Below are 57,671 nucleotides of genomic sequence, written 5' to 3'. Positions count from 1 at the left end.
TATCACCAGAGGTAGGATTCCCTCGGTAAAGGATAATATCCTTTTTGGCTTATCACTTAAATACTTTGCAACAAATAAAATAGCACAGATTTTAGCAATTTCTCCTGGCATAATGGTTAAGCTGTCACTTCCTAATCTAATCCAGCGTGTTGCACCGTTTACATCTTTGCCCAACGGCGTAAACAGAAGCAATAATAATACAAAACTTATAATCATTAAAGGGAATGCCATTTTTTTATAATATTTATAAGGAAATAATCTACAAAAAACAAAAAGAATGGTCCCCAAAAATGCCCATATCGCATCACGAATAAGGTAATAGTAAGGATTACCATAATCACTGATAGCCACATAATAGCTGGCACTAAATACCATAATGATACCAAACAAAACGAGTCCCATCATAAGTATGGTTAATACAAAATCTCCGGTTTTCATTTTGATTTTCTCATTCTCTCTTTGTTTTTTTGCCATTTATCTCTCCAATTCTTGAACACAGCTTTTAAAGTGCCTTCCCCTTTGCTCATAGCTGCTATACATATCCCAGCTTGCACAGGCTGGAGAAAGCAACACCGTGTCGCCAGGCTCAGCCAAGGAAAAGCTTTTCTTTACACATTCACCCATATCTTTTTCATCAAAGATTGTTTGATATCCCAGACGTTCTGCGGTTTCTCTTATTTTAGGGGCAGTAGCACCTAATAAAACCAAAGCCTTTACTTTTCCATGAAAGGCACGTATAAATTCTTCATACTTTGAGTTTTTATCATAACCCCCTGCAATTAATATAATATTTCCCTTAATTGCTTCAATTGCCTTAATGGAAGCATCCGGATTTGTACCTTTCGAATCATTTACAAAACGGATTCCAGCAATTTCACTACAAAACTCTAATCGATGCTCCACTCCCTGGAATTCTCGCAATGTTTTTGCAATGATTTCCGAAGCAATACCGCAAAAATAGCTGATGCCGCTAGCGGCCAATGCATTTTCCAAATTATGCTCTCCAGGTATTATAAGCTCTTCAGTTCCACAAATATCAATTAGCTCATGATCCTGATCTTTAATTACAATCCTTCCGTCCTTCACAAAAACACCGAAATCCAAAGTGGATTTACGACTAAACGGCACTACCGTACTTTTGCAATCTTCTATTAGTTCATAAGATGCAGCATCATCGTAATTTACAACAAAAAAATCTTTTTCTGTTTGATTTCTAAAAATTTTTGCTTTCACTTTTGCATAATTTTCTAATGTTTTATGACGATCCAAATGATCTGGAGTAATGTTTAAAAGTGCACATACAACAGGATGAAATCTTTCTGTCGTTTCTAATTGAAAACTGCTGCACTCTGTAACCAACCAAGAATCTTCCTGTGCGGTAAGTGCAGTGGATGTGACAGCAATTCCAATGTTTCCAACCACTGCTGTCTTTCTCCTTGCATTCTTAAAGATTTCTCCAACCAACGTAGTCGTAGTTGTTTTACCATTGGTTCCTGTGATCGCAATATAATTTCCTTTTCCCAATCGATAAGCAAGTTCTAATTCGCCGATAATTTCAACACCAAGAGTCTTTGCTTTTTGAATAAAAGGCAGATCCAACGGTACCCCAGGGCTGACAACAATCGCATTAAAAGAGTCCAATTCCAAAGGATCGGTTCCTAAATAACACCTAACATTCTGTGTCTTTAAATAATTTACAAGCTGAACTTCCATTTCCTCTTGTGTTTTTTTATCATATACCGCCACCTCGGCGCCATAACGAAGTAAGGCTTCCGCTGCCGATACCCCAGATTTACCAAGACCGACTACTAAATATTTTTTTACTTGACTCATTCTTTTCCCCTTCTTCCTTCGTATCGAACAAACTCATTAAAATATTTTTTGATCAAAAACTTTTAAACTTAAGATACATAATAGTAAGGTAACCATCCAAAAGACAACAACAACCTTTGTCTCCTTCCAGCCACCAAGTTCAAAATGATGGTGCAATGGCGCCATACGAAACACTCGTTTTCCATTTCTTAGTTTATAGCTGGATACCTGTATAATGACCGATAATGCCTCTGCAACGTATACACCTCCTGCAATTGGCAAAATCAATTCAATATTCATTAAAATAGCTGCCGCTGCAAGACCACCGCCTAAAGCAAGCGAACCGGTGTCTCCCATGAAAAGTTTTGCAGGATATTTGTTATACATTAAAAATCCAAGACACCCACCAGCAAGTGCCGCACAAAAGACGGTAGCAGCACTCATACCAAAGAAATTCATTCCTACAAGAGCAAAAAATACTGCAACAATGCTAGTAACGCCGGAGGCCAATCCATCTAACCCATCTGTTAGATTAACACTGTTTACCATAGCCACAACGACAAATGCAATAAAAGGTATGTAGAAAATACCAAAATCCCAATATTCATTTATAAACGGAATAAATACAGTTGTTCCGTATATGGATACACTTGATTGATATGCGGCTAATCCAACCGCAATGGCCACTTGTAGTAATAGTTTTTGCAATGCCGTCAAACCCAAATTTCGTTTCAAAGCAACCTTAACAAAATCGTCAATAAAACCAATTAATCCAAAGGTAACAAAGGAACCCAATAAAATCCACATATCTGTGTTCAAAATGCCGGAACTGAGACAAGTAATCAATACCGAAAAAATGATAATAATTCCACCCATGGTCGGCGTTCCTGTTTTTACCATATGAGATTGCGGTCCTTCTTCTCGGATGCTCTGTCCTGCTTTGATTCTTTTTAAAATTGGGATAAATAACGGTGTACCAATAACAGCAATGAGAAAAGCAACCGCCAGTTTTATCCATATCTGTATATATTCCATTTATAAGCTCCTTACTTTTTTTACGATCTCCGTCATTCTCATGCCATTTGAGCCTTTTACTAAAACTACATCACCAGATTTTAAAAATTCTTCCAGCTTATTTATAAGTGTTTCTTTTTCTTCATGATAGATGACCGCTGTATTTTTTGAGGCTGCCTTTGCACCCTCCGCAATAAATTTTGCATTTTTCCCTACTGATATTACCACATCTACTTCTTTATGGGAAGCATATTCCCCAACCTGATAATGATATTCCTCTGCAACATCACCCATCTCTAAAATGTCGGCAAGAATCGCAATTTTTCGCGTTCCTGAAATGCTCATAAGTACGTCAATTGCAGCTTTCATAGAGTCAGGACTTGCATTATACGTATCGTCTATTAGCTTTATACCATTTCTTTCTTCTATGTTTAAACGACGATTTGTACTCTCAATATTTGCCAGACCTTCTGCTGCCTCTTTCAAAGAAATACCCAATGACATTCCAACAGCTACAGCTAGCATTGCATTCAAACCATTATGATTGCCAAGCAAAGGCAAGAAAAAATCTTCAGTCGTGTTTTCATTCGTAATAGTGAATTCAATTCCATTTTCACCCAAATCTTTGCGATTACTTAATTGAAAATCTGCCTCTTTGCTTTCGCCAGCTGTGATAATTTGAAAGCTTTCACAATATGAATCATCTTCCTTTTTCTTTTCTTGTATGCACTGTAAAAGGACTTCTTTCGAAAGCATATCATTGTCTTCATTTACAAAGAGTTGATCTTCTTTTTGAAAATAATCAGTTATTTCCATTTTTGCCTTTAAAATATTTTCTCTTGTTTTCAGATATTCAATATGAGAGGTTCCTACATTTGTAATTACCGCATAATTCGGTCTGACAATATCCGCAAGCCGATGAATCTCACCAAACTCGCTCATACCCATTTCAAAAATGCCCACCTCGATGTCATCATTCAGATGAAAAATAGTTAAAGGTAAGCCGATATGATTATTGAAATTTCCTAAATTACGAAGTGTCTTATATTTTTGTGAAATTACAGCATAAAGCATTTCCTTGGTCGTTGTCTTCCCAGTACTACCGGTAACTCCAATTTTTTTGATTGGGAACAAAGATAAATACCATTCTGCTAAATCCTGCAAAGCTCTTGTGGTATCCTGTACCAAAAGAATTGCAATATCTGACCGAATTTCTTTTATTTCATCTGCGATCTGCTTATTATGAACAACGATTGCACGGCATCCATTTTCCGCAGCTTTCTTCGCATAAATATGTCCATCCTGTTCTTCTCCCACAATAGCAAAGAAGGCATCCTGTGCAGCAACCTCTCTGGAATCAATTGCAATTCCTTCAATCATAGTATCCTGTTTGCCGCAAATCAATACACCCTTTGTTGCATTTTGCATCTCTAAAACAGTGATTTTTTTCATAAGGTACTTTAACCTTCCTTTCGTTTACTAAATAAATTCGTTTCTTTATCATCTTAATTTCAGTTTATAGTTCTTGTATAATACGTTGTGCTATTTCTTTATCATTAAAATAATTTTTTGCACTGCCAATAATTTGGTAACACTCATGTCCTTTTCCTGCTATTACAATAACGTCTCCAATTTCATAAATACTTACTGCCTTTTTTATTGCGTCCATTCGATTTTCTATAACTGTATAGCTACACCCGGTTTTCAAAAGACCTTTTTCAATCTCTTCTGAAATACATTTTTGATCTTCTGTCCGTGGATTATCACTGGTTATTACACAAAAATCACTAAAAATACCAGCAATTTCACCCATAATCGGACGTTTGCTTTTATCGCGGTCACCACCACAACCAAAAACGCAAATCAATCTGCCCGTAGTAAAATCTTTTGCAGTCTTTAATACCATACGAAGTGCTTCCGGTGTATGGGCATAATCCACAATGGCTACGATGCCTTTTTCATTTGGTACAAGCTCAAATCTTCCAGGTACTCCTTCAAGTTTAAGCAAAGCAGATTGTACAAAAGGAAAGGTTATTCCGCTAAGTATTGCCAAACTACTTGCACACAAAGTATTATATAAAGTAAATAATCCTGGTGTTTTTAAGGTTAGTTTTCCAAGGTTTTCTCCATGATGGAAAACATACTACACCATTCACATCATTTGATATCATTTCTCCATAAAAATCAGCATTTGAATTTTGCAAAGAATAACTATATACTTCTTTTCCCTCATCTTTTAACTCTTCATACAAACGATTTCCATACGCATCATCTATATTAACTGTACTTACACTGTTTCCTATATGAAATAATGTTTTTTTTGCCTGATAATAATCCTCTTCAGAACTATGAAAATCCATATGATCCTGGGTTAAGTTCGTAAATGCGGTATAAGAAAACCAAACATCGTCCACTCGATGCAGTGCCAATCCATGGGACGAAACTTCCATCGCACAATGTTTAATTCCTTCCTGCTGCATTTCACAGAACATTCGTTGCAGCTCGAAGGATTCTGGTGTTGTTCTTGATGATTCATATTCTTTATCCCCAAATCGATAACCAACGGTGCCAATCACTCCACAAAGATGATCTGTTTCTTCTAAAATTGCTTTGAGCATATAGGTTGTCGTTGTTTTTCCATTTGTCCCGGTAATTGCAAAAACAGTCATTTGTCTGGATGGATCTCCATAGAAATTTTTTGCAATTTGCGAAAGTGCTTTTCTGGTATCTGTCGTTTCTAATATTGGTATACTTTTTAACTCCACAATGAATTCATCTTGTGTTACAACAGCGGCTGCGCCATGAAATGCTGCTTCTATAGCATATATATGCCCATCTGTTTGGTAACCCTTCATGCAAACAAACAAGTTGCCTTTTTTCACTTTACGGGAATCAATAGCGATTCCTGTAATTTCTGTATCTTGCATATCCATTGGACACTTTATCCCCGTTTCGTATAACAGGTCTAAAAGTTTCATGCCATGCTCCTTACTTCACTTATTGGGAATATAAATATACATTTGTATTCAGCGGTACTTTTTCTCCCGCCTTTGGATATTGATCTACTACTGTAAAATTATCATTGGTAGCTCTTACTGGTGAAACAGTATACTGTAATGACTTTCCTCCAAGCACACCGATTGCTTCACTGAAATTTATTCCGGTAACATTTGGAACAACGGTCATTTGACTGTCAATTTCTTTCTGTTCTTCTTCACTGTACTGCGGCACAATATTCAGGTAACGAAGTGTCTCTTCTAAAATTGCCTTTACTCCAGGTGCGGCCGTCTGACTTCCGTAATGAACACCCTGCGGCTCATCTACAACAAGTAAAATAGCCAACTGAGGATCTTCCATTGGAGCCATACCTACAAACGATGCACAAACCAGATTATCACTGTACTTTCCATTAATAACCTTATTTGCTGTACCTGTCTTTCCGCCGATTCGATACCCTGAAATTTTTGCATTCCCGCCACCTCCAACGGCTACAACCGACTCCATAATGGTTCGCATTTCTTCTGCAGTCTGCTTAGAAATGACTTGTCGTACAACCTTTGGTTCTATTTTTTGTACAATATTTCCATCAGAATCCCGCATTTCCTTTACTAAATGAGGCTCCATTAGTTTTCCATCGTTTCCAATTGCAGAAATAGCCGTAATTAGACTGACTGGTGTAACTGCAATCCCCTGCCCATAAGACATGGTTGCTAGACCAACCGGACCGGCAGTTTCCTTCTTCTGTAGAATATTGTTGCCTTCACCGGGATAATCAATTCCTGTCTTTTCCGTAAGTCCAAACAAATCCAAGTATTCATAATATTTATCCAAACCGACTCTTTGAGCCAACTGAATAAAAACTGGATTGCAGGAATTTTGTACTGCCTCAGCTAAGGTTTCCTCTCCATGCGGCTGCCCTTTTCTCCAACAATGAAGCATAGTTCCGGCAACCTCATAATAATATTTGCAAACAAATTTATCTGTTGGAGAAGTGACTCTTTCCTCCAGTGCAATTGAAGTGGTAATCAGCTTAAAAGTAGAACCTGGATCATACGTATCACTAATCATTGGATTTCTCCACATTTGATTCCAGTATATCTGTTTTTCTGCATCCGAAAGGCTCTCGACATAAGCTGCTTGCTGAGGGTCGAGAGGTACTCTTGCATTATTTGGATCATAATCCGGAGACATTGCCATCGCTAATATTTCCCCGGTTTTTGGGTCCATTACAATGCACCATACTTGCGTTGCTTGTGTATCCGCTTGGACTTGATCCAATGCTTTTTCTACATAGTGCTGGATGACTTCATCAATGGTTAATACAACATTCAAGCCGTCTTCTGCCTGAAAATATTTTTCCATTCCATAGGACAATCCATCACCTTTTAAATCGGTATCTTTAATCCATCTTCCGGGAACACCGCTTAAATATTTATCATACTTCAACTCAACTCCCGAAAGTCCTCGATTATCATCCGTCGTACTTCCAAGAATATGAGAAGCAAAGGAGCCTAATGGATAGTACCGTTTTACGTCCTCTGCAATGGAAATTCCTGAAAGCTTTGCATTTCGTATTTGATCTGCTTTTTCTTTATCTACATATTTTGCAACTCGAACAAGTAATTTATCTTTTGTAATGGTTTTTCTCACAGAAGCTTCATCTAAACTTAAAATTTCTGATAAGGTTTTAGCTGTTTTGTCTATTTTTAATTCTTTTTCTTCCTTTGTTTTTGCTGATGCAGTGACATCCTTAGGTCGTACCCAGATGGTATTTGTCACAGCACTGATTGCCAATTCTTTCCCATATCGATCTAAAATTACACCTCGTTTTGCGGGAATTGGTACATCATTCGTCTGTTGTTCAACTGCCATTTTTGCATAACGTTCACTTGCCACCACTTGAATCCAACCAACTCGAAACATCAATAAAGTACAAAGAAAACAAGTGCACGTAAAAATGAAAATCAATCTCTTTCTATTTTTATTATTTGTCACAATCATTTTAGTCCTCCTACATAGAAAAGGTCGCTTCGCTCTATAATCGGTACCATGTCCCTATACGATAAAAAAACCGGATTTTTCTTGTAGTATGAAATTATCCGGTTTTGCATCCACTCTATGAAATTATTTTCATGGTCTCCTACCTAATTCTATTATACAAAACACCATTTAATTGTATGCCTCTTGCTTTAATGCCAAAGCAAAATCCTTTATCGGAATGTCCTCTTGGCTAATATAAACATACTGATCAACGGTAGGATAAACCATTCCTAATTGTGTTTTGGCCTTTTCCTCTATAATTTGAATATTTGATTGGCTTTTAATCTTTACATTTAAATTTTCTATTTCACCCTCAATTACTGCAGACTGCTTCACTAAATTATTAATGTTATATTTAATTTTAGCAGAGTAAGCCGTGCTGGCAATAAGACCTACAGATAATATGGAAACAATCACGGTCAATATCATAATTTGAGATTTTTCCCGTAACGTCATAGCCGATGCAGATTTTTTTTTGTTTTCATTTGAAGCTCTTTTTTTCTTGGGTTTCATATCTAAACCATATTTTTGATAGTCTTTTTGATATTCATACCATTTTTCTGCTGCTATCATCTTATCTCTCCCACTTTTCAATTACTCTTAGTTTTGCACTTCGAGCCCTAGGATTTAAAGTTAATTCCTGTTCTGACGGAATGATTGGTTTGCCACTTACCTTTTTCATATCCGTTTTTTTCCCGCATACACACATTGGGAACTCTTTTGGACAGGTGCAAGGATTCAATCTTTGATTAAATCGTTCTTTTACGATGCGATCTTCCAGTGAATGAAATGTAATAATACACAAACGTCCTCGATTTGCAAGCACATCTAAAAATGTATCTACTGCTTTTTCCAACTGACCAAGTTCATCATTTACTTCAATTCGAATTGCTTGAAAGGTTCTCTTTGCCGGATGGGGTCCATCCCTTCTCGCCGAAGCCGGAATGGCAGCTTTGATAATCGTAACAAGCTGTCCTGTTGTCGTAATTGGTGCTTGCTTTCTATTTTTTACTATAAATTGGCTAATACGTGAAGCCCATCGCTCCTCACCATATTGACGAATGATGTTTGCTAGTTCTTCCTCACTGTAAGTATTTACTACCGTTTCAGCTGTTAAAGAATCCTCTGCATTCATTCTCATATCAAGTGAGGCATCCTTCATATAGGAAAACCCTCTCTCTTCATTGTCCAATTGAAATGAAGAAACTCCTAAATCAAGAAGGGCACCATCAATGGAGGAAATATCATACTCCATTAATACATTTTTAATATTAGAGTAATTACTTTGAACAAATATTTTCTTGCAGTCATATCCCCTTAAATTTTCCTCAGCAGCACGCAAAGCATCCTTGTCACGATCAATACCAATTAAAATCCCTTTTGAATTTAATTTTTCACAAATCCCACTTGCATGTCCGCCACCGCCAAGAGTCCCATCTACATAAACACCATCCGGTTTTATGTTTAGATTCTTTATTGACTCAGAAAATAAAACCGATACATGTTTAAACTCCATCAATCCCTCCTATATCCCATAGATATCCATTTGTTCCGCAAATTCACTGGCTTCCAATTTTTCGCCATTCTCCGCATTTTCATAAGCTTGCTTGCTCCAAATTTCAATTTTATTCAATACACCAATGGTTACCAGTTCTTTTTCAATGTTTGCATAATTTCTTAAGCTTTGCGGAATTGTTAGTCTTCCCTGCTTGTCCATTTCGCCTTCTACCGCACTGGCGTAAAAATAACGGACAAATGCTCTGGCTTTTGGATCCGATATCGGAAGCTTATCCAATTTTTCGTGAAATTTTGCCCACTCACTCATTGGATAAATATAGAGGCAGTTGTCTAATCCTTTGGTCAAAACACACTTATATTCCAGCTGTTCGCGAAATTTCGCTGGCACAATAATTCTGCCTTTGCTGTCTATTGAGTTTTGATATTCTCCCATTAACATGAAACAATTACCCCACTATGCATTTTTTGATTACTTCCACTATACTCCACTTCACTCCACTTCGCAACCACACTAAATCAAAAAAACAAGGTAAAAAAATTAATTTTATTTATATTTTATTACATCTAAAAATATTAACAGTTTATTAACACAATATATTGTGTTTCAGACTGTAGACAAAATACCTTGCTAAATTTATATTCTTATAATTTCTGCAAGGTATTTTCTATTTTTTCTATAAAGCTTTTAAAAAAAGAAAAAATAAAAGGATATCTCTATGCCATTTGATTCCTTCTTTCAGATTTATGAATCCATGTTGCTAGTTTTTTTAGATTCATGGACGCAAAAAGAAGATTCAGTTCCATTTCTATCTTCTGAATCCCTCGATATTGTGTATAACGCATATTATGTTTTTCTTTTGCATCGGCAAAGACTCGCTCAATGGTTTGACTCCGTAGTTTGTAAAGATCTCGATACTTTGGAGTATGACGAATGTCCTCACATTGCTCTATGTAGTTTTCCCATATATGACGTGTGACTACTTTTACATGGTCTTTACTTGCTGTGCATTCTGATAAGGAAGGGCAACTCTTGCAAATTTCTCCTTTACTCTTATATTCCCGATACCCTTCTCTATTTGTTGTAGTATAGTTTAACACTTGGTTTTCTGGGCATACAAAGCAATCATAGTATTCATCATAAGCATATTCGTGTTTTTTAAAATAACCATTTTTTGTCATAGGTCGTTTGTATGGTAGGATAGGAATTCGTTTATCTTTGAGTATTTCTCTAGCAATTGCAGGTGTTTTATATCCGGAATCCATTACAATATTTTTTACACCTTTATATCTTTTTACTTTTTCATAAATCTTTGGGAATGCAACTGAGTCATGTACATTTCCTGGATTTGTATGAAAAGCAAGTATGTAATTGTTTCGATCGCAAGCTACATTTGCAGCATAAGCAAATACTACCTTATGCTTTCCTTTATGAAATACGCCGCAATCCGGATCTACGGTACTTTTCTTGATTACTTTTGTCTTTTCTTTGGCTTCCGTTTTTTTTTACAAGCTTGTTTTCCTCGTTCAATGCGATCTTCGTTAATTTCTTTCATTAGTTCTTTTTCATAGTATTTAACGGATTCCAAAACGGTTTCTTTTTCACTGTTATGGTTATTTGCACTTGCTTTAATATGTGTACCGTCAATGAAAATGCTTTCTGAATTAATGAATTCATATTCCATGATTTCAGCAATGACTCTTTGAAAGATTTGTTCGAATAAGTCAGTATTTTGAAACCGACGAGAGTAGTTTTTACCAAAGGTAGAAAAGTGAGGAATTTCTTCCTCTAAACTATAACCAAGATACCATCGATAAGCTACATTCGTTTGAATTTCTTTAATGGTCTGTCTCATGGATCGAATACCAAAGGTATATTGAATGAGGGTAATTTTAATTAAGACAACAGGATCGATGCTTTCTTTTCCCACATCAGAATACAAATCTTTTACAAGGTCATAAATGAAAGAGAGATTAATCGCAGTATCTATCTTACGAATAATATGATCTTGTGGAACAAGAGAATTCAAGGTTACCATTTGAAATTGATCACGACCTAATAAATCTTTCTTACCCATCATAAAGCAAATACCTCCATGTATTTATACATATATTTTACCATAAATACAATAAAATGTATTACATTATGTAAAAAAAACTGTAGGCAAAGATAGAGATATCCTTGTCTACAGTCTGTAACACAATATATTGTGTTTAATTTTATTAAAACTCCAAAATATCGTTTTAAAAAAGTGGAGAGTTTTTTCTCTATTGTTTACTTATTCATTATCAAATAAAACAACTTTATTTTTTATGATTTTCATAGGTGATACGGCAACACTGGTGTGACAAGATTTTTATTTTCCCATATACTATATCAACAGCAAAGGATTTATTGAGCCGAAGCCTTTTTTCTCTCTTTTTATACATATTGATAATCATATCCATTCAATATGTAATTTTCATTCCTATAAAAGAGAGGTTATAAATTATGCCAAGAAATAGAGGTAATTCTTGTCTTCCTCGTCACGGCCGCAACTGCTTAGGCAGTGTTTGTGGCACAAACATTGATACGGAAGGCATCGACTTTACAAATGAAAAATCTAATCTAGTATACATGGATAAAGTTTTTTGCTTTACGGATGACACTAGTTGTCCACTAATGTTTAATCTAAATACAGGTGGTCCAAATAGAAACCGCTTTGTTACAGAACTTACGTTAGAACCGCAAAATTGCTGTTGCTGTTGCACGCCATGTACTCTAGAAGAAAATGCTGTATTTAATATCGAAAAATCCTTTGTTGTCGTTGAATACTTCAATACAAGACCACCAGGCAATATTGCTGCAAATCAGGTTTCCATCGATGGTTATCCTGTAGACTCGGTAACCTATTCAAACGGACAATACCTTGCTAAAACTGCTAGCGTAATTTCAAAGATCCAAAAGGAGCGCTGCATGAATGCAGGTCTTCCTACAAAGGCCTTCTTCTTAATCACGAATGCAGGTCCTTGGGATATTCGAGCCAAGTATGTATTAGAAGGTACTGTAAACACTGGTGGAAGAACCTGTTGCTTCCGCTGTGAAATTTCAAATGCACCTAGTGCACAGAACACTGAACTTCCATCAAGTAGCAAATCGAACTTTGCAATTCCGGATCTCAGCTTGCCATGCAGTATTAATGGTATAGCTCCGGATATTCGATTCCAATTCAATGCAGGGGTGGAACTGATCAATCCAAGTTTGACACTAGGTCATCATCATCATCACGGCAGAGGTCCAAATCCATGCTCTGGATATGATGAATGCGAAATGGAATGTGACAATGTAGTGGATTCTTTAGGCCACCACCATCACAACAATGGTATGGCCTTAACTCTCACATCAAAAGTAGCAGTTGAGCCAATCGTGCATATCGAAGTTGTACGTCAAACCCTATTTTGCACCAATGCTTGTGAAGCTTTGATTCCTTGTGATGGTTCCGAACTTGCGGCAGAAGAGGAAGCTGCAGAAGAATGTGTAAATCCATTTTTACCTGACTGTTCCTGTGGCAATTCTTCGAACATCGAAAGCATCCAAAACTGCAATTGCAATTCAGAGGAAATAGCATCAGAATCGACTACATGCGGCAATGGCTGCGGCTGCGGCAACCAACGGAATAATCGCTGTGGTTGTGGCTGCGGTTGCGGATGTGGCAATGGAATTGGCTGCCAGCAACAAGTTACTGCTTGTATCAATCCAACAAATGTATGTGGTTTTCACGGTTACAATGGTTGCAGCTGGTAATTCTTTAGAAATCAAACCAGTTCAACCGAGAACAACTTCCTTACGTTTTTAATGTAAGGAAGTTGTTTTTTATCTAATTAATAATGATTTGATAATAATAACGTAAAATTTACTTTATTTTATAAAATTAATTACCTTTATTTTCCTACTTCTAAAAACTGATAATTTTCTTGTTTTTTCCTGTTTCTCATGGTAAATTTAAAAAAAATAAAAATGGAGGTGTCTTCAACATGAAATTCATGAAAAACTTAGACAGAAATAAACTTAGCACCAGAATTCCACTACAAATTTCAGCTACTATTTTCCTTGTGATGCTAATCATTTGTCTCATTCTTACATTCATGCTCAATCAAATCATCTCAAATCGCGTAAAAACAGAAATAACCTACATAGCCGATGCCAATGCAACTGTAACCAAACAATATTTTGACAATCTCCAGACCTTGTCGAAATCATTATCAAAGGAAGTCATGCGCTATAAAAGTTTAGATCCTGACACCTCAAAAAAATTATTGGTTCAATCTTTAAATGGCATTTTGGAAGATGAAAGAGTTTTTTCAGCCTATTATGCATTTGAACCAAATCAGTTCTTTGAAAACACTCCAAAAGGTATGTCTTATTATGCCTTCCGTGATGGTGCAAATGTCAAAGTAGATATCTTGCAAGACTATGACGTTTACTCAACGGGAGATTATTATGCAACGCCTAAAAAAATTATGTCAACACACATCACCGAACCTTATTCCTATACATTAACGACCGGAGAAACTGTTTGGCTTGTTACCTTAAGTAATCCGATTATTGATAAAAGCGGTCGCTTCCTGGGGATAGCAACTTGTGACATCCTGACCGATTCTTTGGATACGCTGTCATATAACTTAGGAGGATATGAAACCTCATATCACTATACTCTGACAAACCAAGGAACTTATGTTTCCCATTCCGCGGATAAAGGTTTGATTGGACAAACTCTAAGTGAAAAAACAGAAGAAGAAAGTACTCTACTAACGATTGCAAAAAACGGTGAGCAAACACTTACGGATACAGTCAATGCCATCTTTGGTGGCAATGCTTACTTGGTTTGTGTTCCGATTCAAACCGAAGGGGCTGACAACGTTTGGACAAGTGCCTTTGTAGTAAATAAAAGCGAAGCTTTGGTCGCAGTACGTAATCTTCTACTGTTAGTTGCTGCGATTGCAATTGTAGGTCTTATTGCATTAACACTGTTCAGTACAGCTACACTAAAAAAATCGTTATCTCCAATTGATAATTTGGTTGTATTAGCGAAAAAAATGGGTGAAGGAAAATTGAAATCCGAAGATACCATCCAAATTAAAACAAAAGATGAATTAGGAGTATTAGCTGAAATATTCACGAATACTTCTAAAACAATCAGCGACTATATCAATGAAATTTCCTATATTTTAAATGCAATTTCTATGGGAAACCTCAATGTTAATGTAGAAAGAGAGTATATCGGAGACTTCCAAGAAATTAAACAAAGCTTAAACCATATTCTGCAATCTTTAAACACTACATTTTCTAAAGTTCAACAAACAGCTGATATGGTTTCAAGCAGTTCCGAACATGTAGCGTCTGGTGCACAAGCGCTTTCACAAGGTACTACAGAGCAAGCCAGCTCTATGGAAGAACTGTCTGCAACAATCAGTGATATTTCTCATAAAGTAAAATCCACTGCAGAAAATGCTGCAACTGCAAACAGCGACGCAGAAAATATGTGCTCTGAAGTTGAAAAAAGTAATAAACAAATGGGCGATATGTTAGAAGCTATGAAAGAGATCAATGGCAAATCAAATGAAATCAGCAAAATAATAAAAACCATTGAAGATATTGCATTCCAAACAAATATTTTGGCACTCAATGCGGCTGTAGAAGCTGCAAGAGCAGGCAGTGCCGGAAAAGGGTTTGCTGTTGTTGCGGATGAAGTAAGAAACCTTGCAAGCAAAAGTGCAGAGGCTGCAAAAAATACAACGGCACTTATATCCGACACAATCAATTCTGTGGATGCCGGTACAAAAATTGCAGATGCAACCGCTGCTTCACTAGCAACAGTAGTCTCTAACATCAATAACATTGTAGGAATTATTGATGAAATATCTAAGGATTCTCAAGTACAAGCAAATGCAGTGGAGCAAATCACCATCGGAGCAGACCAAGTATCCGCTGTCATTCAAACCAATTCTGCGACGGCAGAGGAAAGTGCAGCTGCAAGTGAAGAATTATCCAGTCAAGCACAAACATTAAATGGATTGGTCAGCAAATTCAAATTGAAGAATACCTTCAACGATGCAACTAAACCGTTAGCGAATACTACATTTGATCAAAAATATAAGAATACGGAATATGAAAATTATGCAGCAGATAATTATTTCTTTGAACCAAATGAATTAAATGAAAATAATAATAAATATTAATTAAACTAAATTCTTTATTAAATTATAAAAGGACGGTCTCATAAAAAAGAGACCGTCCTTTGCTATGTACATAGAAATAAATTATATACAATTATGCTTTTAATGTTTTTGCAAACTCACCAATTTTTTTATCTTGCATTGAAATATGTTTTACCAACCAATCTAATATAAATTGATTTGAATTTATAATTGCACTAATCTTTGTATTAGATGACTCATATTCTTTTCTAAGTTCAGCCAACTTTGCAATAAATGCAGTATGTAATTGTTTTTGAACATTATACTCAGGATAATTAATACTTAACATATACTTTTCTTCATCACGAAAATGGGTTCTAGTATACTCATCTAAAAAATCAAACATTTTAACTATATATTCGTTTGTCTTTCCCTGTTTGCCTGCTTCAAATAATTGGTCAGCTTTTTCAAACCAAGTTTTATGTTGTTGATCGATTAGATCAACACCGACAGCTAAATTTTGTGTCCACGATAATGCCATTATACGAACCTCCCTATGTTTCTAAATTTATATTATATATGTTTGAGTATATTCTGAATTAGAAAATATTTCAAGCTACTTATAAACTTGAACTTTAAACGTTGGGACAGTCCATCCTTATCAATTGTTATCATTTTAAATTTATTATTTTACTTCGCTTTTTTCTTTCACATACACGAGCTTATTATTGGAACTTCCACTAGCAACTGCTCGAATTTCAAATAAATCTAATGACTTAATAAACGGTGTTAATTTATTAAATCCATAATTTCTGACATCAAAATCTGGATATCTCTTTGTCAAACGGTTCCCTATGTCACCAATGAATACCCATTCATCTTCGTCAGAATTTTCCTCAACTATGGTCGCAATCGCTTTTCTTATAGTATTTAAGCTCGTCATCTGCTCTTCAACTGCCTTTTCAGCTGCTATATCTTCTCTTTCTGTTAATTTCTCCGCTTCCTGACGTTCCTGTTTTGAATTTTTTAAACTTTTAGAGTTCTTTACTGACTTTTTCGCAGGATTTTTTCCATCATTATGATTCAGAGTAGCTTGTCCAGATAAAATATCCAAATACTTGAATTTATTACAAGCGGAAATAAATGCCTTTGGTGTTTTTTGTTCCCCCATTCCTACAACGTCCATTCCCGATTCTCTAAGTCGAGATGCTAATCTAGTAAAATCGCTGTCGCTAGACACTAAGCAAAAACCATCCACATTCCCTGAATACAAAATATCCATTGCATCAATAATCATCGCCGAATCAGTAGCGTTCTTTCCTATTGTATATCCATATTGCTGCATTGGAGTGATTGAATGTTCTAAAAGCACCTTTTTCCATTGGGCAAAAGCTGGTTTGGTCCAGTCTCCATATATTCTTTTGTAAGTTGCTGTACCATCATTGGAAACTTCGTCTAATATTACTTTAATATATTTATCTGAAATATTATCCGCATCAATGAGAACTGCAAATTTTTTATCATTAGGCATAACGCATCCTTTCTAACTATATTAATATACTCTGTTTGTTCATTCTACTATATTTTTTAAAGATTTTCAATGTTTTCTTTTGAATCTACTCCAAATTACTTTTTATTCTAAGACATATTTCTCATTCTCTCAATATTTTTATTACATCGGGTCAAACTATAACCATTCTTTTAAAAAATAAAATAAAAGAGGAGTGTCAAAATTGAAAAAAACATATCGTAAATGGTGGTTTCATATCATTTTTCTCATTATTTTTCTCATTTTACCTTGCGCCTTTATGCCACAAATTTTAAGTTATTTTGACCACCCAGGTAGTTGGCTTTCTGAAAGTTCATTTCATAAAGATGATTTGTTAAATTTTTATGCTGCTTTTTTTACCTTTTTGGGTACTGTAATTTTAGGTGTCGCTGCTATTTTTTTAAGTCAGCAGGCAAATGATATGAATAAACGTTTAATTAAAATTGAGGAAAACAATTATATCCCTACTATAGATATCAATTGTATGAGTCCTGATGAATTAAAAGATTTTGTTCTTAAAGATGTTTTTTGTATTAACCTTGATGATACATTTGTAAACATTTCTGAGGATATGGATATCTCAACAGAATCTTCCGGTATGGTTGTTCTTCTTACAATGACAAATGTAAGCCGTACCGATATTATTAATATTGAACTCTGCCAACTCACTATAAAAATAAAACGACAAGGTGAAAAGTCTATTGTTTTACCATATAAAACATTGACTATTTCACTCAACAATAAAGTACCGTATCAAAGTACCATTCCTTTTATCATTGGAGGAATCCCCCTAAAAAAAGCTTTGTTAAAAGCTTATGATACTGACAAAGAAATCGCAACAAAAAATTCCATCCTCTCATTAACTCTAGAATTTCATTGTACTAATTTTTTAGGAGAAATCTACGTGCAAAGAATTAAGGTTGACTTAGTCTCAGTTTGGGATCAGAAAATTAACTTCCCTGCGGTTGAAAACAAAAGGAATATTATGATCTATTCTTTATCGTAACACTGGCAATTATTACATTTTTGTAATAAATTTGCGCATCTATTGATTTTCCTGCAAATTCCAAATAAAATAGGTACGAGTCTGTGTATCAGGACAACAAAGGGGGAAAAATGCAAAGAAAATTTAAGATTCAATTTATGTGTTTTTTATTAGCAATTTCACTAGTAATACCAATTAGTCTTAGTGGATGTGGTAAGCCAATCGACCAGGATGCACCGGAAATTACAATTGATTACCTTTATAATGGATATGTAGATCAATTACTTTCTGATGGTGCAGAAAAAGTAATCGGCTCAATCGAACTATCAAAAGATGAAAACGAAGAAATTATTGTTACGGTACATCCAAAGGAACTTGTTGCGGATGAAAAAGAAGAAAGCGGATATCGAGTTGTAAGCTATGCGGCCAACCGAGTATTTATTTTACCCAGTCATTCATATTGCACGTTTATTTCAAATAGCGATGATAATACTCCAGAATTGCTTGCAACGGAAGATTTTTTTACTGCAGTAAATGAAAGTTACGAAAAAAATGGTGAATTTAAAGAATATGGGGACTTTATACTGTATGATATTTACGTTTTAGATGACCAAGTATTATTAATATTAGCACGTAATGCTTAAATGACACATATATAAAGAAAAAGGACGAGGAATAACTCGTCCTTTTTGGGGACAGTTTCAAGTTTTGTGTAAACTCAAAAATCTGATATAAGATATGTGAATAGTTACTTAAGGGCAGAGTCAATTTTGGGATTCTACCCTTGTTTGCATTATACAATGATTTTTTTGCATGTCAATAAAACTTGCCGAACAAGTTGTTTTTTAGAAGTTGAGATTTTTTAGTCTTTCCTCAAAATAAATCTCTAACTGGGAATATATCCGTCCCCAGTCCCTACGATATCCTGTCCACTTTTTTGTGATATCTATCGTTGCCAGATATAGCATTTTTAAAAGGCTATCGTCAGAAGGAAAAATTGTCTTGCTTTTTGTTACTTTACGAAGTTGACGATTAAATCCCTCAATGGCATTTGTGGTATAAATAAGCCGCCTAACAGCTTCAGGATATTTAAAATAGGTTGCTAAAGTTGACCAATTATCATGCCAAGATTTATAGATTTTCGGATATTTTACATCCCATTTTTCTTGAAACAACTCCAATTCATTTAGGGCTAATTCTTCTGTTGGGGCAGTATAGACTCGCTTCAAATCAGCCATCAGAGCTTTCAAATCTTTGTAGGATACAAATTTAGTGGAGTTACGGATTTGATGAATAATGCACTGCTGTATCTCTGTTTCAGGATAGACTGCTTCAATTGCTTGTGGAAATCCACTTAGTCCATCAATACATGTTATTAAGATATCTTTTACACCACGATTTTTTAGCCCATTCAGTATAGAAAGCCAGAATTTAGCATTTTCATTTTCACCAACATACATACCTAAAACGTCCTTTCTACCATTCATATCAATTCCCAAAGCAATATACACAGCCTTTTTTCGTATTCTTCCTTCACTACGAACGTGGAAATGAATTGCATCCATAAAAACAACCGCATATACTTCTTCCAAAGGACGTTCCTGCCATTCCTTTACAATCGGTATAATTTTATCAGTAACTCGGCTAATCGTACTGTCAGAAATATCAATGTCATATAACTCACGCATATGGGATTCAATATCATTTGTAGTCATACCTTTTGCATACATGGAAAGTATCCTTTCTTCCATATCTTGCGTAACGGTATTTTGATATTTCTTGATAAGCTGGGGTTCATATTCTCCATTACGGTCACGAGGAATAGCAACATTCATATCTCCATAGTTTGTATGCATGATTTTAGAAGAATATCCATTCCGACTATTGTCGGTTTCCTTATTCCGATAGTCATATTTTGAGTATCCCAGTTCGTCTTCTAATTCTCCTTCCAGAGAACCCTCCAGTAATACAGACATCATATCACGCATAACAGAATTGACATCTGTACCATTTTTGATAGGAATATCATTCTCTTTTAAGTATTCCTGCATCATTTTTCTGATTGCTTGTTTTTGGGGTGATTCTTTTCTTCTTTTGGGCATAAATAAAACCTCCAAACTGATATATTTATCTTACATCAGTTTAGAGGTTTACACAAACTTTAGGATACTCCCCTTTTTGCTATATAATTTTGATTTTTATTCTTTGTATCCTATCTTTTTTATTCATAACGTAAAGCTTCAATTGGATCAAGCTTTGCTGCACGTCTAGCAGGATAAATTCCAAAGAACATTCCAACTAAAGCAGCAAAACCAACTGCGATGAAAATAATGATTGGATTGATTGCAAAGGAAACATTGGCAACCTTCATACCAATAGCCGCAATTCCAATTCCCAGTAACGTACCAATCATACCTCCAATCGCGGAAATAATCATTGATTCAATCAGAAACTGAAGTAAAATATCCTTCGTCCTAGCTCCAAGAGATTTACGAATTCCAATTTCTCTCGTACGTTCCGTAACCGAAACAAGCATGATATTCATAATACCTATACCGCCTACTAGCAAGGAGATACCTGCAATGACTCCAATTGCCATAGAAACAATACCCAGCATATCATTCATTTTGTTTTGCTGTATTGCAGATGATTCAAAATTGTAATATCCATCAGGCATTCCTTTTGTTCGAGCTAAAAATGAAGTGACTCTCTCACCAAATTTTTCTTGATCAACACCATCAAATGAATATAAAAGAAAGCTATAAGAAGAATCAGCCTGCTGAGCCATCACCGTATACGGTACATAACCGCTAAAATTTCCACTTCGATTCATACCACTAAAAATAGACTCTGCTTCTTTATAAACACCAATAATTATAAAATCTTGACTATCTCCTTCTACTGTTAACGATAGTTCCTTTCCAACCGCATCTTCTACACCAAACAGTTTCTGTGCTGCACTGGACTCAAGAACCAAACGATTTTTTTTACCATCCAAGTCCGCTTGGTTAATCATTCTTCCATGAATAATATTTAAATTCATAATGCGATCCAATCCGGGTGCACATCCGGTTAAGTTAATCTTTCCTTCTACTTTTCCGACACGAACATCACTTGTCTCACTCGGTGATGGATCAATATAACGAATTTCCTTTGCGAACTTTTCTTTTGCCATATCCAATTCATCTATGCTAAAAAAAGCTTCGGATGGGATATAATCATCAACCATTTCCCAATTTGGATATACATACATTGCATTTTTCCCAAAGTTTTCAAATTCTTTATCGACAACACCTTGAATACTTGAACCGATGGCAGTAATGGCAATTACAGAGCTGATTCCAATAATAATGCCCAACATCGTTAAGAAAGAACGCATTTTATTGGTTCGAATTGCAGAAAGTGCCAGTCGGATGTTTTCTAAAATTAACACACCTCATCACTCCCTTCGTTTACATTTTCGACGGAAGTCTTTAATTTTTTATTTACATCCGAGATAATGCATCCATCCTTAAAGGTTATGACTCGATCAGTAAACTCTGCAATATCCGGTTCATGCGTAACAATAATAACTGTATTCCCCTCTTTGCGATTTAAATCCGTAAAAATATCCATAATTTCTACGGATGATTTACTGTCTAAATTTCCGGTTGGCTCATCCGCTAAAATGATTGGCGGACGATTCGCAAGCGCTCTTGCAATCGCAACTCTTTGTTTTTGTCCACCGGAAATTTCATTTGGCATATGATCTGCTCTCTGACCAATTCCAACTCGATCCAAGAGCTGCTGTGCTCTCTCTTCTCTTTCTTCCAATGGAACCTTTGCATAGACCATCGGTAACTCAACATTTTTTAATGCACTGGTACGTGGTATCAAGTTAAACGACTGAAACACAAAACCAATTTTCTGATTTCGAATAATCGATAACTCATTGTCGCTTTTTTCTGCTACATCCATATTGTCCAGAAAATAATGACCTGAAGTTGGTCGATCCAGACACCCTAAGATATTCATTAAAGTGGATTTTCCAGAACCGGATGCTCCCATTATTGCTATGTATTCTCCTTGGTTTACCGTAAGATTTAAAGATTTTAATGCTTCAACTTCAATGTCACCATTTTGGTAAACCTTTACTAAATTTTCTATTTTAATGATTTCACTCATCTTATTCCTCCCCTGCCATAGTATCTACTTCCATACCCTCGGCCAGGTCCATAGATGGGTTAAGAACAAGCTGATCTCCCTCTTTTAAGTCTCCGGAAACCAGTTCTACAAAGAAATCACTTTCTAAACCTTTTTCTATTATTACTTTCTTTAATTTTCCTTTTTCCAATGTAAAAACATATGATTCTTCTGTAACCTGATCATCAATGACAGCATCCAATGGCAATGCCAAAACTCCCTTAGCTTCTCCAACCTTAATGTTAGCCTTCGCAGAAACACCTGCAATTAAATGCGAATCTCGTTCTGTAATTGAAATGGTGACCGGAATGACCATCTCTTTATTTCCGGAATCTTTTACTTCACCAGTCGGCGCAATCTGTTTTACAACACCGCCCACAGTTTTTTCACCTAAAACTTCTGCCTTGATTTCAACCGACTGTCCTACTTCAATTTTTCCAATGTCATATTCGCTCACATTGACATCCATTTGTAATTGCTCTAAATTTTCAATGACAAACAATGCACTTTTATCTTGTGTCTCATTGGCTTGAAGACCTAATGTAGCATTTACACGAGTCACGGTACCATTGATAGGACTTACTATACGATTTTTTTCAGATAAATTCTTACTGTTTAAACTATCTAAAGTAGTTTTACTATTTTCATAAGCAGCCTCTGTTTTTAAAAATTCTTGCTTTGAAATACCACCTGATTCGAAAAGCTTTTTACTTGTGTCATAATCAAACTTAGCAAGCTCTAAATTTCGTACTGCTTCTTCTTTTTCATATGCCAACTGGGTTTCTGCATCCTCACCGGTGCTTTTAAGCGTAGCCAAAAGCTGACCCTTTGTAACAACGTCACCTTCTTTTACAAGAATGGAAACAACCTCTTTACTCTCAGAAGACGTTACATTCGCTGTTTCTGACCCCTGTACATTTCCCTTAATAGAAACAATTTGCTCTAAGTCCATACGTTCTAAGGAGTTTGTTGAAACAAACGGTTTCATATCATTTCCGCCGGACGAAACTTTAATTGCAACAACGGCAATAACCAATATCACAATGCCTAAAATGACAAATTTCTTTTTCCCCTTTTTTCCGTTTTTCTTTTTCTTTTTCTTATTTGCATCCATTGCATTTTCTGTCAGTGCTGCATTTTGTGAAGTTTCCGATATGGTTTCCCTTCCTGATGCATTGTTTGCTTCCACGTTTTCATCTACTTTTTCTTTGTTCTTCTTTCGAAACATTAACCTTTACCCCCTAATTAAAAATAAAACAAAATTCACCATTTTTAGCTATATGAAGTATAGCATAATTTTCCTGCAATTTCTTTACAATTTCCTTACAATTATCCTATTCCCCATTAAAACATAGTCTTTTTTCCCATTTCTTTCTTTTTATTAATTTTTTATTAACAAGAGCAATTCCTAAGTTCTCCTACCCATTTCATTGAAAATAGTGTATAATAGATGGGAACTTTGATAAAAATCAAAGAAATTCAAATGTCTGTAGGAGGTTATTATGCTACCCATTCCCAATCCAATTGCTTTTACAATTTTTGGAATTGATGTTATGTGGTATGGCGTTCTGATTGCAATCGGAATTTTACTTGCCATTCTAATTGTATATAAAAGAGCTCCGCGTCATGATATCGAACCAGAACGAATCTTTGATATTGCCATGATTTGCTTACCTCTTTCCATTGTGGGAGCAAGAGCCTATTATGTTCTTTTTAATTGGGAGTATTATGCAGGAGATTTTTATAAAATCATTAACATTCGAGCAGGTGGTCTTGCCATTCATGGCGGATTGATAGTGGGGTTTCTTATTGGAATTTTACTTTGCAAGATTTGGAGAATTCGCCCTTTAAACGCTTTAGATTTAGTTGCACCTGCAATTGCACTTGCACAATCAATCGGACGATGGGGAAACTATTTTAATCAAGAAGCACACGGCGTTCCAACTGACTTGCCTTGGGCGATAAAAGTTGGAAATGACATGGTACACCCTACTTTTCTATACGAGTCCATATGGTGCATTTTATTATTCTTAGTCCTTATTTTAATTGATAATAATCGTAAATTCGAAGGACAAATCTTTTTACTTTATGGAATATTATATTCGTTTGAACGGTTCTTTATCGAGCAGCTTCGAACAGACAGCCTAATGCTCGGACCATTTCGACAAGCACAAGTTTTCAGCGCAGCAATTTTTATTGTATTTCTTCTTGTTTATATTCCTCTTTCGAATAAAAACAGTAAGAAGGGGCGCATTTTTTACTAATCTATTAAATGACAAGGAGATATAAATAATGAAATTAGGTATAGTGGGTCTTCCCAACGTTGGCAAAAGCACTTTGTTCAATGCCATTACAAAAGCCGGCGCAGAAGCGGCAAATTACCCATTTTGTACAATAGAGCCAAATGTAGGTGTTGTAACAGTACCGGATGAACGTCTAAAAGTACTGCACGAAATGTACAACTCAAAAAAAACCGTTTATACTGCAATCGAATTTTATGACATAGCAGGTCTTGTAAAGGGCGCTTCAAAAGGAGAAGGCCTTGGAAACAAGTTCTTAGGACATATCCGTGAAGTAGCAGCGATTGTACATGTGGTACGCTGTTTTGAAGATCCAAACGTGGTTCATGTCGATGGCAAAATCAATCCACTTTCTGACATTGAAACCATCAATATGGAACTGATTTTATCCGATATGGAAGTTATCGACCGTCGAATCCAAAAAACACAGAAAAACTTGAAAGGCGATAAAAGCCTTCAAAAAGAACTTGATTTTTTAAAGAAAATTCAAGAGGTTTTGGAGCAAGGTCTTTCTGCTCGTACATTGGAATTAGACGATGATGAAAACGAGTTTGTAAAAAGTTTAGACTTGCTGTCCTTTAAACCGATTATTTACGCTGCAAATGTTTCTGAAGAAGAAATTGCAAGTGGCGAGGACAATGAATTTGTAAAGAAGGTTCGTGAATTTGCAGAAACAGAAGGCTCTGAAGTCGTTGTTGTATGCGCAAAGCTTGAAGCTGAAATTGCAGAATTGGATGAGGAAGAAAAGCTTGCTTTCTTTGAGGATTTAGGCATTACTGAATCCGGTTTGGACAAATTGGTAAAAGCATCTTATCATCTTCTCGATTTAATTTCCTTCTTAACAGCAGGCGAACCGGAAGTACGTGCATGGACGATTAAAAGAGGAAGTAAAGCACCACAGGCAGCCGGAAAAATTCACACAGATTTTGAAAAAGGATTTATCCGCGCAGAAACCATCGCTTACGATAAGTTGATAGAATGTGGCGGTAACCTTGCCACTGCAAAAGAAAAAGGATTGATTCGATCCGAAGGTAAGGAATACATTGTCAAAGACGGCGATGTCATGCATTTCTTATTTAATGTTTAAATAAATCAGATAAATAACCGACCGTTGAATTTTCAGGTATCATTGATTTTTCAACGGTTTTATTATTTTTTGTTTTTAATACTTTGTAATAATAAACACTTTAAATATTTTTTATTTCTATTCGTTATACACTTTTTACGTACAAAAATAACGGCAGCCATTAAGACTGCCGTCGAATTGAATTTCCAATCGTGTCTATATTATTTTATTTTTCTGAGTTAATGTTAATCAATCGTTGAAAGTCAGCTTGATGTAGCGGTGAAGCATGGAGGAAACCTCTGCACGAGTAGCATTTGATTTCGGGTTGAACTTGTTGCTTGTTCCGCCTGTCATGATACCTGCCTGCTGCATTGCTGTAACCGCAGTTTTATAGTTTTTTCCTATATCGGAATCATCTGCATAGGTAGTCGCCTCACGAGTTGCAGGCAAGGTATATTCCGTAGCCTTTGTAAAGTTTGTGACAATGACTGCAATTTCTTCACGAGTGATTGCCCTGTCAGGCGCAAATTGATGGTTAGCGATTCCCTGAATGATGCCTTTCTTATATGCCCATTCAATATATGGCTGGAACGCACTTCCTACCTTTACATCGTTGAAGCTGCTGATTGTATAACTGCTTACATCGACATTTTCCAGCCTACCAAGAGCTGTTACCAGCATTCCACGCGTCATTGCTGTATTAGGTGCAAAGGTAGTTTTCGATGTGCCGGACAAAAGTCCTTTGCCCACAATATACTCAATACTTTCCTTTGCCCAATGACTTTCGATGTCACTAAACTTTGTTGGTGCGGTATAGCCTACCCCGTACACAGAGAAATGAGTCGTGGTAAAGGTGATACAGCCATGACTTGCATCATAAGCCGATCCAGCCACACGGATTGCATTCCCCTTTTCATCTACATAAACGGCATACAGTCCGTCGATAGATTCATCCTCTGCCGGTGTGTAAGGGATGGATAAAGTAGCAACACCACCTCTAAAGTTAGACACTGTGCTGTTATGACCATAACCCACTGTGATGTTATATGCCGGTCTTGTTCCTATCATTGCTTTTGCCGTTTCGGAAAGATTCGATTGTGGAGCAATCGTAATGGTTACGTTACCACTACTCTGTTTTTGAATTTCTGTCAAAGCTTTTTCGTCAAAAATCATACTTACAGGGGCACCGTTGATAGCAAAGTGTGTTACGCCTGCGCTTACAAGACTGTTGAAGGAATCTTGATTCAGAGTAACTGTAAGCGTATTTGCTCCCTTTGGCATCGCAACATTTATCTCTACCGAGATACCATTTGCATTTTTACCCTGTTTCTTCAATTCAGTTTGTGCTTTAGAAATGGCATCCGTTACTGCTTTATCCGGGATAGATACGCTGGCTGTACCATTTGTTCCGGCTGTTGCAGTTACAAAAGTCGTTGCAGTAATCGGCAGGTTTGGCTGATTTTTCGTTGTAATCGTTACTTTTGTTGAAGTATCACCGCTGGAACTTCCACCGGAGGAAGAACCTCCACCAGAGGAGCCGCCGCCCTTATAACGCCAGGATGCCGTAACCGTCAAATTACCGGTCACATTAGCAATATCTTTGTCCCAGCCGGTAAAGGTATATCTGCTACGGGTAACAGTAGGAGCCGTTGCAGAACCGCCGCTTACGACAGTCTGTGTTAATTCACCGCCACCTGTACGGGTACCACCGTTTAAGTTGAAAGTTACGGTGTATTTGCCACCGTTCGTAAACAGCTTACCATTCCATACATATTCACCTGCTGACAACCCATCAGCCGACGGGTCAGCATCTTCTGCACTAACAGTTATAAAGGGTTCCGTCAAAACATTTCCCCTGTCGCTAAATTTTCCGGCTACCCCATCCAGCCTTGCACCTTCGCTCAGAACAACCTTACTGTTTGAATCGGATATGATTTTCACATCACCCAAAAAATTCAGCATGCCTATATTGGTAACGTTGATGACGGCATTTTTCATTGTTAGCTCCATACCGTCCATAAAGATAATTCCACTATCCCCTGTATTTTGCACATCCACCATACTGTTTTTAACCGTAAAATTGGTGCGGATTCCAGTTGAAGATGCCCCTCCCAGACCTGGTACATTCTTGACTGTTACCTGGCAATTTCCATCGACCGTTAATGTACCAGTACCTGAGATACCCTCCTCAAAAGAATTTACAATATCCAACTTTCCACCATTTATTAGTAGCTGTGCCTCCTTACTATCTAAAAATACACCAACATTTGGAAATGATGTAGAGGTAGAGTTTGCAACCATAATATTAGCGCCGTCGCTTTTCAGGATGCCTTTCACATTAACACCCTTTTCAGCAGCATCGTTGTTAACCTCTAGAATACCGGTTCCTGTCAGTGTCAGAGTTTTATTTGACGGGATAGTCAAGGTACTGTCCTCCCCTGTCGAAACAGTGCAACCATCGACGATGTTTAATATATGGTCCGCGCCAACATCAATGTTCGTCGTCATGTCAATGTCCGCCGTAACGTTGATGGTCTTGGCGGTAATCGCCTCAAGTGCGGTTTTCAATTCGTCAGCGGTAGAGACAGAAACACCTGGGGTAATATCCTCATAGATTGCCGTTACCTCTACTGCGTTTGCAGGCATTTTAAAGGTGGTGCTTAACGCCTGTGCATTTGCAAGAGTTACGCCACCGCTGACTACCTGCCATGCCTTGAACTGCTTGCCGTCCGGTGCAGTGCCTGCGGTTATGGTTACTATTACGCCCTGTGCTGCTGTGGATGGGTCTGCTGTACCACTATTAACCGTAATAGTATTCACAGTTGATGTAGGATACACCTGCACACCGTTTACATACACAGTACCGCCGCTCAGATTTTGGCTGCCACTGACATTGCCTGTTATTGTCACATCACCACCAGATACGGTTAAATCACCATTAATCTCTTTTGTACTTATAATAATACCATGAATAGCCCCATTTATCGTTACTGCTGGATTACCGCTTACCGTTAAATCAGCAGTAACATCTCCTGTAGAAGATGCTGCACCGACTTCACCTGTTATTAGTGTGCCGCCAGTGACATTGACCCCGCCAAAACTAAACATTACACCAAAAGGACCTGAGGATTTTAGATAGACAGTCCCTCCACTAATATAAATATTTCCTTTTCCAGTAAAAAAATCGTATTTATCGTTGTTGAATTTGTTTTTACTTCAGCAGTGCCCGAAATCAAAATATCACCATTCTCACAATACACGCACTCCGAATTTGAATCAATGCAATCCAGTAATAGTTTACCACTCGACATTATAAAATCGCCCTGATCTATACTAATCAACGTATACCCATTGACATTGTTAGATTTAAGACTTACCGTGACATCTGAAATTTCCAAGTCATTATAGGTATCAATTACTTCACGGCCCTCTAATTTTAAGGTTCCCGATCCACTAATCGTTAGTTTTCCCGCATCAGCATTTGTATAATCCAAAGAACTGATAGCTACTTCACCTACTATATTGACTGAAATATCAATCGTTGTATAAAATCTAATCCCAGACATAATGTCCCCGGTAATCGTTATCATCCTATTGGACGCATCCCAGGACCAGTTGGTACCGGAAGCATCCTGTGTAATATCGGTGATGCTTTCACTTCCAATCGTTATCGGTGCCGCATCATAAGTTGCCGTTACCTCTACTGCGTTTGCAGGCATTTTAAATGTAGTACTTGCCGCCTGTGCATTGTCAAGGGTTTATACCACCGCTGACTACCTGCCAGGCTTTAAACTGCTTGCCGCCCGGTGCAGTGCCTGCGGTTATTATTACTGTTGTGCCCTGCGCCGCTGTGGATGGGTCTGCTGTACCGTTATTTACAGTTATAGCATAGGTGGACGTGCCTGAATTCTGCGGGTTAAATACAAATTTAGTACCATCCCACGTACCTTCAAACCCCAATACTTTTGACTCATCTGCCATATAATTTTGACAGCAGTTAAACTCTGTCAAGGCATTCAACCCAGTGATATCCAACTGGCTTAGATTATTACCCCTACAAATTAGTTTTTGAAGAGCAGTATTCGCACTCACATTCAACGAACTCAACTGATTATCATTGCAGTTCAGAGATGTCAATGCTTTAAAATATTCAATTCCTGAAAGATTTTCAATATTCTTGTCTGATACGTTAAGTGTAGTAACAGACGCAAAGTTATCCGTATCATAAATCCGGTTATCTGCCACTTTGCCTAGTGCTTCACGCACCGCCATAAGAAAGTTTGGATCAGTAAAGTTGGCGGTGATGTCAGTGCCACTTGTCGGCGAGTTACCGTTCAACGTGCCGCCGGTATGGTTCAGTGTGCCAAAGTAAAGATTGGCGGGGGTATCGCTGTTACTGAGCGTTACCGTGCCGCTTGAAAGGTTGATATTATTATTCGCTCGAAGGCCATAGTGTTCTACACCGGCACCTGTTGCAGCTACCGTTCCGGTAGTAGATATGATAGCTGTCTGTCCTGTATAAATTCCATTGGAGTTTGCTCCAGTGGCAGTTGCTGTCACATTGGCATCTCCGGTGATTATTATATCAGTAGCCCCGTAGATTGCTGAAGTAAACATATCGGAGCCAGAGCCGCTGCTAGTGGCGTTTACTGTACTACTCTGGATTGTCAGCTCATTTTGGACATCCAGTGCGGAAGACATACCGCTGCTGCCTGTGTAGTTCAACGTCAACGTACCGCCGCTGCCGTTTATCACAAGATTGCCCTTGCAATAAATTGTGCTGGCATCGGCACTGGTGATCGAAACATCTCCGCTGTATACAAGCTTGATGGTGTCATTAGTACCGCAATTGATGTCAATTACCTGACCGCCATAATTGATATCCAGCGTCAGTGTGGCGGTTGCCGCCTGTATAGTAAGGGTACCGTTTTCATGCTTGAGAGTGTAATTTTTTGCTTTCTCAGGTTCTAACTCCGCTTGCGTTGCAAAAGTAATGTCACTTTCTCCCGGCGTATTGCTGTCAGTGACATTCAGTTGTGCTACCGCCCACTGGGAAATCGAATTACTGGCATTGTCACCTGAAACAAAGCCGCTATAATTAACAGAATTATCTACGATAGGAAGATCCTGACCCTGCATTATTGTATAAATAATGGGCTTTACCACAACCTCCCTTTTCCGTATGGCAAAGTCAACATCTGCCGAGCCGCTGTAATCCGCTTCATTGGGTATGGATAGGGTAACAGTATATTCCCCAGCATCGGTAGGCGAAGTCGCACTTTCATAGGAGGTGTCGTTCCTGCCCTGATAATGCGTGTTCAGTTCACCGATGTAACCACCGGTATTCGGCGTGCCGGTATAACCCGTTTGTGGGTTACCGGAATATTCATTGTTCGTTCCAATGAGTCCGGTAATTGTGACAGGAAACTTTTCCAGAGCCTTTACAGTCAGCGTAAAAATACTGTCATCATAAATATGACCTCCATTGATTTTGAGTGTGATAGTATCCTCTGTATTGGCAGGTTTTCCATCTGTGCTAAAGGTCAGAAGCCATTTCCAATTTGTTGTTTCATCCCTCTTGGGGGCGGTCACATCTGTAAGTAGATTGCTTCCATTGCTCAGTATCTCATACGTCATATCGCTTACCGGTAAACCAGGCAAGGTATAAACACTGTTACTTGTAGATGTGCCGGATTTTACATAAATAGTATCGGAATCAGAACCAATATAATTCGCTTTATTTACGGTCAAAGCTGTTCTTTCGCTTTCTACCGTGTCACAGCCTTCTGCCGTTAATTCGCAGTAAATCTCATAGCTTCCTGGCAAATAATCTGAACCAATATCGAGGGTATTATTCCCATCTCCAGTATTGCTGGATGTACCACTATCGTTTTTTACCAACCACTGGTAAGTGATAGAGGCACCGTTGGTAGTGGTGGCTTCAACCGAGATTGTACCGGGACTTTCCCTATAAGCCACTGTCAAAGTTGGTGTAGGCTGCTGTGAGATATTGATAGTTCCGACAGCTGCTCCTGCCAGTGGTGTAATCGCACTGCGTGAATATATTGGCGCATCCGCTTCCTCTACCGTCACGGTGATGGTGGGTGCACTCACACCTTCGGATACGGAAACGCCGTCGGGCAGCTCCAGCGCCGGGGTGAAGGTGTAATTCCCAGCCGTATTACCGTCATATTCAGGCTCGGCAGTCCAAGCGGACGCGTCCACAGTAATTTGGGTTTCTTTTGATGCGTCGCTGTCCGTTGCGACAGTAACAACAGAGCCGGTGGTAATCATAACGGCCAGCGTGTCCGGCAGATTCAGTTCATCCTCGGCTGTGCCAGTCCCCACCGTCTGCGAGGCTACCTCCGCAGAAAGCGCTGCAAAGGCGGTGATTTCTCCGCTCACACCAAGTGGTGTGCCGGAATCCACATCGCTGGTTTCGGCAAAGGCCACCCCCGGCAGCATAGTAAACACTATGCAAAAGGCCAGAAATAGACTGCCGATTCGTTTTCTTACTTGTTTCATATTTCGTATTACCTCCTTGTTTTTTCGCGTAATTCGTGTAAGGACTTAACTACCAGTCTACCGGGTGCGGTCAACGGTCAGCAGATCCATAAAGATTGACGCTGGAATCTCCAAGACCTCCTCACCGTCCCGGTAAAAAATCAGGCGATATCCATCCGTTGTGACACTTTGAAACACCTCTTGGTTGCGTAGCAATCCAAAACGCACCGATTGCATCCGCCGGTGCATATCCAAACTAACCGTACTGCCGGTTTCCATTTCTACCTTGAGACAGCCATCCTCTATAGGTGTCACTGCGCGAAAGATTCTACTGTTTTGCATACCATACCTCCTTTCCTCTGTTTTCCAGCATGGCGGTGTATCATATTTCCAGAATACTGTGGTTCTTCTACTTAGGTATATCCCCATCGGGTATTTTTTTAATTTTATAAAACATAAAAAAACGCCGTACCATCAGTGTACGACGCCTTTTAAGTATAAGAATATCCCCATTGGGTATTTTTTTAAATTTTCCCTGTATTTTTCAGTTCCTGAAGCTGTACACGGGAACGGATACCTAGTTTTTGAAAGATATTTTTCATAGTTGTCTTAACCGTTTCCTGTGAGATAAACAAACGCAAAGCAATGTCCCGATTAGTCAACCCTCCGGCAGCCAGTCGTGCGACATCATACTCCCGTGGCGTTAATTGACAAATCCGTGTAGCTTTTCGTACTTTCTCCACTCCTATCTTATGCCGCCTGTACAACTCAATTAATTTGGTCATGCCGGATTGCTTCTTACGTAACTTCAGCAAGGGTACAATCTCCTCGCCATATTCGGCAAAGGGAAGAAAAACGCCGTCTGGTAATGCAAGGGAAAGAGCACAGTCCAGTGCAGCCTCCGCCGCCTCCTTTTGTCCCAAGCGATGGTAGGCAACGGCAATAAACAGATGAAAATAAACCTGTGGCAGGAGAAAATGATGCTTCTCTACTGCCGGAAGCGCCCCTTGTGCAATCCCCAGCATTTTTGCGTCCTGCCCTTGGGAGAAAAGCCAGCGTAGATGTGTCAACACTCCGAAAGGTACCGCTACATTGTATAGATTGGCGGTAATCTGATTTAAATCCGTGAGCCATTCAGGTACACTATTATCTCCAATTAGAACGGAAACAAAGGACAGTGCCAAATCAGCCATTCTTTTTACCGTGGGCTCAACACCGATTTGAGCCCGTTTGAGAATACTCTTCCTTACATTCTCAAAAGCTTCTGCATTCCCCCGCAGCAGAGCAATACGAAGAAGAACCATTTCGGCAGCAATGCAGATGCTGTCCTGCTCCTGAGCACCAGCAAGGTAAATCGCCTTGTGACACAATTCTTCAGCCGTAATATCCTCTCCACGCATCAAAAGAGCCTCTGCCCGCATGGCGCAATCCGCTCCAGTTCCGTGTCCCTCCGTCAGGCGGATATAGTATGGCAGACATTCATCCATACAGGTAAGCTCTCGGTCAAGTGCCCCACTCACACTCCAAAATAGATACAACACGGAAGGCTGACCGAAAGTCCATGAGTCATTCCAGTCGTTACGGTTAGAGAAGGGTCCGTCCAGTACTTCCCACGCCTTGCGGTGCAAAGCACTCATTTTTTCAATGTCATTAAACGCAGCGAAGGATTGCAGCAAAGCAAGCTGTCCGGTCAGTTTCCGAGTGTCATCCTTATTGAGTCCATTTTGCTCTGGCCCAGAAATCATATCCTCCATCAGAGAACAGCCTTTCATAAATGCTGCATAACTGCCCGTGCGAAACAACTCAAAGGTAATCATGGCCAACGTCTGAGGATGACGGACCAGAATTTCCCTGTCACATTCCCTAAACACCCTCTCCAGTACCTCTGCACTACCATCCTCCGGATAGAGAGAAAAATCGGCGGCTTTAAGCGGTAAAGAAAGCAAAGCTTCCAATTCGCCTGCCTCCAAATAGCTACAAAGAGCATAAAAACGCTCATCTATCGCTGCGTAAGCATCGCCTGCCAGCTTTTGCATTCTACGTATTTCTCCAACAGGTAGCCTCCTAAGCTCCTGTCTCAGAAAGCTTTGCAATAAACTATGCAGCGTATAGGTACCATTTTCCCGTTCATAGTAGAGGAAGGAACCACCCCCCAGTAAACGGTCGATACCAGCTGGAAGCGTGTTTTTCCCCAAAAATATATACGCCTGCTCCATCGTGAAGCGTTCAAGTAGAGAAACGGCAATTAGCAATCTTTGCTCATCTGGTTCTAAATTCTTCCAGATAACGGTGCGAATCAGATTTTCCATACTGTCAGTTGCCTCGAAATCTCCCTCCTGCAAGTAGCGAATCAACTGAAGGTTCAAGGCAGCCACCCATCCCTCGGACAGCATCTGAAGCCTGTCAAGCTCGTCCCGTGACAGTACAATCTTATTGGCACGGAAATACGCGTCAATATCCTCTTTCTGAAAAAAGAAGGCATCATTTTGAATAAAAATTGCCTGATCTGCAGGTATTCCACTAATATCCATCGCATCGATGGAATGAGTGATAACCACAAGATGCAGCTTTGGGCATCTATAGCGCGAGAGCGCGTAAAGAATACGTTCAGGCAATTTACTTTGTATGTATTGAAAATTATCTAGGATAAACCATGTGTCTCCAGCAACGTCACACCCACTCATAATTTCTGCAATATCTACGAGATTTTCCTGTGTTGGGTATTCTAACGTCTCCAATTGCTTTGCCACGCTTGTATCAATATGGGAAAAAGTTTTGCAAATGCCATTCCATGCCTTTCGAATCGGCTCTCCCATGCAGGTATACCAATATACCTGATGCATGTCCAATTGGCTAAGATATTCACTTATAACCGTGGTTTTTCCAAAACCGGAGGGTGCTTGCAGAACGATAATCGGATAACTTTGTATTCTTTCCAGCTGTTTTTGTAAAGTTTCCGGAATATATACAACTGGTTTAAAGCTTTGCATTTTATTCGGCGGCATGATTCTCCTCCCTTTAATTGTTTATAGTAAATGAATTATATCAATAATCTCTTTTGCATTCAATGTTTTAAAAATTCCTTCCCTCTATAGTATATACATTATATTACGTAGCCTTTCAAATAAGAACTCTACTGCATATAACATAAACATGAAAAAAAGCTGTTGCCCATATGCAACAGCTCAGACTGTAGACAAAATACCTTGCTAAATTTATATTCTTATAATTTCTGCAAGGTATTTTCTATTTTTTCTATAAAGCTTTTAAAAAAAGAAAAAATAAAAGGATATCTCTATGCCATTTGATTCCTTCTTTCAGATTTATGAATCCATGTTGCTAGTTTTTTTAGATTCATGGACGCAAAAAGAAGATTCAGTTCCATTTCTATCTTCTGAATCCCTCGATATTGTGTATAACGCATATTATGTTTTTCTTTTGCATCGGCAAAGACTCGCTCAATGGTTTGACTCCGTAGTTTGTAAAGATCTCGATACTTTGGAGTATGACGAATGTCCTCACATTGCTCTATGTAGTTTTCCCATATATGACGTGTGACTACTTTTACATGGTCTTTACTTGCTGTGCATTCTGATAAGGAAGGGCAACTCTTGCAAATTTCTCCTTTACTCTTATATTCCCGATACCCTTCTCTATTTGTTGTAGTATAGTTTAACACTTGGTTTTCTGGGCATACAAAGCAATCATAGTATTCATCATAAGCATATTCGTGTTTTTTAAAATAACCATTTTTTGTCATAGGTCGTTTGTATGGTAGGATAGGAATTCGTTTATCTTTGAGTATTTCTCTAGCAATTGCAGGTGTTTTATATCCGGAATCCATTACAATATTTTTTACACCTTTATATCTTTTTACTTTTTCATAAATCTTTGGGAATGCAACTGAGTCATGTACATTTCCTGGATTTGTATGAAAAGCAAGTATGTAATTGTTTCGATCGCAAGCTACATTTGCAGCATAAGCAAATACTACCTTATGCTTTCCTTTATGAAATACACCGCAATCCGGATCTACGGTACTTTTCTTGATTACTTTTGTCTTTTCTTTGGCTTCCGTTTTTTTTTACAAGCTTGTTTTCCTCGTTCAATGCGATCTTCGTTAATTTCTTTCATTAGTTCTTTTTCATAGTATTTAACGGATTCCAAAACGGTTTCTTTTTCACTGTTATGGTTATTTGCACTTGCTTTAATATGTGTACCGTCAATGAAAATGCTTTCTGAATTAATGAATTCATATTCCATAATTTCAGCAATGACTCTTTGAAAGATTTGTTCGAATAAGTCAGTATTTTGAAACCGACGAGAGTAGTTTTTACCAAAGGTAGAAAAGTGAGGAATTTCTTCCTCTAAACTATAACCAAGATACCATCGATAAGCTACATTCGTTTGAATTTCTTTAATGGTCTGCCTCATGGATCGAATACCAAAGGTATATTGAATGAGGGTAATTTTAATTAAGACGACAGGGTCGATGCTTTCTTTTCCCACATCAGAATACAAATCTTTTACAAGGTCATAAATGAAAGAGAGATTAATCGCAGTATCTATCTTACGAATAATATGATCTTGTGGAACAAGAGAATTCAAGGTTACCATTTGAAATTGATCACGACCTAATAAATCTTTCTTACCCATCATAAAGCAAATACCTCCATGTATTTATACATATATTTTACCATAAATACAATAAAATGTATTACATTATGTAAAAAAAACTGTAGGCAAAGATAGAGATATCCTTGTCTACAGTCTGAGCTGTTGCCCATATGCAACAGCTTTTTTTATTATAGTTTTCTATATTCGTTTTTTTGCCCTAAAAAATAAGACTCCATTGCTATTATCCATTTACTGCTATTATCCAGTATTATTTTTTTTAATAGATTCTCTATATCTTTATCCAATATTCCATCTTTTGAATACTGAATGTTTATTTTATCGTTCATTAGATCGCCTTCCTTTTTTATATGTTATATATCATTAAAATCATTTTATTATCACTATATTTATCTTGGAAAGAATATACGTTCTTTCTGAAACTATAAATCTTAATCCACTTAACGAAACACCCCTCCTATCTTCATATTGACATATTTCCGGTACCGGTTGTTACCATATTATATCATGAAATTTGTACTATCTAATCGTTAATTGGCGATATTTACCACAATTTTGATTTATATAAGAATAAACAAAATAAATTCGAGAAATATAAAAAATGCCGTCTCTTTTTGGAGACGGCATTAAACGCGCTGCTTTTTTATTTCAGTTCTTTATATGTAAGGGCATTCTCACTATCACTTATTCCTACGGTAGTTGGATCAACTAATATACCTAAGGTAACAAGAATATTTAACAATATACTGATAATTTGTATTATTTCATTCTCAGATACGGATATTGTGATACCAAGAATACCAAGTACTTGATAGATAAAAGCTACTGTGCAAGCAAGTAAAGCAGCTATTGTAGTTTTATTTTTTAAACGTAATTTCCAATTAATCTTCACGAATATGCTCCTTTCCAATATGATCATTTAATCGATGATGTGCAGACTTTGCCGATTGTTCAACTACTGCTAAAACTTTACCTTGATCCTCTACTTTCTCTTCTAACTTGTCTACCCTTTTACTTATCCCAAGTAATGCATCTAATTTTCCATTTACAGTCCCTCGCCATTCTGAATCCGTTCCAATTCGATTATCTCTTCCAGATATCCACCCTCCCAGTCCTACAAAACAGCCAATGATTGCAATAAGTAAAAATATTGTTTGTGTATCCACCCATTCACCTACTTTTCTGATCTCTGAATCATCGAAACGACTTCCTGACGTGTCGTATAACCTTGCGGTCTTGTCCCATCAGAACATCCTTCTACTTGAGCCTTTTCCCAAGCTTCTTTAAAACATTCAGCCACCTTGGTCCCTCGTCCTTCTAATACCCTTTTTATTTCATCTTGCACAATTCTTCTAGTCTGTTTTTCTGTCAAATCTATCACTTCCATTTCTTTTGGTATAATATTTCTTAAATAGGGTTCAGGGTTAATCTGTTTGCTACCAACAATCAACTCCATATGTAGGTGCATAGCCATACCCTTTATTGTCTTAGTACTGGCACCCATGAGTCCGATTATTTGGCCATCTACAACCTTAGCACCTTTTCGTAATAGAGATTGTTTTTTCAGATGCTGATACAATGTTTTAAAATTACCGTGGTCAATAATAACCACCCAACCACGGGTATTATTCCAGTAGTTGTTTGCAATCACACCATCGGCAACGGCTAAGATTACTGTTTCTGTCTTTGAAAAATCACGCCCCAGGTCGATTCCTCTATGGAATGTGCTAGCACCTTTTAACCCTATGTTTCGGGGACCGTATTTGCTTGTGATTCGTAAAGGTATTACGGGTAAGCTATTAAATTGTATATTCAAGGTTTTCACCTTCTTTCAAAAGGAAAGTGGTGTGAATTTATAAAGAATAGATATAAGCTGGAATAGCGTTTGTTTTAAATGCAAAATAGGACATGTATATTTTTTGCCCACTATCGTTGTATAACTGTAATTGATCTGTTGTTTTTAATGAGATATTTTCAAACACTTTCTTTTTATATACAAAACAGTCATTATAAGATAGGCTATATTTTCCGATTTCATTGCCATTTAAGTATATCGCTAATGTTGTACTATATTTAGAGCTACGATTAATACCACAGCATTCAAGATTATATACTCCATCCTGCAAAATAGGAATATTATAATATGAACGTTCAACGATAAGGTTTGAATTGAACTTAAATATGTTAAAATATGTGTCACCAGCAAGTATATCACCAACTACCTTTGGCTTCAAGGCCGTTAAAACAAATGCTTGTGTATGTGAACTTGTTAATACAGAACCTTTTTCAAGAAAGACATCGAATGATTTATTTTCTGAATGAGATTTCCAGTCAAATATTTTTATACCGTTTTTATAAATGGTTCCTTGTGTGCCATCATCACCCGTATATACACAAGCATCGAATATGATTCTATAATTACCATCTGAAGGTATGATTACCGATTGATTTGAGAATAAAGTTGCATATGGATAATCTCCGTTCATTGGAATTAATGGTGCAAATTTATTAACTGCATACGGCGAAGAATTTATCAATTTCAACATATGGCTATTCGACTTAATCTCTGATATAACTTCTGGGTTTTCTAATGCCACTTCATTTATTGTACTTTTAGTTTCCAAATTTGGAAAAGTCAAGGTAGAATCATTTTCTTTAAATCTAGCATACATTACCATTTGTTTACCAATATTTTTTATAGCTTCTTCATTATTTTTTCCAAAAGCTGCATCCAAGCTATCTGGATTTGCATTTATACAAAAAGCCATATATGACAAATGCGCTAATGCATTTTTTAAAGCTTCATCTACATTTTCTACACCATATAATCTTTTAGTTTTATCTGACACTTTTACAGTCTCCGCATCCATTCCTGTAGGTGGCTTAATTCCAATCGTAACATTAGAAATGTAATCATTTCTCTCATCAATTACTTCAGCTATTTTAGCAGAATCGGCTTCAATCTTAATCCTTGCTAACGGTATTTGATAAACATCTTCCGTTTGTGTTAAAGCTGGATATTCAGGTTCGGATGCCGGAAGACCTTCTAAAACTTTAATATAAATTCCTCTGTCATCTGGAATATTAAGCTCTGCAACAATCCGATCATATCTAGGAAGAGCCCCGCCTACCTTTAAAGTTACTTCTGTATCCTTTTCAAGCCAGCCGCTTCTTCCGTTGATGCAAACACCACCAGCTTTTATCGTACACACCATACCTACATTATGTATCACTTGCATTTGACTCCCAAGTACATCTCCACCTTGCACAAGAATTCCATTACTGAAATAAGTTCTCAACCAGTCTGCTAAATCTTTTGAATACGCAACTCGATCATAAACTTCTACTCCAGTTTTTGGATCAAGTATCTCCTTCGAATCAAACGGCATTGCTTTTAAAGTAATTTTACTCATTATTTTGCTCCTTTCGATACTAATTTCATTGTCTCGTAAATATCTGGCATATCATCACCTAATGTAATAGTTATTTGATACCCATTCATGTCCCATACCTGCGTTGCACTACTAATACGAAGATTTACAGAAAACCCTATATGTTGGTCAACGCAGTTGACAATGTCTCCTAAATAAAATCCCTGCCAAACTGTTTATTGCTTAGCAGGTATAAATTCCCTTCAATTATTTCATTCACTACAAGCTTACGTAAAGTAGCATTCGCATTATTTTTTAACATCGCTATATAGCTTACTTCTGGTATCATGACACCATCCGTCTTCCTAGGAACAGAACTAGATAAATCTAAATAACGTTCTTTACGGAATAGACCTGTTTGATTGGCAGAAGATACTATTGTATCAATATCTTCCCCTTTAACATATATAAAGTTATTCGTTACTAATATTTTTATATACTGCAAATCAATTAACGTATCTCGATCACGACTAAAAACAAGTGGTTCTATATTATTTGGGATGAATTCTATAATTTCCACCTTATATCTCCAATCATTTTCGTAGTAAATATTTTTACAACACCACTCAAGTCCGGGTTCTTTTCCAATGCCAAAGGTTTCTGTTAAATCAATTATAAGTGCATATTCTGTATAAACAGCTAAATTATGCTCCTCTGGTAATTCACCATAAGCTAATGCAAATTTATACGCTCCTGTTCGTTCAGGTACATAAAGTGCATTATAATTCTGCATTCCAATCGTTCTGTTTACTGAAAAAGTGCATCCATTTGCATTGTCCATAATACCATAACCCAATACTGAATCTGTTGGATTATCACATCGTACTCTTAAATAATAAATATGATTGCTTTTTAAAGACAAGTTTTTATATACATATCCAGATTTACGCCAAAAGTATACCCATTTTTGAAACTCACCTTGGTCATCATATTCTGCACGTCTATCTTGAAGTTTTACCTTTTTAAACAGTTGAGACTCTACAGATAATACTGGCACCCCTTTATAATTCTCACCGCCAGCTACTTGAGTCCATCCATTTAATCCATTAGTAAACATCCCATTTTCAATTATGTTATTCGTTGTTTTTTCATGAATTTTAGTAACTGTATTATCTTCTTCTGTACGATTTATCCCCTTATAGGTATCAAAAATTAATTTTTTCTTTTCATCATCAACTCGAAGATTAAATCCAACAAATGATTTCTTGACATATATCTTTTATTGCTGTTAATACTTGCTCATTCGAACAACCATAATTAACCGTACCTCCATCTGCATTCACCACATTTCCTATTTCCAAGAAAGTAATTTTCCTTTCATTCGGTTCTATTGCATTCCTTTCAATAAGGTTACACGCAATTTGAGCCGGTTGTGCAGACTCAAAAACATAATCTCCAAGAGCAACTCTGCGTTCAAGTAAGATTTCTGCCATTCTTCCTTTTACAACTAAAGTTTCAATACCATCCTCATTTGTTTCTTTTGCCACATATTCAATGACTCCATTATGTTTATTATCCTTTGAGTTTTGAAGAAGCATATCTGTTTGTAATAAATTAAAATATTGCATTCCACAATGTAACTCAAACGAACCTATATCATTATAAGATGTCGTCCAACTAAAGGATTCATACACATCTACCATACCTACACGATTAAGGTTTGCATCAAGAATATAGATTTCCATTATTCTTGCACCTCCAAATACAAAGGCGTAAACTTAATTACACTATTTAAATTAGATTCATTTTTTGCAGCACTGACAGATATATTATTTATTCCAGCACCAAGCGTCATACTCAAAGTAGAACTCTTTGTAATATTTTAAATATATCCACTTCACTTTTTCCTCGAATATATTTGGCATACTTATTTCCTGGTACAGTAGATACTTCAATGATATCTCCTTGAGCCATATTTGCTATTATTTGAATAGAATCTCCTGTTTTATTGTTAGTAATAGTTGGGTTAATAACATCTCCTTCCTCTGCAATAAAACGAATAACAAATCCAGCGTCCACATCACCATCATTTGGAACATTCGCAACCGAAATTTTTGCAAGTTTACCAAAGCATATGCCTTTTGAAGATGGTATTTGCAAAGGAAAAAGTGATATTGGTCCTATATTTGAATTACAAACAACTTCTTCTTTTATTCTTCGAAACACTGGATCGAACGCTGTACATTGAATTAAAAATTCACAAAAGTTCTTTCCATTTTTTATTCTTTCAGTTGCATAAGCAATCGATGAATTCGCTTTTGCATATATCTTATATTTTTTGTACTGAATCGCTAGAGTATGATTTGGATTTACAATTCGATTTAATTCACGTTTTTTATCTGAAACACTCAACCCAACATCAAAAATAGCCCCTTTTATATTAATACTTCTTGATTCCAGACGTGTTGACATAACTTGTGCACCAACTAGATTAATGTAATTTGTAGTATTTTGAACAGCCGGTGCTTGACCAAAATCTACAAGACCTAGAACATATCCAATTCGGTCATTTCCAATTTCTATTTTCTTATTAAGTTCAACATTCTCTAATATAATATTCGTAATCATGTTCTCACCTAAAACCCTAACATTAGCGCTTTTTGCGCATTCTTCATTTGTTTTGCACTTTCCGAAGGAGTTAATGCTTTTGGACTATAGAAGTTATAAGTATCTCCACCTTTTGCACTGATTTTACTTGCAATTTCATTAGCTAAATCGCTAGTTCCTCCTAATCCAAGCGGAGTGACTTTTGCAACTCCAAATCCCATAGTTAGTAACTCCGGACCGTTTTCTCCAACCAAAGCTGTACCTTTTGAAATGCTGCCACCATTAGCCATACCAGATAATTTCTTTTGTTTGCTTTTTTTTGATTCTTTCTCTTCATCAGAATTTATCAATCCAATCTTTCCTGCCCATTTAATTACCTCTTTGATATTTTTTATTATAGTACCAATTGGATTCATCAAAAAATCGATAGTACCTTTGATTCCTTTTTTTATGCCGTCCCATATATTTAGAATTGCATCTCTAAAATCCTCGTTTGTCTTCCAAAGATAAATAATTCCGGCAATTAATCCTGCAATAGCAGCAACCACTAACCCAATCGCATTATTTTTCATGGCTAAATTGAACAAGTCTTGCGCTGACTTTGCTCCCAATAATACTTTTTTAAAAGAAAGAAAAGCTTCTACCATATTTTGTATCATTATTACAACATTTAATGCAGCTAAACCTGTCCCTAATGCAATTACCCAACCTAAGATCGCTTCACTGTTATCTGTAAACCATACAATCACGCTTTCAAGTATACCTAAAGCCGTTTCTATATACGGAAGCAGTTCTGTTGCTATTGTAGCTCCAAGTTGCATAAACGCTTCAGAGCCAAGCAATTTTATATTATCAAGTGCTAAATTAAAATCATTGGCTGCATTCAACGTATCTTCTGACATAATAAGTCCGGTTCTTTCTGCTTCATCACCCATCTGTTTCAGACTTTCTGCCCCACCCATAATAAGAGGATTTAGGTTTTCTGCTGATTCACCAAATATTTGCATTGATAAAGCATTTCGCTCGCTCTCATCGGCTACGCCACTCAAAGCTAACATTGCATCATCGAATACTTCTTGGCTGTCTCGTAGCTCACCAGTCAAATCATCTTTAAAACTAACCCCTAGCTTCTCAAAAGCAGCCTTTGCATCACCTGTTCCTTTTTGTGCATCAGCCATATTCGTAGTAAGTGTTCCCATGGATCCTGTCAACGTATCCATAGAAATACCAATCTTATCACTGGCATACTGTAATTTTTGTATTTCATCCGTAGATAAACCGGTCTCTTTTGATAGATTATTAATACCTTCGGCTGCAACCCCAGCTTGGACAGCAGCATTTCCCAAGGCTCCAACTAATTCCCCTGCAATTCCAATACTTGCTGCCTGAATGTTTTTATTAAAGTTTTCATCACCTAGTAAATTGAATTTTTCACCACTCTCTTCCGTAGCCGATTCTAAACTTCTAAGACTTTGCTCGGTCGAAATAATTTCCCTTTGCAATGCTCTATATTGCTCTACTGAAACTTTACCAACATCCATTTTTTCTTTTACTTGTTCTGCCGCTAATTTAAAAGTATCTAATTTGTCTGTTGTAGCTTCGATGTTTTTCGTTAAAAGTAACTGTTTCTGAGCTAACAGCTCCGTATGATTCGGATCAAACTTTAAAAGTAATTCTACTTTTTGAAGCTCATTTTCTACACCTTTAATGATTGTATTTGCACCTTTTAAAGCTTTTTCCAGCGGCTTAACATTACCATCTATTTCTACTTTTAATTTATTTATTTTTTCAGCCAATCAATTCACCCCCAAGAACTTAAGCGCTTCATTGCCATCTAATATTTCAACTTCATCGTATTCTATATCATCATTGCTGCGCTCAATAAATGTATCAATAATTTCACCTACAGTGACATCCCCCAGCTCCGAAAGGGGGATGCCTAACTGCAAGCACCGCAATAAAAAAGCGGGGTGGTTAATTCCCTGCCATTTGATTTTGTTTTTTTTTAGATTCAACTGTAGACATTTCATTTTCAATCCACAATCCTAAAATCTCAGGTAATACTTCATAAATTGAAAATGTTCCGAATTGATCCAACCAATCCTCTACACTTCCGATAGAATTATCTGCATGATAAGCCATTGTGTAAGCGATGTTTTCAAATATCTCTAGATCAATTACTTCAAAATCAATTCCATCCTCTATCTTAGCTTTATGGGCGGCTTTCAATTTTACAAGATCCTGCATAATATCCCTATGAAATTTAATTCGATAAATTCGTAAAACCAATGCACTGGCTCGAAATTTAACGGGCTTATTATCAATCATAATTGTTTTGGTTAATGCCTGCATGAGTTATACTCCTTCAACAAACTTTTGAACCGTATTATACCATTCATCATAGGCAGTAGGGTTTTCTGTTTTTCTGCAATATGCAAACGAATACTGACTATCTGCTGGTTTTCCTACCGTTACTGGAACAACCTGCGCTTCTGGTGTTGTCCCTGTCTTAGGAGCTAAGGTTGGACGACCTGCCGTACATCTATAATAGATGCATCTCACAGCCTCTGCATCTCCACCAACCTCAAACATTAGTGCAAACGGCTTTGCAATGCTTGAAGTGTCTTCTGCAATCAATCCATTCTTATCCATTTTATAGCCTAAGAACTTTGTTTTAAATTCATCGCTAATAGTAGCCATACTGAGTTCTAATGTATAGCCATCGTTTGCATAATTTACGAAATAATTTGGGTTATTATCTGCTTCAAATTTAACCTCTGTATTGGTTGGTGTAGCTGTCATAGATACAGCACCCTCTCCTTTGAATGGTTTCCCATATGTAGTAACACCGTTCTGCTCTGTCACTTCAGCATAATATACGTTTGATAATCCGAATTGTACTTTATTTTCCATTTTTTAATCCTCTCTTTTTATTTAATAATAATTACTAATATTTTTTTAAAAAACAAATAAATAAGTTAAATCTCTTAAAATGTTACTAAATTTTTATAAATAGGGCTTCCACGTATGTTATTCTTCATAAAAAACATTACTACTCCTTTTTAATTTATAACTTCCAAAATTGTAAGTTATTTTATAATTCACCTGCTCTTGAGTCATAAACTTATACCCTAAAAATTAAAAACACGCCTTATTGCGCGCTGATTAATCATGTTTTTAAATTACGCTTGTAAAGCCTCGATTGTTCTTTTAGCAATCTCAATCTCAACTTCTTTTTTAATAGTTGACTTTGTTCTATCTTCTAATGTTACCTTTGTTTCTGGTACTTACTCTAAAGCTATCTTTTTTGCCATTACCAAAACAGTATATTCATTAATCAACTTCTCGTTTATGATACTCAAACAATCCTACCTCCTGTAATAGATTAATTGCTTGCAATTCAAATTCGGCTTTCTGAATTTCTTCCTGTAATGGTTTTAGACTGTCTAATTTTCTTGTTCAGCATTCACTTTTGCTTTGATTTCTTATGTAAATGTTTCATAATATACGTTATTATGGTTTATAATACATCGTTTCATTATAATTTCCCCATCCCCCAAGTATCACGGAATACCCAGCTTTAATTTTATCATCTGGATTATATAGGGCTATTTTTAATTTCCTAACACTGTTCGTTAGAGCTTTTAGTAAAATAATCCGTACTCCCTATAATTGTGTCATTAGGATCTAATTAATATAGTCGAATTTCCACAGTATTAGCATCAAAATTTTTTAATTAGTTGAAAAAATGTATTTCGTCATAATCCGAAAAATCATCAACATTAATAATTATTTCTGAAACATCTTGTTTTCCCACCTGCATATCAGGTGGACTGTATTAACAATTCAAGATAAGAAATATAACATTATATTTCTTATCTACTAATTATTTTGATTTTACCATAATTAATCAAATGTTAAGTATATCTTTTTAATATCCATACTGTGCTAGTCTATCTGCAATCATTTTTCTCTTTTCTTCCTCAGTTAGTTTGTTAGCAGTAACTAGCTTATCAATAGTAGTTATGTCTACTAAATTGTGCATGTACTTTTCATACCAACTCATTTTATCACCCCCGCAATAACCATATCTGCTTGTAAATCAGAAATCATTTGAGCTACTTTAGAGTTTATCGGCTGATTCGGCTTTGCTACAAGTTCTACCGGCACCGTATCCTGCTCTGGCATAGGAACTATCTCCCAAGTAGAAGTAGCTTCACACCATATATCGCCGACTTTAAGGTTATAATTTTTTTCAATGGGGATATATAAATTCTCAAATTCCGGAACAACCAATTCTTTTAACGGATTGCTTCTTGCTTCAAATGCCCTAATAATATTTTCGGGTTTTTTTAAAATTGCATACATTATACTGCCTCCTAGACTAATACGTAACTAATAATAACGCAGCCGGCGCCGCCAAATCCGCCACCGCCACCACCGCCACCGCCTTCACCAATACCATAATTCCCCGATTCTACGCTTCCACTACCGCCACCCGCTGATACATTAGAATCAGGAAATATCATACTCTTCCCGCCAGCCTTACCGTTTATTAATCCAACATCATTCATGCTTCCAGTGGCCCCGTTGGCACCAGATCCAGCGACAACTTGATCAATACCAACACCTACCCCGAAGCATAAAGGAACATTAAAAAATCCTTTACCACCGTCACCACCTTTACCTCCAACAGCCGGATAATTACGAGACTTTCCTCCTATTCCGCCGACTCCACCGCTGTTAATCCCGTCAATAAATCCAGCAGTACCTCCATTGCCGCCAAGCGTTGATGCATGCTCTCCACCATTGGCTCCATTAGAATTAAATACATTTCCTCCCGAAGCCGTTCCTCCTACTCCAATAGATGTCTCGGTTGCATTAGCACCAGCCGTAGCCGTAAGAAGATTACCAAATGACGACACTGCGTCATTTACGGTGATTACGATATTTTGACCGGCCTCCAAATGTATCACGGACTGAGCAGCACCACCACCGCCACCGCCTTCACCGCCTGATGCAGTGTGTTGATCGGTGGTTCTTTTACCGCTTAATGCTGTAGCTTTTTTGCCACTAGCTCCGTTGCCGCCACGTCCTATACATGTTATACGATAGTTGCCACTTATAGGCACTATAAAAGTTTCGTTTTTAGTAGCGAGTATACTTTGTGTCGACATAGATTGAATTTGTTCAGTAATTGTTTTTTTTATATTGCTATTTATCTTTTTTACTTCTGCCCAACTCATTATGAAATCACCTCCGTAATACTACCGTCTGAATTAAAGGTAGTTGTTTTTGTTGTAATTGTTTCACCCACAGCTAAAACTTCCGTAATTGTACCGTCTGTATTGAATGTGGTTGTTAAAGTTCTACCATCTGCTTTTGTTTCTGTGATACTATCATCTGCATTAAAAACGGTTTGAGTAGTTTGCAAACCTTCTATTGCACTTAATGAAGCGTTAACCTCAACAATTTTTTCATCCAAAATCTTACCTTGCATAGCATCCAATGCTTTTCCTGGTGTGGTCTCAGTTAAATTATTTACAATCGGTGTTATAGTATCTGTGAACTTTGCATCTGCAGGTACATCTACTTCCACAGTATGCCCATTTACCTTTTCAGCATTATCAACTATTCCATTGTTATTTTTATCATAGATTGACTTAGACATATCTCCTGCTGTTAATGCTTTATCATTGAGATTTTTTAATTCGATATCGATAGTATCCATATTGTTGTTATCAATTCCAACATCATAAAAATCATTTATATCTGGCTTAGTTAAGCCGTAATTCTTAGTCTGTGTAGCCATTATGCAACCACCTCATTTCTTAATTGTTCGTGCGTGTACTTAGCAAGATTTATATGTATAAATTTACCTAAAGTAATATGCTGATTATAGAGTAAACTCAAATCAATTACTAAATTCGCTGGTAAAATTCTATGAAGTAAATCATTTACATCATCAAAGTTAGATTTTGCTGTAAGTTCTACCTTTACAACCAATGTGTAATCATTTCCCTTTAATTCCGCCGTATAACCTCCTTTACCACAAATCGTTTCCAGCTGCTGCAAAAGCATCCGATAACTATATGGAAGCTGTTCATTCAGCCTTGTTATGATGCGAAATTTTCTCTCTTCTAAGGAGTCCGTACCTTTCGGCAATATCTTTAAAACAGACTCCCAGCGTTTTACCCCGTTTTCCGTTGCAGATTCTACATACTGATCATCTGATACAGAATATAAAGCGCTGTATAGTTGTACCATCTCTGCAGTTTCTGCTTCGGTGATCTCCTGAAATTCTAAAACCTCACCCATAATTTGTGGCAAATAATTGATTAACTTAATCTCTCTATCCAGCGAACTCACCCCGTTTCGGAATGCTGTCTACATCCACAGCAATATTTTGTTCCTCTCCGTTAAGCTTCGTTTTTGAAATATCCAGAATACCCGGCAGATTCAAAAGACGTGTTTCGATCTGGCTTATTCGCACAATCATTGAATCACTGTTTGCCCAGCTCTCGGCTAATTCTGCAAAATATTGATCAACGGCGTCAAACACATAATTTTTTATGTCATTCCATTCCCATCCGTCTTGATAGGTAATGTCTGCCGCAATATGAATGACCGTTTCTTTGACGGCCTCTACCGTAACAACATGGCCAATGGGGGCAAGGCCGAGTCCTTTCCCCTGATTTTGAATCGGATCCACCTCTGTCTGTACAGTAGAAATCAGCTGACTGCTCGGTCTTTGATATTCCGAATCAATCAGAACCAATTTTACAGTTCCTCCCCCATTCCACGTTGGATAGACCTTCACACCGCCTATCCCGTTTAGCGCAGTAACCTTTTCCTTATAATCCTGAATGTTTCCTCCAAACGCCTTTGCGTCCAGACTGTCATAATATCTTTTTCTCAGATGCTCAGTATCTTCTTCATCTTCTCCGGGAACCAGCAGCTCCGTAAGCCTGGCAGAAGTCAAACCTTTGATATAATCAATGGGAATCAAAGTGCCGTTTTTCGTGTTTCCGATTCTTCCTGCCGTTTCACACTCCATTTTATAAACTCCATCTTCCATTCTCTCAATAACAGTGTAATTTAATGTATCTAGGCTGAATCGGTATCCAATAGGTATATCTGTATTAAATTCTCCTTTCAGCATAGCCCGTGTTGCTTCGTACGGGACAATCCCCCTTTCTGCGGCTCTCTTAATTAAATATTTTCTGCTGGCTGTATCAGCAAAGGTTTCATCCAAGATAACATCCATTTGAATGTATGCATTTTTTAACTCTGCTGCTGCTGGTGCAATGGCATCATAGATAATTGATCCTTTACGCTTATCCACACTATTTGACACCTGATTAAGCATTCTCTTTAAAATCATTTCATAAGTAATGGATTCAAACATTAATAGCTCACCTCCTTTTTTGCTTTTATCTCTCCAAAAACGGTATATACCGTAAAAGCAACTAACATGGTATTTCTTTTTGTTTCAAAAGAAAAAGCATCTACGCTTAAGATTCTTTGATCCTGCATCAATGCTTCTGTAATCCGTCTCTTTAATTCAGGTGCTATGTAAGACATTGGTTTTCCAATTAATTCAGCAAGCTCCACGCCATAGTTCCAGCTGTAAATGATATAATCATAACGCTCCGTACCGAGTATCTTATAAACCACCTGCTCCATAGCTTCCCTGCCATCCACAAAACCAGAAATCCTGTCTCCGTCCAGCCGGTAAGTCCGACTTGTCGGTATGGCATTGAAGGAAAAATCCTGTTTCAAATCATCTGTTCGTTCCGGTATCATCTCATCACCCTATCCTATCTAAAACAATAAATCTTTGACCACCCTGCATACGAATCATGATTACCTTTTCGCCGGTACGCAATCCATTTAATATGCGGTATGTTTTCTTTCCTTTATACTCGTGCTTATGCGGAGGCTCTTTATCTGTATTAGATGTCCCGCTTCCGCCTGAAGTACTGACACTATGCTGATGCGCATAGGCACCAGAGAATTCCGTCTCATGAGAAACCTCCATCTTAACGTCATGATCCGTAACATTTCTTGAACATATAAGAAAAGGTTCTTCTAGTAGCAATTTCTGCTCCACCAGTATTCTTAGCGGATCTGTATTCTGCACCGTCCCATAAACCAAATTTACAGGTTTTCCTTCTTCAATCGCATCAGCGGAAGCTTGTTTCATAATCTGAAGTAAGTTAGGCACTGAAGTCACCTCCCGCTAATGATAAATCCATTTGGTGCATATCCGCAGAAATTGTATGCTTCACCTTTTCGACAATCATATACGTGTTTGCAACCACATCCCCCAAATCCAAGCTAACCGGAAGCAAGGAGCCTCCTCTGACTCGAATGTCGCCAAACGCTTTGGAAATACTCAAGGTTCTTGTTTTTCGATTATACATAGAGAGTAAGTTCTTTGCTTTTTCCTCCGCATTCTGCGGATTATCTACCTTTTCCGTATGCTGTAAAACCCCCCATCGCTTTATAGAAGAAATATCTCTTTCTGGATAAGTTTTTATCCCGCCGCCTTTTTGACTCTCATAAATGAGCTTAATTTGATTGTAGGTGTTGCTGTCTATACTGGAGCAATAGTCGAAATCCTCCGCGGTATTTTGATTGATTAAAAGATTTAACTTCATATCTTGAATATTTTTTAATGTCAGCTTTCCGTAATCATCATACAGTACATACAGCTCTTTTTTGGCTTGCAATGTTTCGGCAAGTGCATTTTTAATAATATCAAATAAGGTCTTATCTTGTTCTAAACGATTTGCTATCACATACTTTGTATCCGCTATCTCACCGGTTCGCAGAAAAAAAATTTTAGCAAGCTTTTTAATCAACTCGCTGGCAGACATTCCTTTATATTTCACAACATCTTTATTTTTGAAATATCTCAGCTGATCGTATGCGGTCACGCTGATTAGACCATCTTTATTTCGTTTCTTCGTAAAAACAAAACCATAAAAAACCTGTTTTTCATTTACACGCAAAAACAGATGATCTCCCTCCTGAAAATTTAGTCCTGCATCTTTCTGCAACGAAAAGGTAAGCTTTCCGGGTACGCCCTGACGCTCTGTCTCCCAACAAACCGGCTCTTCCACTACAGGCTGGTAAATCAAATCACCGTGCTCTATCATTAATTCAATGTTATTCAAAACGTATCACCTGCCCTGGATAAATCTCATTTGGATTTGTAAGGTCATTTAAAACAAGTATCTTACTGTAGACTTTTTCATTTCCCAGTTCTTTTTTGCAGATGCTCCAAAGAGTGTCATTTGGTTGTACCTCGTAGGTTTTTTCTGGTACCTTTGCATCCCTTTGCACTTGCTTCTCCAACGTCACACTGCCTGATTCCTTATTTTCTTAACAAATTGCTTTAAACGAAGTGAAACTATAATATCAAATCCGTTTTCTGCCTCTTCATCAATCGTATATTCTTCTAGTGTCACCTTCATCTCTGTGTCAAAGCTGTAGCGGCCACCTGGCTGTTTCCGGTTCACAAGAAACTGAAATGGCTTCCTTCCTTGCTTTAATAATTTCAGCTTTTTTAAATAAAACGCCGGTGACTGAAAACCGGTAGGATATACAGCAAAAGGGTACTGTTGCGCCGGGAGCAACAGACTGAATTCGATTTCTGTCAATCCGGCGACTTTAGGAATATTTACCTCTTGCCCAGAAATTAAATTGATCGTCTTATTTTGATTTGATACCTTCATTTTTATTTTTTCCGGCGGCATCGGAAGCTGCATATCATCAAGAAAAAATTCGTACAAGATTACACCCCCTCTGCGGTTGAAACCAGCATTTCATAGGTCTTATCCTCGAGCTGTGATATGATGCCGTCAATGTCGAGATCATTGTTGACGTTTGCCGTTGTCTGCATCGTAACGCTCAAGTCCGCTGTTGTGAAACGATTGATTACTTCACGCTCTGCAACATCTCTGAGATACTTCAAATCCTCTCCGCTCATTTCCATTGTGTTTGCCATTTTCCCCGTATTCTCTGCGGTTTGATTTAAAGAGTCTGGAACAGAATCATCCTGACTAAAAAGACCAGTTACTTTGTCCTGTAAACCTGCCCCTATCTTGTTTCCTTTGTTCCATGCATCCTGATAAGTAAATCTATGTTCTATGGTCGGTGCACTTCTGTCTAAAGTAATTGCCTTTTCATTTTTCCCCCATTTAATCACACTGTCTTGCAAAGAATCAAGTCCTGCGGTCCACTCCGTTCCGAAGATTGTATCTATAATTTTGGTAACCACTTTTCCAAGTGATAAGAACCAAGAAATGATTTGACCGATTAAATTCGCCACTGCTCCGCCGAAGCTATTGAATCCACCGTTCGTCACATTTAAAATCCATTCTATAATCCCAATAAATGGTTCGGCAAATATTGCCCAGACAAACTGAATCAATGCATTCAAAAGTCCAATAACAGTATTTGCAATCACAGCCCCTGCAACGAAAATTGCCCCGACAATCATCCCCGTAGCAGACAGACTTGTTCCTTTAAATTTATTGATTGCAGCAATTACAGCATAAAATATTGCGATTAAAGCAATCACCGCTATAATAATCCATGTAATTGGACAAGCAGCAAGAGCAGCATTTAATCCATCTGATGCAACTGTCATTGCAACAATTGCAGCTGTTTCTGCCCAATCACAAATTGTTTTCCATGCTATCACTGCAGCGTTTTTTAAAGTTGTTAGCCATGCTATACCCATAACTGAATTATATGTGATAATTGCTGCAACCACACCTAATAAGATTGGCTCTAATATACTCCAGCAATTTGCCAACATGTTGATAAAACCTAGCAAAGGACGCGAAACTTTTATGATACTGGTAATTGCCGAATTCCACACATCTCCCCACGTCATTGGTGTGGCAGTAAACGCAGCGTTCGTATTCTCTGCCATTTGGAATACAGAATTTTTAACTGCAGAAGCCGTCAACGCTCCCTGCTCCGCATATGAGCGGATAGAGCCTTCTGCCCATCCCATTCCAGCCTCTATACTTTTCCCTAGACTCGGAGATACTTCTAAAATAGAATTTAACTCCTCCGCCTTTAACGCTCCGTCCGCCATCGCCTGTGAAAGCAGCATAATTGCAGTGGACTGCTGCCCACCGGAAGCACCGTCTATTTTAAACAGCTTATTTACCTGCTCTGCAAAAGCCAACGTTTCATCATTTGTTTTAAAGGTCTGGGTATTTGCACTTATCGCTGTAACCGCAGATACCATATCAAAATATCCAGTCCGGGATCTCTGCGCACTTGCAAATACTTTATCCTCCAAGTCTTTCGTCGTTTGGCGCCCGTCATTTGCCGTATTCAGCTTTGTCCTGGTTTGAACCATTTTATCCGAAGTCTGCATCACACTCTTTGCAACCTGCGCTAAATCGATTTTAGACAGCATCCCGCTCAGCTTTCCTGCTGATGCCTGCCCTGTTTTCATATCCTGATTCAGATTTTTTTGCTGCATATCGGCTCTTCCGAGCGTTTCCGCTACTTTTTGAACGCTCTTGTTCAGCGTAGCAATGGATTGATTGACTTGACCGAAATTCATATTCGTCGTATGATTCATGGTAACGTTCAGTGATTTAAAAACATTTTTTGTTTTCATTGCGGCCAATGAAATATTATTGATTCGACTGGAAATATTATTGATTTGATTCGAAAGATTCAATGCATTTAAAACTGTCGCCATTCCCTCACTCCCTTCCTTTCTTCTACAAATAATAAAATCAAAGACTCTATTTGTAAAAGAAAAACGCTTTGAAGCCAAAACATTTTGTTATAAGCTCAAAGCGTTTTATTTTTATTTTTTTCTTGCCTTTCTTGCCTCTCTTTTTTCCGCTTCCATGCGTAATTGAATGGAGGCATAAATAAATGCCTTTTCCTCCCGGCTCATTGACAAGAGCGTGCTCGGCAGAATCCTCAATTTGTGGAGAGCATAATATTCGAAATTTGCTTCCGCATCGCCCTCCTCAATTAGTTTTTTACTTCGTCCACCAAATCTTCCATCGTTTGGTCATATCCGCTTATTTTTTGCACCTTTTCAAGATATTCAGCATATTCCCCTGCTTTCAGCATTGTTTTCAATAAGGAATCCGCTCCTAAAACACCATAAGCCTTCTGTAAAGCAGCGTCATTTAAATTAGGATATACCGTGCATGCAGCTGCCAGCTCTCCGAGATAACGGTTGATATCCGTTTCATTCGTATATTGTCCTCTTTTTCCCGGTACCTGAACAGATCTTGTACACTTTTTCCGTATTGCCTCATCTTCTTCACCAGTCAAAGCCCGAAGCTCCCATTCTACGGGATTTCCGTCTTCTCCGACAAAACGCTTACTTACCACTACCTTTACGTTTTCTTCTTTTACAGGATTTAAAAAAGCATCTAAATTACTCATAATTTTCTCCTCTGCATTACTCCATACCGTTTAATAAATTAAATTTTTCCGGAATCTCAAAATCTTCAAAGGTAAATTCGAGTTCTTCATCCAAATATTCGGCACTGGCATCAAACTTGGTTAAAATGCCGCCATTGACGTTGCAGTCCTTTAAAATGACAGTCTGTCTGCCTAAATCTGAAGCCGGGTCTTCATTGGTCACCTGAATGTCAAAGTAAATATCTTCTCCGGTTTCTTTATATTTATAAAGCAGTTCTCTCAAAACAGAGGTATTATAATGGAACGTCGCACTTCCTGTTCCCTTCCAGCTTGTTGCTTTATTTCCTTTTCCGGTCTTTCCGAGAATCGGAATTTCTGTTTTTGTCTTCTCTACCTTTGCCTCCAGGTTAATTGCCTGCATAAAATTATAGCAGTTTCCGTCAATGGTTAAAAAGCATTCTGCCAAAGAACCACTTATTGCATCTTTTGAGTTCATAAATTTCATAACATTCCCTCCTTTACTGAACAACTACCGTCATATATAGCTCGCTCATTGCATTGACTAATGTTACATGATCTTCTACAACAACTGCTTTCTTGCTGTCACCAGCGAGTACCTTTATATCATCTGCTGCAAAATTTTCAATGGCCTGCAGTTTTTGCAGCTCCTGGTGATGTCTGACGATGTCATTCCAAAGCATAACTCTTCCGGAATTATCGTTCGGGATATTTCCAAGGTATTTGCTGTTGAAAAGATCTGCAATATCATTTGCAATCTGGTCCAAAACACGGATAGCCTGGTTTCCTGAAAAATCTTTGCTCTTTTCACTTGTGAATGAAGTTAAGGTATTAATATCCTCCAGCACACGAATCTCATCTCCAACCTTATGTAGTAAGAATTTTCCTTTTTTCAAGCCGTCAGCGAGCTGAATCTGTGTATAATCTGCTTCCACCTCAAATTCACCATCATAGCGTTGATTGGAAAGGCTCGCTCTTCCGCCGCCGACAGAGCAGGTCGCCTGTGCGCCGACTGTCCAATATACTAAAGAAGATTGCGGATACTCCGAATCATTTGTCTTGTTTTCCACACTGATTACCCCTTCGTAATCGGCAGCTGTACGGTAAAGAACTGTCTGGAATTTTACACCGTGCTCTTCCCTCATCCTCTTTGTAAAGGCAGTGAATAAATTGCAAACGGTTTCCTCCGTGGAAAGGCAGCCCAACACATTAAAGGAACAGCTCTCTGCCTTGCTTAAGAATGCCGTGTAATCCTCTCCGGTTACGGATGCTTTGTTCGTACCATTAGAAAGAGAAACGCCCGCATTTTCTGCTAAAGAGGCACTCTTTTTCCACACCACATAATCGTTATCTTCTAATTCCGTCATTGCTTTTACAGTCTGCTTGTCCACCAACTTTGCATCAAATAAAGTACTGACATCGAATAATTCTGGATCGTCTACATTCGCTGCTACCCGAATCTGAATGCTGTTTCCTTTTATCCCGCTGTACTTTGCCTTCGCAAAATCATTTTCTGCTTTATCCCCGCTGTTCAAACGGTAAAAGTAAGCCAGTCTCAATCCATTCTTGAACAGATCACGAAGCCCCTTCATATGTTTGTCTGTATAATTGTATCCAAAGAGCTTCAAGGAATTATTTTGAAACTCCTCCGCACTTACCTGAAAAATTTCTCCGTCTTTTCCCCAGTCCAGTTCCAGAGCCATCGCTGCATATCCGCGGTCTGACAACGCTGAGGATGCTTTCTTTGCAGATACAAAATTAATATAGCTGCCTGGATAAAATTTGTTTTGTGCAGTAAATACACCACCGCCTAAAGCCATTTAGTTCACCTTCCTTTTTAAAAATTCATTAATGCAGGAATCTACTTCCTGAAAACAATATTCTTGTTTTTCTTCAAGTAATACTTCAAGTAAATCACGGCTCTCTTTGTACCTACCTGAAAAAATTAATTTTTCTTTCAAAAATTTTTCTGTATGATTTGTTTTTGATACCTCTTTTTTCAGTTTCATCCTTATTCCTCCTTTAAACCATTTTTAACGTCTGCATATTCCATCGCACTTTCCTTTTCCGCCTCTTTATAAGAGTAAAAGTTGTAATCTACATAGAAATGAAAAACGCCATTCAGGCTTTTTGAGGACATTTTTGTTCCGTGAATGAGATCTTCACCGGCTGAAATGTAACTTAATATTTCAAAAATAGAAGTCTCTACGCTCTCCACCGGAACATTCGCTTCCTCTATCGGAGGATAATACTGCACCTCAAACGAATGATTTAACCGATAACGGTTTCCAATCATTTTTTCAGCAGAGGATGCAAGCGGTAAAATAAAGAAGCAGGATGTCTTTTGCTCCTCTTTTACTTCTCTTAAGTAAACCGGCAGACCGAAAATCTTTAATTTTTCCGCCATGCCTTTCAATATTTGATCTATCATCCGCCTCACCTCCAAATAAATGAAATCTCTATTTTCCCCCTG

The 57,671-nt window shown here is 37.5% G+C and carries 56 protein-coding genes and 2 pseudogenes (1 of these 58 cut by a window edge); 6 read left to right on the top strand and 52 right to left on the bottom strand.

Features of this window, described 5'->3' with window-relative positions:
* The 11 genes and pseudogenes from ftsW to I2490_RS14630 all read right to left on the bottom strand — a co-directional run.
* Positions 1-474 carry the start of a putative lipid II flippase FtsW gene (ftsW, locus tag I2490_RS14680; RefSeq protein ID WP_206460518.1) on the bottom strand. 654 nt of this gene lie to the left of the window's left edge, so 474 of the gene's 1,128 nt are visible here — the first part of the coding sequence; the start codon lies at positions 472-474; its stop codon lies beyond the left edge, outside the window.
* Positions 475-1,833: a UDP-N-acetylmuramoyl-L-alanine--D-glutamate ligase gene (gene murD / locus I2490_RS14675; protein WP_206460517.1), complete on the bottom strand. Its 1,359-nt coding sequence runs from the start codon at positions 1,831-1,833 to the stop codon at positions 475-477.
* Positions 1,834-1,869: 36 nt separating this feature from the next.
* Positions 1,870-2,847 carry a phospho-N-acetylmuramoyl-pentapeptide-transferase gene (gene mraY / locus I2490_RS14670; RefSeq protein WP_206460516.1) on the bottom strand — a complete coding sequence of 326 codons (978 nt, stop codon included), beginning with the start codon at positions 2,845-2,847 and terminating at the stop codon, positions 1,870-1,872.
* A complete protein-coding gene (locus I2490_RS14665; protein ID WP_206460515.1) occupies positions 2,848-4,278 on the bottom strand; it encodes a UDP-N-acetylmuramoyl-tripeptide--D-alanyl-D-alanine ligase in 1,431 nt (476 codons plus the stop codon).
* A 64-nt stretch (positions 4,279-4,342) separates the two neighbouring features.
* Complete coding sequence (locus tag I2490_RS14660; protein ID WP_245157213.1) at positions 4,343-4,879, bottom strand: glutamate ligase domain-containing protein; 537 nt, start codon at positions 4,877-4,879, stop codon at positions 4,343-4,345.
* Positions 4,880-4,898: 19 nt separating this feature from the next.
* On the bottom strand, positions 4,899-5,804 hold the full coding sequence (locus I2490_RS14655) for a Mur ligase family protein (protein ID WP_206460513.1): 906 nt from the start codon (positions 5,802-5,804) through the stop codon (positions 4,899-4,901).
* Between the two features lie 19 nt (positions 5,805-5,823).
* On the bottom strand, positions 5,824-7,827 hold the full coding sequence (locus I2490_RS14650) for a penicillin-binding transpeptidase domain-containing protein (protein ID WP_206460512.1): 2,004 nt from the start codon (positions 7,825-7,827) through the stop codon (positions 5,824-5,826).
* Positions 7,828-7,995: 168 nt separating this feature from the next.
* Positions 7,996-8,439 carry a cell division protein FtsL gene (locus I2490_RS14645; RefSeq protein ID WP_206460511.1) on the bottom strand — a complete coding sequence of 148 codons (444 nt, stop codon included), beginning with the start codon at positions 8,437-8,439 and terminating at the stop codon, positions 7,996-7,998.
* 1 nt (position 8,440) lies between these two features.
* Positions 8,441-9,382 carry a 16S rRNA (cytosine(1402)-N(4))-methyltransferase RsmH gene (rsmH, locus tag I2490_RS14640; RefSeq protein WP_206460510.1) on the bottom strand — a complete coding sequence of 314 codons (942 nt, stop codon included), beginning with the start codon at positions 9,380-9,382 and terminating at the stop codon, positions 8,441-8,443.
* Between the two features lie 9 nt (positions 9,383-9,391).
* Positions 9,392-9,823, bottom strand: coding sequence for a division/cell wall cluster transcriptional repressor MraZ (gene mraZ, locus I2490_RS14635; RefSeq protein ID WP_206460509.1), 432 nt, complete (start codon positions 9,821-9,823; stop codon positions 9,392-9,394).
* Positions 9,824-10,098: 275 nt separating this feature from the next.
* Positions 10,099-11,462 (bottom strand): annotated as a pseudogene (locus I2490_RS14630) (IS1182 family transposase).
* A 410-nt stretch (positions 11,463-11,872) separates the two neighbouring features.
* Here I2490_RS14630 and I2490_RS14625 point away from each other — a divergent pair.
* On the top strand, positions 11,873-13,165 hold the full coding sequence (locus tag I2490_RS14625; protein ID WP_206460508.1) for a hypothetical protein: 1,293 nt from the start codon (positions 11,873-11,875) through the stop codon (positions 13,163-13,165).
* Positions 13,166-13,395: 230 nt separating this feature from the next.
* Positions 13,396-15,600 carry a methyl-accepting chemotaxis protein gene (locus I2490_RS14620; RefSeq protein WP_206460507.1) on the top strand — a complete coding sequence of 735 codons (2,205 nt, stop codon included), beginning with the start codon at positions 13,396-13,398 and terminating at the stop codon, positions 15,598-15,600.
* A gap of 91 nt (positions 15,601-15,691) precedes the next feature.
* Here the strand turns inward: I2490_RS14620 and I2490_RS14615 are convergent, their stop codons facing one another.
* Positions 15,692-16,099 carry a bacteriohemerythrin gene (locus tag I2490_RS14615; RefSeq protein WP_206460506.1) on the bottom strand — a complete coding sequence of 136 codons (408 nt, stop codon included), beginning with the start codon at positions 16,097-16,099 and terminating at the stop codon, positions 15,692-15,694.
* A 144-nt stretch (positions 16,100-16,243) separates the two neighbouring features.
* Positions 16,244-17,089: an NYN domain-containing protein gene (locus I2490_RS14610; protein WP_206460505.1), complete on the bottom strand. Its 846-nt coding sequence runs from the start codon at positions 17,087-17,089 to the stop codon at positions 16,244-16,246.
* 202 nt (positions 17,090-17,291) lie between these two features.
* Between I2490_RS14610 and I2490_RS14605 the strand changes: the two genes are divergently transcribed.
* The gene (locus I2490_RS14605) at positions 17,292-18,113 is read left to right on the top strand and encodes a hypothetical protein (protein ID WP_206460504.1); all 822 of its coding nucleotides are present in this window, start codon (positions 17,292-17,294) and stop codon (positions 18,111-18,113) included.
* A 110-nt stretch (positions 18,114-18,223) separates the two neighbouring features.
* Positions 18,224-18,736 carry a hypothetical protein gene (locus I2490_RS14600; RefSeq protein ID WP_206460503.1) on the top strand — a complete coding sequence of 171 codons (513 nt, stop codon included), beginning with the start codon at positions 18,224-18,226 and terminating at the stop codon, positions 18,734-18,736.
* 201 nt (positions 18,737-18,937) lie between these two features.
* Here the strand turns inward: I2490_RS14600 and I2490_RS14595 are convergent, their stop codons facing one another.
* The 4 genes from I2490_RS14595 to I2490_RS14580 all read right to left on the bottom strand — a co-directional run bounded on the left by I2490_RS14595 (position 18,938) and on the right by I2490_RS14580 (position 23,502).
* Positions 18,938-20,194 (bottom strand): IS256 family transposase, encoded by a 1,257-nt coding sequence (locus I2490_RS14595; RefSeq protein WP_442859719.1) that lies wholly within the window; start codon positions 20,192-20,194, stop codon positions 18,938-18,940.
* 119 nt (positions 20,195-20,313) lie between these two features.
* The gene (locus I2490_RS14590) at positions 20,314-21,525 is read right to left on the bottom strand and encodes an ABC transporter permease (RefSeq protein WP_206460502.1); all 1,212 of its coding nucleotides are present in this window, start codon (positions 21,523-21,525) and stop codon (positions 20,314-20,316) included.
* A complete protein-coding gene (locus I2490_RS14585) occupies positions 21,519-22,256 on the bottom strand; it encodes an ABC transporter ATP-binding protein (RefSeq protein ID WP_209010628.1) in 738 nt (245 codons plus the stop codon). The genes I2490_RS14590 and I2490_RS14585 overlap by 7 nt, the downstream gene beginning before the upstream one ends.
* A gap of 1 nt (position 22,257) precedes the next feature.
* Positions 22,258-23,502, bottom strand: coding sequence for an efflux RND transporter periplasmic adaptor subunit (locus tag I2490_RS14580; protein ID WP_206460501.1), 1,245 nt, complete (start codon positions 23,500-23,502; stop codon positions 22,258-22,260).
* 274 nt (positions 23,503-23,776) lie between these two features.
* Between I2490_RS14580 and lgt the strand changes: the two genes are divergently transcribed.
* Both lgt and ychF read left to right on the top strand, forming a co-directional pair.
* A complete protein-coding gene (lgt, locus tag I2490_RS14575; RefSeq protein WP_206460500.1) occupies positions 23,777-24,538 on the top strand; it encodes a prolipoprotein diacylglyceryl transferase in 762 nt (253 codons plus the stop codon).
* 28 nt (positions 24,539-24,566) lie between these two features.
* The gene (gene ychF / locus I2490_RS14570; protein ID WP_206460499.1) at positions 24,567-25,661 is read left to right on the top strand and encodes a redox-regulated ATPase YchF; all 1,095 of its coding nucleotides are present in this window, start codon (positions 24,567-24,569) and stop codon (positions 25,659-25,661) included.
* A gap of 228 nt (positions 25,662-25,889) precedes the next feature.
* Here the strand turns inward: ychF and I2490_RS14565 are convergent, their stop codons facing one another.
* The 35 genes and pseudogenes from I2490_RS14565 to I2490_RS14400 all read right to left on the bottom strand — a co-directional run bounded on the left by I2490_RS14565 (position 25,890) and on the right by I2490_RS14400 (position 57,629).
* On the bottom strand, positions 25,890-28,748 hold the full coding sequence (locus I2490_RS14565) for an S-layer homology domain-containing protein (RefSeq protein ID WP_206460498.1): 2,859 nt from the start codon (positions 28,746-28,748) through the stop codon (positions 25,890-25,892).
* A gap of 23 nt (positions 28,749-28,771) precedes the next feature.
* Positions 28,772-29,359, bottom strand: coding sequence for a hypothetical protein (locus I2490_RS14560; RefSeq protein WP_206460497.1), 588 nt, complete (start codon positions 29,357-29,359; stop codon positions 28,772-28,774).
* Positions 29,360-29,390: 31 nt separating this feature from the next.
* Positions 29,391-32,165, bottom strand: coding sequence for a hypothetical protein (locus tag I2490_RS14555; protein ID WP_206460496.1), 2,775 nt, complete (start codon positions 32,163-32,165; stop codon positions 29,391-29,393).
* Positions 32,166-32,222: 57 nt separating this feature from the next.
* On the bottom strand, positions 32,223-32,486 hold the full coding sequence (locus I2490_RS14550; protein ID WP_206460495.1) for a hypothetical protein: 264 nt from the start codon (positions 32,484-32,486) through the stop codon (positions 32,223-32,225).
* A 182-nt stretch (positions 32,487-32,668) separates the two neighbouring features.
* Positions 32,669-35,149 carry a helix-turn-helix transcriptional regulator gene (locus tag I2490_RS14545; RefSeq protein WP_206460494.1) on the bottom strand — a complete coding sequence of 827 codons (2,481 nt, stop codon included), beginning with the start codon at positions 35,147-35,149 and terminating at the stop codon, positions 32,669-32,671.
* 290 nt (positions 35,150-35,439) lie between these two features.
* Positions 35,440-36,803, bottom strand: a pseudogene (locus I2490_RS14540) (IS1182 family transposase).
* Between the two features lie 146 nt (positions 36,804-36,949).
* Positions 36,950-37,108, bottom strand: a complete 159-nt coding sequence (locus I2490_RS14535) for a hypothetical protein (RefSeq protein ID WP_206460493.1) — start codon at positions 37,106-37,108, stop codon at positions 36,950-36,952.
* Positions 37,109-37,422: 314 nt separating this feature from the next.
* Positions 37,423-37,671, bottom strand: coding sequence for a phage holin (locus tag I2490_RS14530; RefSeq protein WP_330634680.1), 249 nt, complete (start codon positions 37,669-37,671; stop codon positions 37,423-37,425).
* Complete coding sequence (locus I2490_RS14525; RefSeq protein WP_245157212.1) at positions 37,661-37,945, bottom strand: hypothetical protein; 285 nt, start codon at positions 37,943-37,945, stop codon at positions 37,661-37,663. Before I2490_RS14525 ends, I2490_RS14530 begins: the two co-directional genes overlap by 11 nt.
* An 8-nt stretch (positions 37,946-37,953) precedes the next feature.
* Positions 37,954-38,595, bottom strand: a complete 642-nt coding sequence (locus I2490_RS14520) for a M23 family metallopeptidase (RefSeq protein WP_206460491.1) — start codon at positions 38,593-38,595, stop codon at positions 37,954-37,956.
* Positions 38,596-38,632: 37 nt separating this feature from the next.
* Entirely contained in the window at positions 38,633-40,192 is a 1,560-nt protein-coding gene (locus I2490_RS14515; protein ID WP_206460490.1) for a hypothetical protein, read from the bottom strand.
* Between the two features lie 169 nt (positions 40,193-40,361).
* Positions 40,362-41,267 carry a Gp37-like protein gene (locus tag I2490_RS14510; RefSeq protein ID WP_206460489.1) on the bottom strand — a complete coding sequence of 302 codons (906 nt, stop codon included), beginning with the start codon at positions 41,265-41,267 and terminating at the stop codon, positions 40,362-40,364.
* A gap of 127 nt (positions 41,268-41,394) precedes the next feature.
* Positions 41,395-41,895 carry a Gp37-like protein gene (locus tag I2490_RS14505; protein ID WP_206460488.1) on the bottom strand — a complete coding sequence of 167 codons (501 nt, stop codon included), beginning with the start codon at positions 41,893-41,895 and terminating at the stop codon, positions 41,395-41,397.
* Positions 41,896-42,007: 112 nt separating this feature from the next.
* A complete protein-coding gene (locus I2490_RS14500) occupies positions 42,008-42,778 on the bottom strand; it encodes a phage tail domain-containing protein (RefSeq protein ID WP_206460487.1) in 771 nt (256 codons plus the stop codon).
* An 8-nt stretch (positions 42,779-42,786) separates the two neighbouring features.
* Positions 42,787-44,553 carry a hypothetical protein gene (locus I2490_RS14495; protein WP_206460486.1) on the bottom strand — a complete coding sequence of 589 codons (1,767 nt, stop codon included), beginning with the start codon at positions 44,551-44,553 and terminating at the stop codon, positions 42,787-42,789.
* Positions 44,554-44,706: a hypothetical protein gene (locus I2490_RS14490; protein WP_245157211.1), complete on the bottom strand. Its 153-nt coding sequence runs from the start codon at positions 44,704-44,706 to the stop codon at positions 44,554-44,556.
* A 25-nt stretch (positions 44,707-44,731) separates the two neighbouring features.
* Entirely contained in the window at positions 44,732-45,109 is a 378-nt protein-coding gene (locus I2490_RS14485) for a hypothetical protein (RefSeq protein WP_206460485.1), read from the bottom strand.
* A gap of 3 nt (positions 45,110-45,112) precedes the next feature.
* Positions 45,113-45,670, bottom strand: a complete 558-nt coding sequence (locus tag I2490_RS14480) for a major tail protein (RefSeq protein WP_206460484.1) — start codon at positions 45,668-45,670, stop codon at positions 45,113-45,115.
* 1,018 nt (positions 45,671-46,688) lie between these two features.
* Positions 46,689-46,823 (bottom strand): hypothetical protein, encoded by a 135-nt coding sequence (locus I2490_RS16920; protein WP_280634218.1) that lies wholly within the window; start codon positions 46,821-46,823, stop codon positions 46,689-46,691.
* Entirely contained in the window at positions 46,820-47,125 is a 306-nt protein-coding gene (locus I2490_RS14475) for a hypothetical protein (protein WP_206460483.1), read from the bottom strand. The genes I2490_RS16920 and I2490_RS14475 overlap by 4 nt, the downstream gene beginning before the upstream one ends.
* A gap of 11 nt (positions 47,126-47,136) precedes the next feature.
* On the bottom strand, positions 47,137-48,003 hold the full coding sequence (locus I2490_RS14470; protein ID WP_206460482.1) for a hypothetical protein: 867 nt from the start codon (positions 48,001-48,003) through the stop codon (positions 47,137-47,139).
* Complete coding sequence (locus I2490_RS14465) at positions 48,003-48,569, bottom strand: hypothetical protein (RefSeq protein ID WP_206460481.1); 567 nt, start codon at positions 48,567-48,569, stop codon at positions 48,003-48,005. The genes I2490_RS14470 and I2490_RS14465 overlap by 1 nt, the downstream gene beginning before the upstream one ends.
* Positions 48,569-49,126 carry a putative phage tail protein gene (locus I2490_RS14460; protein ID WP_330634678.1) on the bottom strand — a complete coding sequence of 186 codons (558 nt, stop codon included), beginning with the start codon at positions 49,124-49,126 and terminating at the stop codon, positions 48,569-48,571. The genes I2490_RS14465 and I2490_RS14460 overlap by 1 nt, the downstream gene beginning before the upstream one ends.
* Entirely contained in the window at positions 49,110-50,165 is a 1,056-nt protein-coding gene (locus I2490_RS14455; protein ID WP_206460480.1) for a baseplate J/gp47 family protein, read from the bottom strand. Before I2490_RS14455 ends, I2490_RS14460 begins: the two co-directional genes overlap by 17 nt.
* Positions 50,165-50,563 carry a DUF2634 domain-containing protein gene (locus tag I2490_RS14450; protein ID WP_206460479.1) on the bottom strand — a complete coding sequence of 133 codons (399 nt, stop codon included), beginning with the start codon at positions 50,561-50,563 and terminating at the stop codon, positions 50,165-50,167. Before I2490_RS14450 ends, I2490_RS14455 begins: the two co-directional genes overlap by 1 nt.
* Positions 50,564-50,567: 4 nt before the next feature.
* Entirely contained in the window at positions 50,568-50,984 is a 417-nt protein-coding gene (locus I2490_RS14445; RefSeq protein WP_206460478.1) for a DUF2577 domain-containing protein, read from the bottom strand.
* Complete coding sequence (locus tag I2490_RS14440) at positions 50,977-51,939, bottom strand: XkdQ/YqbQ family protein (protein ID WP_330634677.1); 963 nt, start codon at positions 51,937-51,939, stop codon at positions 50,977-50,979. The genes I2490_RS14445 and I2490_RS14440 overlap by 8 nt, the downstream gene beginning before the upstream one ends.
* Positions 51,932-52,126, bottom strand: a complete 195-nt coding sequence (locus I2490_RS14435) for a LysM peptidoglycan-binding domain-containing protein (RefSeq protein WP_206460477.1) — start codon at positions 52,124-52,126, stop codon at positions 51,932-51,934. Before I2490_RS14435 ends, I2490_RS14440 begins: the two co-directional genes overlap by 8 nt.
* On the bottom strand, positions 52,123-52,557 hold the full coding sequence (locus tag I2490_RS14430) for a hypothetical protein (protein WP_206460476.1): 435 nt from the start codon (positions 52,555-52,557) through the stop codon (positions 52,123-52,125). Before I2490_RS14430 ends, I2490_RS14435 begins: the two co-directional genes overlap by 4 nt.
* A 2-nt stretch (positions 52,558-52,559) precedes the next feature.
* Positions 52,560-54,494: a tape measure protein gene (locus I2490_RS14425; RefSeq protein ID WP_206460475.1), complete on the bottom strand. Its 1,935-nt coding sequence runs from the start codon at positions 54,492-54,494 to the stop codon at positions 52,560-52,562.
* A 284-nt stretch (positions 54,495-54,778) separates the two neighbouring features.
* Complete coding sequence (locus I2490_RS14420; protein WP_206460474.1) at positions 54,779-55,201, bottom strand: phage tail assembly chaperone; 423 nt, start codon at positions 55,199-55,201, stop codon at positions 54,779-54,781.
* 16 nt (positions 55,202-55,217) lie between these two features.
* Positions 55,218-55,685, bottom strand: coding sequence for a phage tail tube protein (locus I2490_RS14415; protein WP_206460473.1), 468 nt, complete (start codon positions 55,683-55,685; stop codon positions 55,218-55,220).
* Between the two features lie 13 nt (positions 55,686-55,698).
* Entirely contained in the window at positions 55,699-57,018 is a 1,320-nt protein-coding gene (locus tag I2490_RS14410) for a phage tail sheath family protein (RefSeq protein ID WP_206460472.1), read from the bottom strand.
* A complete protein-coding gene (locus tag I2490_RS14405) occupies positions 57,019-57,207 on the bottom strand; it encodes a hypothetical protein (RefSeq protein WP_206460471.1) in 189 nt (62 codons plus the stop codon).
* 2 nt (positions 57,208-57,209) lie between these two features.
* Positions 57,210-57,629 (bottom strand): phage tail terminator family protein, encoded by a 420-nt coding sequence (locus tag I2490_RS14400; RefSeq protein ID WP_206460470.1) that lies wholly within the window; start codon positions 57,627-57,629, stop codon positions 57,210-57,212.
* Positions 57,630-57,671: the final 42 nt, after the last annotated feature.

The sequence above is a fragment of the Anaerovorax sp. IOR16 genome (genome assembly GCF_017168145.1).
Lineage (GTDB): Bacteria > Bacillota > Clostridia > Peptostreptococcales > Anaerovoracaceae > IOR16.
Note: the sequence above shows the minus strand (reverse complement) of the source record. Positions and strands in the feature narration are given on the sequence as shown.

Excerpts from the sequence above, each read along its gene's own strand:
- I2490_RS14625 (WP_206460508.1), top strand. The coding sequence starts at position 11,873 with ATGCCAAGAAATAGAGGTAATTCTTGTCTTCCTCGTCACGGCCGCAAC.
- I2490_RS14615 (WP_206460506.1), bottom strand. The coding sequence starts at position 16,099 with ATGGCATTATCGTGGACACAAAATTTAGCTGTCGGTGTTGATCTAATC.
- I2490_RS14410 (WP_206460472.1), bottom strand. The coding sequence starts at position 57,018 with ATGGCTTTAGGCGGTGGTGTATTTACTGCACAAAACAAATTTTATCCA.
- I2490_RS14655 (WP_206460513.1), bottom strand. The coding sequence starts at position 5,804 with ATGAAACTTTTAGACCTGTTATACGAAACGGGGATAAAGTGTCCAATG.
- mraZ (WP_206460509.1), bottom strand. The coding sequence starts at position 9,823 with ATGTTAATGGGAGAATATCAAAACTCAATAGACAGCAAAGGCAGAATT.
- I2490_RS14610 (WP_206460505.1), bottom strand. The coding sequence starts at position 17,089 with ATGCCTAATGATAAAAAATTTGCAGTTCTCATTGATGCGGATAATATT.
- I2490_RS14565 (WP_206460498.1), bottom strand. The coding sequence starts at position 28,748 with ATGTTTAGTTTTGGCGGGGTCAATGTCACTGGCGGCACACTAATAACA.
- I2490_RS14470 (WP_206460482.1), bottom strand. The coding sequence starts at position 48,003 with ATGAGTTGGGCAGAAGTAAAAAAGATAAATAGCAATATAAAAAAAACA.
- I2490_RS14560 (WP_206460497.1), bottom strand. The coding sequence starts at position 29,359 with ATGCCTGCAAACGCAGTAGAGGTAACGGCAACTTATGATGCGGCACCG.
- I2490_RS14585 (WP_209010628.1), bottom strand. The coding sequence starts at position 22,256 with ATGAGTGAAATCATTAAAATAGAAAATTTAGTAAAGGTTTACCAAAAT.
- I2490_RS14480 (WP_206460484.1), bottom strand. The coding sequence starts at position 45,670 with ATGGAAAATAAAGTACAATTCGGATTATCAAACGTATATTATGCTGAA.
- I2490_RS14600 (WP_206460503.1), top strand. The coding sequence starts at position 18,224 with ATGCAAAGAAAATTTAAGATTCAATTTATGTGTTTTTTATTAGCAATT.
- I2490_RS14505 (WP_206460488.1), bottom strand. The coding sequence starts at position 41,895 with ATGGAAATCTATATTCTTGATGCAAACCTTAATCGTGTAGGTATGGTA.
- I2490_RS14595 (WP_442859719.1), bottom strand. The coding sequence starts at position 20,194 with ATGCCCAAAAGAAGAAAAGAATCACCCCAAAAACAAGCAATCAGAAAA.
- mraY (WP_206460516.1), bottom strand. The coding sequence starts at position 2,847 with ATGGAATATATACAGATATGGATAAAACTGGCGGTTGCTTTTCTCATT.
- I2490_RS14545 (WP_206460494.1), bottom strand. The coding sequence starts at position 35,149 with ATGCCGCCGAATAAAATGCAAAGCTTTAAACCAGTTGTATATATTCCG.
- I2490_RS14620 (WP_206460507.1), top strand. The coding sequence starts at position 13,396 with ATGAAATTCATGAAAAACTTAGACAGAAATAAACTTAGCACCAGAATT.
- I2490_RS14645 (WP_206460511.1), bottom strand. The coding sequence starts at position 8,439 with ATGATAGCAGCAGAAAAATGGTATGAATATCAAAAAGACTATCAAAAA.
- I2490_RS14485 (WP_206460485.1), bottom strand. The coding sequence starts at position 45,109 with ATGCAGGCATTAACCAAAACAATTATGATTGATAATAAGCCCGTTAAA.
- I2490_RS14425 (WP_206460475.1), bottom strand. The coding sequence starts at position 54,494 with ATGGCGACAGTTTTAAATGCATTGAATCTTTCGAATCAAATCAATAAT.
- I2490_RS14475 (WP_206460483.1), bottom strand. The coding sequence starts at position 47,125 with ATGTATGCAATTTTAAAAAAACCCGAAAATATTATTAGGGCATTTGAA.
- I2490_RS14580 (WP_206460501.1), bottom strand. The coding sequence starts at position 23,502 with ATGTTTCGAAAGAAGAACAAAGAAAAAGTAGATGAAAACGTGGAAGCA.
- rsmH (WP_206460510.1), bottom strand. The coding sequence starts at position 9,382 with ATGGAGTTTAAACATGTATCGGTTTTATTTTCTGAGTCAATAAAGAAT.
- I2490_RS14465 (WP_206460481.1), bottom strand. The coding sequence starts at position 48,569 with ATGGCTACACAGACTAAGAATTACGGCTTAACTAAGCCAGATATAAAT.
- I2490_RS14650 (WP_206460512.1), bottom strand. The coding sequence starts at position 7,827 with ATGATTGTGACAAATAATAAAAATAGAAAGAGATTGATTTTCATTTTT.
- I2490_RS14535 (WP_206460493.1), bottom strand. The coding sequence starts at position 37,108 with ATGAACGATAAAATAAACATTCAGTATTCAAAAGATGGAATATTGGAT.
- I2490_RS14555 (WP_206460496.1), bottom strand. The coding sequence starts at position 32,165 with ATGAAACAAGTAAGAAAACGAATCGGCAGTCTATTTCTGGCCTTTTGC.
- I2490_RS14405 (WP_206460471.1), bottom strand. The coding sequence starts at position 57,207 with ATGAAACTGAAAAAAGAGGTATCAAAAACAAATCATACAGAAAAATTT.
- I2490_RS14500 (WP_206460487.1), bottom strand. The coding sequence starts at position 42,778 with ATGATTACGAATATTATATTAGAGAATGTTGAACTTAATAAGAAAATA.
- I2490_RS14665 (WP_206460515.1), bottom strand. The coding sequence starts at position 4,278 with ATGAAAAAAATCACTGTTTTAGAGATGCAAAATGCAACAAAGGGTGTA.
- I2490_RS14415 (WP_206460473.1), bottom strand. The coding sequence starts at position 55,685 with ATGAAATTTATGAACTCAAAAGATGCAATAAGTGGTTCTTTGGCAGAA.
- I2490_RS14550 (WP_206460495.1), bottom strand. The coding sequence starts at position 32,486 with ATGCAAAACAGTAGAATCTTTCGCGCAGTGACACCTATAGAGGATGGC.
- I2490_RS14515 (WP_206460490.1), bottom strand. The coding sequence starts at position 40,192 with ATGAGTAAAATTACTTTAAAAGCAATGCCGTTTGATTCGAAGGAGATA.
- I2490_RS14400 (WP_206460470.1), bottom strand. The coding sequence starts at position 57,629 with ATGATAGATCAAATATTGAAAGGCATGGCGGAAAAATTAAAGATTTTC.
- lgt (WP_206460500.1), top strand. The coding sequence starts at position 23,777 with ATGCTACCCATTCCCAATCCAATTGCTTTTACAATTTTTGGAATTGAT.
- I2490_RS14455 (WP_206460480.1), bottom strand. The coding sequence starts at position 50,165 with ATGTTTGAATCCATTACTTATGAAATGATTTTAAAGAGAATGCTTAAT.
- I2490_RS16920 (WP_280634218.1), bottom strand. The coding sequence starts at position 46,823 with ATGAGTTGGTATGAAAAGTACATGCACAATTTAGTAGACATAACTACT.
- I2490_RS14420 (WP_206460474.1), bottom strand. The coding sequence starts at position 55,201 with ATGAGTAATTTAGATGCTTTTTTAAATCCTGTAAAAGAAGAAAACGTA.
- I2490_RS14510 (WP_206460489.1), bottom strand. The coding sequence starts at position 41,267 with ATGTTTACTAATGGATTAAATGGATGGACTCAAGTAGCTGGCGGTGAG.
- I2490_RS14450 (WP_206460479.1), bottom strand. The coding sequence starts at position 50,563 with ATGATACCGGAACGAACAGATGATTTGAAACAGGATTTTTCCTTCAAT.
- murD (WP_206460517.1), bottom strand. The coding sequence starts at position 1,833 with ATGAGTCAAGTAAAAAAATATTTAGTAGTCGGTCTTGGTAAATCTGGG.
- ychF (WP_206460499.1), top strand. The coding sequence starts at position 24,567 with ATGAAATTAGGTATAGTGGGTCTTCCCAACGTTGGCAAAAGCACTTTG.